45 protein-coding genes, 12 tRNA genes, 1 rRNA gene and 1 pseudogene (1 of these 59 running past the window's edge) are annotated in these 57,671 nt (G+C 37.8%); 54 read left to right on the forward strand and 5 right to left on the reverse strand.

The window, feature by feature from the left end:
• Positions 1-4: 4 nt before the first annotated feature.
• The 13 genes from rrf to LI954_RS04230 all read left to right on the forward strand — a co-directional run bounded on the left by rrf (position 5) and on the right by LI954_RS04230 (position 1,236).
• Positions 5-120, forward strand: a 5S ribosomal RNA gene (gene rrf / locus LI954_RS04170).
• Between the two features lie 6 nt (positions 121-126).
• Positions 127-200: transfer RNA gene (locus LI954_RS04175), tRNA-Asn, on the forward strand.
• A 54-nt stretch (positions 201-254) separates the two neighbouring features.
• Positions 255-343, forward strand: a tRNA-Ser gene (locus tag LI954_RS04180).
• 15 nt (positions 344-358) lie between these two features.
• Positions 359-430 (forward strand) — tRNA-Glu (locus tag LI954_RS04185).
• Positions 431-447: 17 nt separating this feature from the next.
• Positions 448-520: transfer RNA gene (locus tag LI954_RS04190), tRNA-Val, on the forward strand.
• A 5-nt stretch (positions 521-525) separates the two neighbouring features.
• Positions 526-598: transfer RNA gene (locus tag LI954_RS04195), tRNA-Asp, on the forward strand.
• A gap of 20 nt (positions 599-618) precedes the next feature.
• Positions 619-691 (forward strand) — tRNA-Phe (locus tag LI954_RS04200).
• A gap of 4 nt (positions 692-695) precedes the next feature.
• Positions 696-776 (forward strand) — tRNA-Tyr (locus LI954_RS04205).
• Between the two features lie 2 nt (positions 777-778).
• Positions 779-852 (forward strand) — tRNA-Trp (locus LI954_RS04210).
• An 18-nt stretch (positions 853-870) separates the two neighbouring features.
• Positions 871-943: transfer RNA gene (locus LI954_RS04215), tRNA-His, on the forward strand.
• Between the two features lie 28 nt (positions 944-971).
• Positions 972-1,043, forward strand: a tRNA-Gln gene (locus LI954_RS04220).
• 9 nt (positions 1,044-1,052) lie between these two features.
• Positions 1,053-1,123, forward strand: a tRNA-Cys gene (locus tag LI954_RS04225).
• Between the two features lie 29 nt (positions 1,124-1,152).
• A tRNA-Leu gene (locus LI954_RS04230) sits at positions 1,153-1,236 on the forward strand.
• 163 nt (positions 1,237-1,399) lie between these two features.
• Here LI954_RS04230 and LI954_RS04235 read toward each other — a convergent pair.
• Positions 1,400-2,695 carry an ISL3 family transposase gene (locus tag LI954_RS04235; RefSeq protein ID WP_229443742.1) on the reverse strand — a complete coding sequence of 432 codons (1,296 nt, stop codon included), beginning with the start codon at positions 2,693-2,695 and terminating at the stop codon, positions 1,400-1,402.
• Positions 2,696-3,154: 459 nt separating this feature from the next.
• Between LI954_RS04235 and LI954_RS04240 the strand changes: the two genes are divergently transcribed.
• From LI954_RS04240 to LI954_RS04295, 12 genes are all read left to right on the forward strand, one after another.
• Complete coding sequence (locus tag LI954_RS04240) at positions 3,155-3,745, forward strand: histidine phosphatase family protein (protein WP_229443744.1); 591 nt, start codon at positions 3,155-3,157, stop codon at positions 3,743-3,745.
• Positions 3,746-3,843: 98 nt separating this feature from the next.
• Positions 3,844-4,266 carry a MerR family transcriptional regulator gene (locus tag LI954_RS04245; RefSeq protein WP_229442786.1) on the forward strand — a complete coding sequence of 141 codons (423 nt, stop codon included), beginning with the start codon at positions 3,844-3,846 and terminating at the stop codon, positions 4,264-4,266.
• Between the two features lie 42 nt (positions 4,267-4,308).
• On the forward strand, positions 4,309-5,157 hold the full coding sequence (locus LI954_RS04250) for an aldo/keto reductase (protein ID WP_229443746.1): 849 nt from the start codon (positions 4,309-4,311) through the stop codon (positions 5,155-5,157).
• A gap of 245 nt (positions 5,158-5,402) precedes the next feature.
• Entirely contained in the window at positions 5,403-6,083 is a 681-nt protein-coding gene (locus LI954_RS04255; RefSeq protein WP_229443748.1) for a flavodoxin, read from the forward strand.
• Between the two features lie 43 nt (positions 6,084-6,126).
• Positions 6,127-6,393 (forward strand): hypothetical protein, encoded by a 267-nt coding sequence (locus tag LI954_RS04260; protein ID WP_229443750.1) that lies wholly within the window; start codon positions 6,127-6,129, stop codon positions 6,391-6,393.
• A gap of 1,149 nt (positions 6,394-7,542) precedes the next feature.
• On the forward strand, positions 7,543-7,728 hold the full coding sequence (locus LI954_RS04265) for a hypothetical protein (protein ID WP_229442791.1): 186 nt from the start codon (positions 7,543-7,545) through the stop codon (positions 7,726-7,728).
• Between the two features lie 489 nt (positions 7,729-8,217).
• Complete coding sequence (locus LI954_RS04270; RefSeq protein WP_229443752.1) at positions 8,218-9,546, forward strand: 6-phospho-alpha-glucosidase; 1,329 nt, start codon at positions 8,218-8,220, stop codon at positions 9,544-9,546.
• Positions 9,547-9,565: 19 nt separating this feature from the next.
• Entirely contained in the window at positions 9,566-10,312 is a 747-nt protein-coding gene (locus LI954_RS04275; RefSeq protein ID WP_229443754.1) for a carbohydrate deacetylase, read from the forward strand.
• A gap of 69 nt (positions 10,313-10,381) precedes the next feature.
• Positions 10,382-11,947 (forward strand): PTS transporter subunit EIIC, encoded by a 1,566-nt coding sequence (locus LI954_RS04280; RefSeq protein WP_229442794.1) that lies wholly within the window; start codon positions 10,382-10,384, stop codon positions 11,945-11,947.
• Positions 11,948-12,706: 759 nt separating this feature from the next.
• Positions 12,707-13,774: a mannonate dehydratase gene (gene uxuA / locus LI954_RS04285; RefSeq protein ID WP_229443755.1), complete on the forward strand. Its 1,068-nt coding sequence runs from the start codon at positions 12,707-12,709 to the stop codon at positions 13,772-13,774.
• A 27-nt stretch (positions 13,775-13,801) separates the two neighbouring features.
• The gene (locus LI954_RS04290) at positions 13,802-14,824 is read left to right on the forward strand and encodes a zinc-binding alcohol dehydrogenase family protein (protein ID WP_229443757.1); all 1,023 of its coding nucleotides are present in this window, start codon (positions 13,802-13,804) and stop codon (positions 14,822-14,824) included.
• Positions 14,825-15,079: 255 nt separating this feature from the next.
• Complete coding sequence (locus LI954_RS04295; protein ID WP_202068546.1) at positions 15,080-15,850, forward strand: MurR/RpiR family transcriptional regulator; 771 nt, start codon at positions 15,080-15,082, stop codon at positions 15,848-15,850.
• Between the two features lie 253 nt (positions 15,851-16,103).
• On the opposite strand, the gene LI954_RS04300 is transcribed toward LI954_RS04295, so the two are convergent.
• A complete protein-coding gene (locus LI954_RS04300) occupies positions 16,104-17,258 on the reverse strand; it encodes an ROK family transcriptional regulator (protein WP_267491427.1) in 1,155 nt (384 codons plus the stop codon).
• 285 nt (positions 17,259-17,543) lie between these two features.
• Here LI954_RS04300 and xylA point away from each other — a divergent pair, with 285 nt between their 5' ends.
• The 14 genes from xylA to LI954_RS04370 all read left to right on the forward strand — a co-directional run bounded on the left by xylA (position 17,544) and on the right by LI954_RS04370 (position 38,986).
• Positions 17,544-18,851 carry a xylose isomerase gene (gene xylA / locus LI954_RS04305; RefSeq protein WP_202068550.1) on the forward strand — a complete coding sequence of 436 codons (1,308 nt, stop codon included), beginning with the start codon at positions 17,544-17,546 and terminating at the stop codon, positions 18,849-18,851.
• A gap of 489 nt (positions 18,852-19,340) precedes the next feature.
• Complete coding sequence (locus tag LI954_RS04310) at positions 19,341-20,849, forward strand: sugar ABC transporter ATP-binding protein (protein ID WP_202068551.1); 1,509 nt, start codon at positions 19,341-19,343, stop codon at positions 20,847-20,849.
• A gap of 342 nt (positions 20,850-21,191) precedes the next feature.
• Positions 21,192-22,160, forward strand: a complete 969-nt coding sequence (locus LI954_RS04315) for an ABC transporter permease (protein ID WP_202068552.1) — start codon at positions 21,192-21,194, stop codon at positions 22,158-22,160.
• 57 nt (positions 22,161-22,217) lie between these two features.
• On the forward strand, positions 22,218-23,240 hold the full coding sequence (locus LI954_RS04320; protein WP_229443761.1) for a sugar ABC transporter substrate-binding protein: 1,023 nt from the start codon (positions 22,218-22,220) through the stop codon (positions 23,238-23,240).
• A 677-nt stretch (positions 23,241-23,917) separates the two neighbouring features.
• A complete protein-coding gene (locus LI954_RS04325) occupies positions 23,918-25,870 on the forward strand; it encodes an alpha-glucuronidase (protein WP_229443763.1) in 1,953 nt (650 codons plus the stop codon).
• Positions 25,871-25,882: 12 nt separating this feature from the next.
• Positions 25,883-27,049, forward strand: coding sequence for a GDSL-type esterase/lipase family protein (locus LI954_RS04330; RefSeq protein WP_202068555.1), 1,167 nt, complete (start codon positions 25,883-25,885; stop codon positions 27,047-27,049).
• An 18-nt stretch (positions 27,050-27,067) separates the two neighbouring features.
• Entirely contained in the window at positions 27,068-28,393 is a 1,326-nt protein-coding gene (locus tag LI954_RS04335) for an ABC transporter substrate-binding protein (RefSeq protein WP_229443765.1), read from the forward strand.
• A 380-nt stretch (positions 28,394-28,773) separates the two neighbouring features.
• The gene (locus tag LI954_RS04340; RefSeq protein ID WP_202068559.1) at positions 28,774-29,658 is read left to right on the forward strand and encodes a carbohydrate ABC transporter permease; all 885 of its coding nucleotides are present in this window, start codon (positions 28,774-28,776) and stop codon (positions 29,656-29,658) included.
• Positions 29,659-30,534 (forward strand): carbohydrate ABC transporter permease, encoded by an 876-nt coding sequence (locus LI954_RS04345; RefSeq protein ID WP_202068561.1) that lies wholly within the window; start codon positions 29,659-29,661, stop codon positions 30,532-30,534.
• An 11-nt stretch (positions 30,535-30,545) separates the two neighbouring features.
• Complete coding sequence (locus tag LI954_RS04350) at positions 30,546-31,229, forward strand: hypothetical protein (protein ID WP_202068563.1); 684 nt, start codon at positions 30,546-30,548, stop codon at positions 31,227-31,229.
• Positions 31,230-31,486: 257 nt separating this feature from the next.
• Positions 31,487-32,905: a glucuronate isomerase gene (gene uxaC / locus LI954_RS04355; protein WP_202068568.1), complete on the forward strand. Its 1,419-nt coding sequence runs from the start codon at positions 31,487-31,489 to the stop codon at positions 32,903-32,905.
• A gap of 241 nt (positions 32,906-33,146) precedes the next feature.
• Positions 33,147-34,643, forward strand: coding sequence for a xylulokinase (gene xylB, locus LI954_RS04360; protein WP_229443767.1), 1,497 nt, complete (start codon positions 33,147-33,149; stop codon positions 34,641-34,643).
• A gap of 234 nt (positions 34,644-34,877) precedes the next feature.
• A complete protein-coding gene (locus LI954_RS04365; protein WP_229443769.1) occupies positions 34,878-37,001 on the forward strand; it encodes a glycoside hydrolase family 3 C-terminal domain-containing protein in 2,124 nt (707 codons plus the stop codon).
• Positions 37,002-37,348: 347 nt separating this feature from the next.
• Positions 37,349-38,986 (forward strand): glycoside hydrolase family 43 protein, encoded by a 1,638-nt coding sequence (locus LI954_RS04370; RefSeq protein WP_229443905.1) that lies wholly within the window; start codon positions 37,349-37,351, stop codon positions 38,984-38,986.
• Between the two features lie 557 nt (positions 38,987-39,543).
• On the opposite strand, the pseudogene LI954_RS04375 reads toward LI954_RS04370, so the two are convergent.
• Positions 39,544-39,651, reverse strand: a pseudogene (locus LI954_RS04375) (helix-turn-helix domain-containing protein); the annotation flags it as partial.
• Positions 39,652-39,877: 226 nt separating this feature from the next.
• Between LI954_RS04375 and LI954_RS04380 the strand changes: the two are divergent.
• On the forward strand, positions 39,878-40,297 hold the full coding sequence (locus LI954_RS04380; RefSeq protein WP_229443771.1) for a YbaN family protein: 420 nt from the start codon (positions 39,878-39,880) through the stop codon (positions 40,295-40,297).
• 82 nt (positions 40,298-40,379) lie between these two features.
• On the opposite strand, the gene LI954_RS04385 is transcribed toward LI954_RS04380, so the two are convergent.
• Positions 40,380-41,105 (reverse strand): LytR/AlgR family response regulator transcription factor, encoded by a 726-nt coding sequence (locus tag LI954_RS04385; RefSeq protein WP_202068572.1) that lies wholly within the window; start codon positions 41,103-41,105, stop codon positions 40,380-40,382.
• Entirely contained in the window at positions 41,106-42,419 is a 1,314-nt protein-coding gene (locus LI954_RS04390) for a GHKL domain-containing protein (protein WP_229443772.1), read from the reverse strand.
• A 1,036-nt stretch (positions 42,420-43,455) separates the two neighbouring features.
• On the opposite strand from LI954_RS04390, the gene LI954_RS04395 reads away from it, so the two are divergent.
• From LI954_RS04395 to LI954_RS04460, 14 genes are all read left to right on the forward strand, one after another.
• The gene (locus tag LI954_RS04395; protein WP_229443774.1) at positions 43,456-45,627 is read left to right on the forward strand and encodes a hypothetical protein; all 2,172 of its coding nucleotides are present in this window, start codon (positions 43,456-43,458) and stop codon (positions 45,625-45,627) included.
• A 64-nt stretch (positions 45,628-45,691) separates the two neighbouring features.
• A complete protein-coding gene (locus LI954_RS04400; protein WP_229443776.1) occupies positions 45,692-46,117 on the forward strand; it encodes a hypothetical protein in 426 nt (141 codons plus the stop codon).
• Between the two features lie 136 nt (positions 46,118-46,253).
• A complete protein-coding gene (locus LI954_RS04405) occupies positions 46,254-46,688 on the forward strand; it encodes a J domain-containing protein (RefSeq protein WP_229443778.1) in 435 nt (144 codons plus the stop codon).
• Between the two features lie 3 nt (positions 46,689-46,691).
• Positions 46,692-47,213 (forward strand): FHA domain-containing protein, encoded by a 522-nt coding sequence (locus tag LI954_RS04410; protein WP_229443780.1) that lies wholly within the window; start codon positions 46,692-46,694, stop codon positions 47,211-47,213.
• A 31-nt stretch (positions 47,214-47,244) separates the two neighbouring features.
• On the forward strand, positions 47,245-47,772 hold the full coding sequence (locus tag LI954_RS04415; protein ID WP_229443781.1) for an FHA domain-containing protein: 528 nt from the start codon (positions 47,245-47,247) through the stop codon (positions 47,770-47,772).
• Between the two features lie 3 nt (positions 47,773-47,775).
• Complete coding sequence (locus tag LI954_RS04420; RefSeq protein ID WP_229443783.1) at positions 47,776-48,591, forward strand: hypothetical protein; 816 nt, start codon at positions 47,776-47,778, stop codon at positions 48,589-48,591.
• 424 nt (positions 48,592-49,015) lie between these two features.
• Positions 49,016-50,800 carry a PP2C family protein-serine/threonine phosphatase gene (locus LI954_RS04425; protein WP_229443785.1) on the forward strand — a complete coding sequence of 595 codons (1,785 nt, stop codon included), beginning with the start codon at positions 49,016-49,018 and terminating at the stop codon, positions 50,798-50,800.
• Between the two features lie 89 nt (positions 50,801-50,889).
• A complete protein-coding gene (locus LI954_RS04430; protein WP_229443786.1) occupies positions 50,890-52,155 on the forward strand; it encodes a hypothetical protein in 1,266 nt (421 codons plus the stop codon).
• Positions 52,152-52,841 (forward strand): hypothetical protein, encoded by a 690-nt coding sequence (locus LI954_RS04435; RefSeq protein WP_229443787.1) that lies wholly within the window; start codon positions 52,152-52,154, stop codon positions 52,839-52,841. The genes LI954_RS04430 and LI954_RS04435 overlap by 4 nt, the downstream gene beginning before the upstream one ends.
• Positions 52,842-53,259: 418 nt before the next feature.
• Positions 53,260-55,893 (forward strand): hypothetical protein, encoded by a 2,634-nt coding sequence (locus LI954_RS04440; RefSeq protein WP_229443788.1) that lies wholly within the window; start codon positions 53,260-53,262, stop codon positions 55,891-55,893.
• 76 nt (positions 55,894-55,969) lie between these two features.
• Entirely contained in the window at positions 55,970-56,386 is a 417-nt protein-coding gene (locus LI954_RS04445) for a hypothetical protein (RefSeq protein ID WP_229443789.1), read from the forward strand.
• Positions 56,387-56,475: 89 nt separating this feature from the next.
• Positions 56,476-56,886: a hypothetical protein gene (locus tag LI954_RS04450; RefSeq protein WP_229443790.1), complete on the forward strand. Its 411-nt coding sequence runs from the start codon at positions 56,476-56,478 to the stop codon at positions 56,884-56,886.
• Between the two features lie 247 nt (positions 56,887-57,133).
• A complete protein-coding gene (locus LI954_RS04455; protein WP_229443791.1) occupies positions 57,134-57,340 on the forward strand; it encodes a hypothetical protein in 207 nt (68 codons plus the stop codon).
• Positions 57,341-57,465: 125 nt separating this feature from the next.
• Positions 57,466-57,671, forward strand: the 5' end (the start) of a protein-coding gene (locus LI954_RS04460) for a contractile injection system protein, VgrG/Pvc8 family (protein ID WP_229443792.1). 2,419 nt of this gene lie beyond the right edge of the window; only the first 206 of its 2,625 coding nucleotides appear in the window; the start codon lies at positions 57,466-57,468; its stop codon lies beyond the right edge, outside the window.

The raw sequence follows: 57,671 nt of genomic DNA on the forward strand, positions 1-57,671 counted from the left end.
CCAGTGTGGTGGCGATAGCGAGAAGGATACACCTGTTCCCATGCCGAACACAGAAGTTAAGCTTCTTAGCGCCGATTGTAGTGAAGGGTTTCCCTTTGTGAGAGTAGGACGCCGCCGCGCGATGATTCCGGCATAGCTCAGTTGGTAGTAGCGCATGACTGTTAATCATGATGTCGTAGGTTCGAGTCCTACTGCCGGAGTTCCTATTTAGGATGTATTATTATAGAGTAAAGCAAAGTGCTTCTTTTAACTCAGGAGAGTTGTCCGAGAGGCCGAAGGAGCATGATTGGAAATCATGTAGGCGGTGAACACTGTCTCAAGGGTTCGAATCCCTTACTCTCCGTTTTTATTTTTTAATGGCCCGTTGGTCAAGTGGTTAAGACACCGCCCTTTCACGGCGGTAACACGGGTTCGAATCCCGTACGGGTCATATTGGAATTTTTTCTTGGAGGTTTAGCTCAGCTGGGAGAGCACCTGCCTTACAAGCAGGGGGTCAGCGGTTCGATCCCGTTAACCTCCATCTCCGGTTCCGTGGTGTAGGGGTTAACATGCCTGCCTGTCACGCAGGAGATCGCGGGTTCGATTCCCGTCGGAACCGTAGTTTTTAAATTTATACTTGGCGCGGTAGCTCAGTTGGTAGAGCAACGGATTGAAGCTCCGTGTGTCGGCAGTTCGATTCTGTCTCGCGCCATTATGGAGGAATAGCGAAGTGGCTAAACGCGACGGACTGTAAATCCGTTCCTTAGGGTTCAGTGGTTCGAATCCACTTTCCTCCATTAGGGGCATAGTTTAAAGGTAGAACAGCGGTCTCCAAAACCGTTAGTGTGGGTTCAATTCCTGCTGCCCCTGCCATTTTTGATAAGTTTTATGGCGATTGTGGCGAAGTGGTTAACGCACCGGATTGTGGCTCCGGCATTCGCGGGTTCGATTCCCGTCATTCGCCCTTACCTTTTAAATAGGGTTAAGGTATTTGGGGTATAGCCAAGCGGTAAGGCAACGGACTTTGACTCCGTCACTCGTTGGTTCGAATCCAGCTACCCCAGTTTAATTATGGCGGTATAGCCAAGTGGTAAGGCAGAGGTCTGCAAAACCTTCATCACCGGTTCAAATCCGGTTACCGCCTTGCAATAATTAATAATGATTTTATTTCATGCCGGCGTGGCGGAATTGGCAGACGCGCTGGACTCAAAATCCAGTGCCCGCGAGGGCGTGCCGGTTCGACCCCGGCCGCCGGTATTAGAGATGTATCAACGCTTTGAGCGATTGCTACATCTCTTTTTTGTTTACTAAAAAAACAGGCTCATTGTCAACTAGTGTTGGTGAAAGAAATACAAGAGAATAAAGCCAAGCAGTTAGGTGGGCACCTACCTAGCTGCTTGTTTTTCATGCATGGATTCTGTTAATGAGGGTTCTTTTTAACTTCTTTGAAATACGTTCCTCTACAAAGGAAAATCCTTTCTCTAAAATTATTGAAATTATGAAAGCCATAAGATATCCGCTTCAATACTTTACTATGATTATTTAAGCATTCCAACGGTCCATTAGAATAAGGCACACGCAGGGCTCGTTTGATCTCCTGTTTGTACTTTCTAAAGGTAGTCAGGGGGGTGTGATAGACTTCCGGAAGGTCCTTCTTGTTCTTCCTTAGCAACTGGCAAAAGAGAGCGACATCCCGATGCTTAATGGCAGATAAGAAGGATTGATACAGCTGATAACTTGCATTCAGCTCTTCATCATACCCAAGCAGGCGATCGACAAACTCTGATTCTGTCAGATAGGCTCTGAATGAAGGATGCCATCTTGACTTCGTATAATCGAGAGACCATGCATCTTTTTGAAGAAGTCTCCAATACCGCTTCAGCTGTTTATATTGGAACTGATCCGGGCGAAACTGTTTCATACGCTGTATTCTGTGTTTTAAAAAAGTCCGAGCAATATGCTGGGCAATATGAAAACGGTCAGCGACAATATGGGCATGAGGAAAACACTCCTTTACAAGCGTTCGATAAGGTGTATAGAAATCTGTGACAACTAAGCGAACCTTCGCTCTTTCCTCTATGGAATACCGAGAAAAATAGGTTCGTAGAGAAGAGAGTTGCCGATTGGGGGCAATATCCAGCAGTTGGTGTGACTGACCATCCATCATGACAAAACTCATGGCAGCAGAAACGTTTTTGACGGATTTAAATTCGTCAAAACAAAGGACTTCAGGCAGAGAACGGGTTGGACAAACGGCCGGAGAACGAAAGCTGTGCATGACACGTAAAACAGTGGTAGGCGAAACATGCGTCATTTGAGCGATAGCAGTCAGGGAAAACGGCTGAGTCAGGAGCTGGAGAATGCCAAGCTTCACTCTACGTGCAATGGAACAATGGCGGTCACTGACAGAGTCAACGGCTAAAAAAGTACGTTGACAGTGTTTACAGAAAAAGCGTTGCTTCTTGATAGAAAGAATGGTTTTATAATTACTGACATCATTGAGTAGGACAGAGACTCGTTTCCAGCCCCACTTAATAATGGAGTGCTGATTGGTTTGTTGGCAATGGAGACACTCCTGAGGGATATAAGTTAAGCAGGCGTTGAAGCGAAAGCAGAGCTGTTCCTTCACTTTCACTTTTTGAAAATAATTCTCTTCAAAAGTTAGGTTAAGGTCTAGAATATCTAAGAATTCTTTGATATGATTTGACTGAGACATCTTGAAACACTCCTTTGAATTGGTTTTTGTCGACTTTAATTCTACTGGATTTCAAGATGTCTTTCCTGTTTTTTTTTCAAAATGAAAAAAGTGTCAGTGACAATCACGCCACCAACACTAGATATTATAGAGCCGTTTTTGGATGATTTATAATGAGTCTGTTGTTTTTGCCACATGTGAGTGTTTTACTAACTTCTGAAGGTAAATCTACGGATATAACACTAGCTGTAAAAATTATAGAAACAGCTATAATTCCCCAGTTGCTTTTGAGGCCGCTCGTTCTTGTCATTGAAGCATGCACGTTAATATTTTCTATCTTTGTACATCAGTTATAAACGATTTTTTATTATAAATTACAATAAATGGAATAAAACCACTTAAAAATGAAAAAATGAGTTGCTATGAAGTTCACTCCATGGTTTATGATAAGTTTAAGGTATAGGAGGGACGATGTAACTAATGAAAACATTATATTTAATGAGGCACGGACAGACTATTTTTAATCAGCAGAAAAAGATTCAAGGGTGGTCTGATTCTCCACTGACTGAGTTTGGGAGAAAACAGGCAATTATTTCAGGTCAGTATTTTTCTAAGAATAATATAGTATTTGATGGCGTATATTCTTCTACATCAGAACGAGCAAGTGATACGTTAGAGCTTGTTACAAAAACAGATTATAGTAGAGTAAAAGGGCTGAAGGAATGGAATTTTGGTAGTTTAGAAGCTGAGCATGAATATTTAAATCCGCCATTACCGTATAAAGATTTTTTTGTGGCTTTTGGAGGAGAAGAGGAAGCACAATTTCAGGAAAGAGTTTCAGAAACCATTTTTGAGTTGATGAAGGCAGAGCAGGGAGAATGTATATTGATGGTTTCCCATGGAGCTGCTTGTAGACAATTCATGAGAAAATGGGCTCATACAAGTGATATAGATCAAAAGAAACCACTGGGTAATTGTTGTATCTTGAAATTTGAGTTTGCTGAGGATCAATTTCGATTACTGGAAATAATCAATCATGATTTTTCAGTAATTACTGAAAGTTCATCTTAAAATAATATTTTTCGAAAAAGGGTACCCTGTGCTCTTATTAGTCTATATGAACATAAAGAAAATTGATCAGCAAAAATAAATAGGGAGGAGATGACAAGATGAATAGTAAACAAGCGGCAGAAATGTTTGATCTGACTGTTGATACATTACGTTACTATGAACGAGTTGGTGTGATTCCGCCCGTTGAACGAGATAAGAATGGCTACAGAATTTATACGAAAAGAGACTTAAACTGGATATTCTTAGTGAAAAGCTTAAGAAATGCTGGTTTATCAATCGAATCTTTAATTGAGTTTGCAACGTTAGCTCAAATGGAAGGTGAAAAAAGATTAGCACAAAAACAAATTCTTAAGGATCAATTAAAGGAACTCGATCAGAAAATCAAAGAAATGAATCAAGTTCGTAATTTATTACAGTATAAAATTGATACGTATGATGAACATATTGCACAATTTAAAGCAGGAAAATTCTCTGATGATGAGATAGAAGAGCTCTGGAATATAGATCATTTGAAAAAATAGCAGGTAGATAGACTATTAGAAAATAATTAGGGGGAAAGAGTTATGCAAAATGTGAAACTAAACAATGGTGTTGAAATCCCAATTCTTGGATTTGGGACGTTCCAGATTTCAGATGCTGATACTGAACAAGCTGTATATGATGCGATACAGGCTGGCTACCGCCATATCGATACAGCTCAATCCTATCAGAATGAGGCGGGGGTTGGCAGAGGTGTAATCAAGTCAGGTGTTCCTCGTGAAGAACTGTTTATAACAACTAAAATTTGGGTAGAAAATGTTTCTTATGAGGGAGTCAAAGCTTCATTCCAACGATCGTTAGAACGTTTAAAAATGGCTTATGTTGATTTGCTTTTACTGCATCAACCATATAATGATGTTTATGGTGCTTGGCGAGCAATGGAAGAGCTGCAAAAAGAAGGTAAAATTAGAGCAATCGGGATATCTAATTTTACTGTTGATAGAGCAATCGATTTAGCAGAATTTAATGAAGTAGTTCCACAAGTGAATCAGATTGAAATCAATCCGTTCCAACAGCAATCCCATAATATCGAAGCCCTACTTGAGGAAGGGATTATTCCAGAAGCTTGGGCACCTTTTGCGGAAGGGAAAAAAGATATTTTTTCAAATTCTATACTAACAAAAATTGGTGAGAAATATGAGAAATCAACTGCTCAAGTGATTCTTCGTTGGTTAGTTGAACAGAACATCGTTGTACTAGCTAAATCAGTTAAACCAGAAAGAATGGCTCAAAATCTAGATATATTTGATTTTGGATTAACTGAGGAAGATCGAACTGAGATTAAGAAATTGAACGAAGGGGAAAGCCAATTCTTTTCACATGCAGATCCACAAATGATTAAATGGATGGCAAGCCGTAAAATGAATGTTTAATAATCAATAAATTTTAAAGCAGCATACCGTCAAGAATAAATGGATCTATACAGACGGCATGCTGCTTTAAGTCTAATAACACTTGCTATAGTTTGAGCTCATAATTCTTAGAAGGAATATTTAATATCAAACAAAGTGCTTGTTGTACAGGTGCTTCAAGGAAGCTAGCTCTATAGTTTATGATAGTTTAAAAGAAGAATGATTGACGAGTTATAACGTCAAAATCAATTGAAAGAAGGTTTATTGTGAAAAAGCTAACAGTTTCTACACTACTAATATTAGTTACATTAGTCATAAGTGGTTGTAAATCAGATCAAGCCAGCACGCCTAGAGAACCATTGGAATCAACAGTAAGTCAAAATGAACGCAGTAAAAGCAACTCTCTAGTTGTCTATTTTACTGTTCCGGAAGCTAGCGGTACAGATACCGTGGCAGGAGCCAGCCGTGTGGTGAATGACGGTGAAGTATTGGGAAATACACAACAAATTGCTCAATGGATTAGTGAAGCGACAAATAGTGATATCTTTGAAGTAATTACGGAAGAAGCATACCCTGCAGATCATGATGAGTTAGTCGACCAAGCAGAAGATGAACTTGAAAATAATGTTCGACCAACAGTTTCTTCACAGATTGAGAATTTGAGTAATTATGACACCATATTTATAGGCTATCCTATTTGGTGGTCAGATCTACCGAAACCAATGTATTCTTTTTTTGATGAAGTAGATTTCTCTGGTAAAAAAATTATTCCTTTCTCAACTCATGGCGGCAGTGGTTTTTCCCGGACAATTACTACAATTACTGATTTAGAGCCGGATGCACAAGTTAAGTTGAATGAAGGACTAACTATATCCCGAAATGATATCGCTGACTCGCAAGAAACGGTGATTGACTGGTTAAACAGTTTGGAGCTTTCAAACGAATGAGCTACTTGGAGATGATTTGTAGGGAAAGGTGACTTAGTCAGGTATGGGAAAAAGGCTAAAAATCATGCTGCTGTCAATTAGTTTAAGAACGTATAGTCATATTGTTATCCACAATAATTGGATTCCTTTGAAATATACTAAAGCAAAACCGACCATTTCATTGTCAGCAGGAGGTATTTATTATCAAAAAGATGTGGGTATATTCCTATTAGTAGAAGGTGTTCTGAAAACAAAAATTAAAGATAATGAAAATCTGGTTGTTTTTTTGATCTGGGAACTATTGATAAGCCCAAATTTTATTCTATTTTAAAAAATGAGAAGTATTTAAATACTATGTTGGATTTTAGCTACCTATTAGTGAATAAAGTTGGAAATAAGGTGAGACTCGTAGATACAAGATTTTTCCATAGTAGAAAGTTAGTTAGCAGAATTGCCAGTCTCACTGTTGCAGGAATAGCTAGCGGGATGGTATGCGAACCGACAATTCGATGAATTTACAAAATTCATTCAGTAATAAGAGTGAACTATCGCAGGCAGCATCTCGGAAATAAGCGGAATACTCTCAAAAATATAAAAAGCTCCAGGACCTTCACCTAGTAGGTAACAGGACTCCATCTACTCTGCTAAAGCAATCCTAGTGACTGTCAACTCTCGTATGTTTCATACGTAGAAGTTGATGTGATCGAAGCGCAGCGGAGTGTATCCATTCGCAGCTATTCACTTCATGAATAGTGTTCCATGACAATAAGAAGGAATTCATGAAATTGACAAGAAAGCTTGCAGGCACTAAAAGCTTTGTATGCAGGAGCTTTGGAATATCATTTATTTAGTTTTAAGGGGATGTGACGTATTTTTGTCACATCCTCTTTGATTTTTGATAATAGAATACAAAATCTATCAGTAAGGGCAATGCTAAGTATTAAAAATTATTTTCAGGTAGTGATAAGCGAAGCGATCTTAAAGGGTCAGTTTTTTCGGGATTCCTATAAAGACTGTGGCTCATTCAAAATGCTTTGATTTTTGGAAAGGTTTGCTTATTGGTTGGGAAAATTATAATTAAGAGCAGTGAGATCAAGCTTTTGATAAGCAATTGGCAGTTTTTATTACAATATTCTCTGCTGAGAAAGACATAGAATTACAGCATCAATAGGAAAAGGTCATTGATAAAATAATAGGTTGAGTCTTTATAAAGCAACAGATATTTGGGAATATGGGTTTAAAGTTGTTGATGTCTTTTATTCAAAAAATGGAGGTAGTTCTATAAAATATCTTCAATTTTATTTGTACCAACAGTTTGTAAGCGGAACTATTTTTGGGAAGATAGAATGTTAATAGAATGGAAAAAATTCCAAAAAATGGAATAGTGTATTTTTTCTTTTGACTTATACTTAGGTAAAGAAGGTTACAAAAGAATGCCCTTTAATAATAAGAGACCGCTTACATTGCTTGCTCCTTATGCATGAGAATAAAAGCTATTGGAAGAGGTAACGATTCAGTATTTGTCACTGGAATGATAGAAGAAGAGTTTGCTGCAGCCCAAACAGATGGAGAAATTTTTATGATTGTCTCTGGAAAGAGTACAAGTCTCTACCAAACAAAATATGCTCTTGGTATTGAAGCTAATGGTCTGACCAAATTGCAATAAAAGATAGTCTATAAATGATGTTTATAGAAAATTTTAAGCTGTTTTTATAATTTTCACAGATAGTTTGACTACAGTTAGGGATGAAATCGGCGTTCTTTGCCGAGTTGCTCCCATATAGGCAGGCTGTATATAGAAACCTAGTTTAGTTTTAATTCGGTCAATATACCACTCAGGTGCAGAAATTTTACTTCATATCTTAGACTGGACACAGTTGATTTGTATGGAGAACCTTTTGATGTATGGCTGATGTAGGTCAAGGATTTGAAGCGGGCACTAAAATTATCTAAATGACTGTATCAAAAGTAGTCGGATCAAACAAACACCTCAATAAGCTGGTTTTAGTAATCAGGCAAGATCAATTCAAAAAGCTTCTATTCTGTGAAAAAGACATAGTTAATGCATTGGAAGTCATTGCTCAGCTTTTCTTGAAATAAGGTATGATGAACTGAGCAAAAAATTTTAAGAAATTGAATAAAGGTGGTTAATAGAATGGCACAACAAAAAAAAGAATCACTAATAATTACGATTGCTGGTGGAGGCAGCGGATACACACCAGGATTGATTTTGACAATGATTAAGCAAAAAGAACAATTCGATATATCAGAAATTCGTCTCTATGATATTGATGAAGTACGAAATAATGATATGGGAATCATCATTAAATTCTTATTGATGAAACACAAAAGCAGCATTCATCTTACCATTACCCATAATCCGCAAGAAGCCTTTGAAGGGGCTGATTTCATTTTTTCTCAAATTCGAGCGGGCGGCATTGAAATGCGTGAACAGGATGAAAAAGTTCCGTTAAAGTATGGGGTGACAGGTCAGGAAACTTGCGGCTTAGGTGGTTTTTCTTATGGGATGCGTTCAATGAAGAGCTTTTTGAACATGGTTGAATCAATTCAAACATATGCACAAAATGCTTGGATTTTAAATTATACTAATCCTGAATCGATTATAGCAGAATCTGTTCGGCGTCGGTTTCCAGATATTAAAATTATTAATGCTTGTGATATGACGATTGGAATAGAAGAATTGATTGCCAACTCGTTTGGTTATGATCGTAAACAATGGATGCCGGATTACTACGGATTAAACCATTTTGGCTGGTATAAAAGCATTTATGATGCTTCTAGAAATGAAGATATTATGCCTGAAATTTTGAATAAAATTAAAGAAAAAGGATTTGTGCTGGAAGGACTGGAATCAAGCTGGGCAGAAGCTTATAAGCTAATGGAAATGATGATTAACTATTTCCCGGAACAAATTCCAAATAACTACCTGGAATACTATTTGTTCCCCAATAAAGTAGTCGAAAAAACAGATCCTAATTATACAAGAGCAAACCGTATTATGGACACTAAGCTAAAGAAAATTAAGGATACCGTTGCGCAAATTCAAAATAATCCAGATTTAGAAGCAATTGATTATGAAACAAGTGTGCATGGTGAATATATTGTAGATATGGCTTTAGCTATTTTAAATAATAAGCATGATCGATTTATGTTGATTGTTCCAAACAAAGGTGCTATTCCTAATTTACGCCAAGATGCAGTGGTTGAGGTTCCTTGTTATGTAAATGCTAAAGGTGTGGAACCAGTCTCTTTACGAGAAAATATTCCAGATTTTCATAAAGGATTGATGGAAGCGCAAGTAGCCGCTGAAAAATTATTAGTGGATGCTTTTTTCGAAAATTCTTACCAAAAAGCGTTACAAGCCTTTTCATTAAATCAATCTGTTCCAAATGCTGAAGTAGCTAAAAAAGTTCTGGATGAATTTATTCAGGTAAACGGTGACCAGTGGGTAGAATTAAACTAAAGGGAAGTAGGAAGCAAATATGTCGAAAGTAATTATTAATGCTGATGATTTTGGGTATAGTCGTGGGGTGAACTTTGGAATTATTGACGCCCATCAAAAGGGAGTGCTAAGTTCAACTACAATTATGGCAAATATGCCGGGTTTTGAACATGCTGTTTGTTTAGCAAAAGATAATCCTGATTTAGGGATAGGAGTTCATTTGACTTTGACTTGTGGTTGTCCGCTGTTGAATACTGTACCCTCAATTATTACAGAAACTGGTGAATTTCACCATCTATCTTTTTATGAAAATAAGTTTGAGATTGATACGCAAGAGCTGTATATGGAATGGGAAGCTCAGATTGAAAAAGTTTTCGCTCAGGGGATTCAACCAACACATTTAGACAGTCATCATCATGTGAATTCTATTACAGGGATTACAGAAGTTTTTGTTAAATTAGCGCGAAGATATCAATTGCCTGTACGTAATAATTTTTCAGTTCCTGAGGATTTGAAAACAACGAATCGTTTTTATGCAACATTTGATCGGTTAGCTTGTGAAAAGCCGATTTGGCAGCATATGAATCGCAACAATTTATTACAGGAGTGCGAGACCTATGAGCTGGTTGAGGTGATGTGTCATCCAGGTTATATTGATGATGAATTATTGAATCGATCTAGTTTTAGTAATAACCGACCGTACATTATTAAAGAATTGATGAATGAAAAATATCCAGAGTTGTTCAAAGAGTATCATATTCAGTTGAATACCTATGCTGATATTTAAGTGGTTAGTTTTCTCTCTTTTGAAGATACCTGAAAGAGAGAAAACAAGTTTACCTAGGAGGGGAAAATCTTGAAAGAAAAAATATATAATTCGATCCAAAGTTTCTCACGTTCTATTATCCAGCCCATTATGTTCATGTCAATTTCGGGGATTTTTATCTCAATTTCAGCCATTTTGCGCTTGGAGAAAATGCCTATAGTAATTAGTGAAATCGGCAATTTTTTCTTCACTGTTATTAAAAGCGGTACCATTTCTAATTTATCAGTTATTTTCTGTGTAGGAATTGCTGCTGCAATGGCTAAAAAGAAAAAAACAGATGCAGCGATTATGGGGATTAGTGCGTTTATGATCTTCTTACAGGCCAATCATTATTGGCTAGAATTCACAAATAGCTTAGCAGAAGCTGGAGAGAAAGGTTTAGCAGGTACAGGTCAGGCAATTGTACTAGGTACACAAATTACCGATATGGGTGTTTTTTCCGGGATTGCAATTGGTTGTTTTGTTGCATGGTTTATTAATCACTTTAGTGAAGTGAAATTTCACAAATATTTGGCAGCGTATCAGGGCAGTAAATTTGCTTATATTTTACTGATTTTTGCCATAGTTATTTTTTCTACTGCAGTTACTTATGTTTGGCCGTTAATCAACTATTTAGTAACAGGATTAGTTGGTATCATTTCAAGTACTGGTTCGCTGGGGTATGGAATTTATGGCTTTGCTAACAGAATGTTGATCCCATTTGGCTTGCATCATCTGTTATGGATGCCGTTATATTATACGCCGCTTGGCGGTACAGCTGTTGTTGCCGGTGAAAGTTATTTTGGGGCAATGAATATCTGGTTAGCAGAAATTGGAAATATCAGCAGTATAACATCTATAGATCCTTCTGTTGGTTATTTAGCGAATTTTGGCTATACTGCTTTACCAATTGCGATTGCATTTGCGTTGATCAAAACAGCTCGACCGGAAAATCGTCAAAAGGTAAAAGCAATCGTTATACCAGCAGTTTTAGCTGCTGTTTTAGGTGGGATTACTGAACCAATTGAATTTATTTTTCTGTTTACTTCTCCGCTGCTATGGTTTGCGCATTCAATTATTTATGGATTAGGTTTAGTGCTAAGCAATGTCTTTGGCTTAACGATGATGGTGGAAAACTTAATTAATACGATGATGTACTTATTTGTTATACCAATGAAATTAGGGCATCAATGGTTGATTCCAATTATTTTTGTGATTTTGTTTATAATAGAGTATTTCACTTTTGTTTTCTTGATTAAAAAATTCAAAATTCCAACTTTGGGTCGGACAGATATGAGTGATGAGGAAGATAAAGCAGTTGAAATAAGTGATGCAGGGAATCTCAATGGAAAATTAGCTTATATTGTTGAAGGATTAGGTGGAAAAGAAAATATTAGCAACATTGCCAACTGTGTCTCACGTTTACGAATTGATATTATTGATGATGAAAAAATCAATGAAGCAATGTTAAAGAAGTATCCTTCTTCAGGGGTTATTCTTAAAAATAATCATGTACAGATTGTTATTGGGCGTGAAGTTCAGAATGTTCGTGACGATTTGGAAATATTTATCACTGGTTTAGGAAAGCAACACCCTAATTCACTTGGCGAGAAGTGAACTTGAAACAGAAGTATTTATTTTTTGATGGAAGATCAATGTGAGTTAATCAGTGTGACTTCGAAAAATTTAATGTTAGTAGAATTACTAGTATCAGATGTTTTTCTATTTGCTGAATAGTATCTTTTTAAAAATACTTCTGTTTAGTTATTTTTTTCAAATTAAAAATAATTGTTTGAATAATACCTATATTAGCTAGGGCAGCAGCTAAAAAAGGAAATTGATTGGAGGAGTGTTTTTGTGAATGACAGATCATTTTCTTTCAAACGAAGCCCCTGCAAAATATAGCTATTCAAATGCTTGTATATAATATAACATCCATCAAAGGATATACAGAAGGCGCCTCAATAGGTACATTTTGATGATGGAAATATTTATCGTGCTTTTTATGCAGAAATAATTCAAATAAGTCAAAAATATGAAGTGAAGAAACAAGATTCAGCTGCTAAAGGGCTATATGTACCTTTAGTAAATGCTGGTTGGTTACGTTATTTAATTGGTGTGATGACCAAGGAAAAGAATTTCAATTGAGCCCAGACCTTGTCAGCAGAATTACGAGCTCAGTCAATATCTTTAAATTAGGCGACCGCTGATTTTAATAATTGCATTCAGCTGATTCTTTCAAATATATAATTGTGTAGTGGTGATTTATATGAAGCTGAATTAGGAAAAAAATAGCACAGGAGTTAACAGGAGTGTTAGCAGAACCACAAGTAATTCATTGAATACTGAAAAAAGTATATACTTGGAGGCTAAATAATGGAAATGACTTTTCGTTGGTATGGCAGTAGTGCGGATAAAATAAAATTACAGGAAATCAAACAAATACCAGGTGTCCAGGGGATTGTTGGGACACTGTTTGAAATTCCAGCTGGTGAGATTTGGCCTAAAGCGCAAATTGCTCAGTTAAAAAAAGAAGTGAATCAAGCAGGATTAACGTTAAAAGTAATTGAGAGTGTAAATGTGCATGAAGATATCAAATTAGGTTTGCCTAGTCGAGATCAGTATATAGAGAATTATAAGCAGACGATTAGAAATTTAGCTGAATATGGTATTGAAGTAATTTGTTACAATTTCATGCCTGTATTTGACTGGATTAAAACAGATTTAGCATATAGATTAGCTGATGGTTCCACTACAATGGCCTTTGAAAAGGTTGGAATTGAACGGAATCCACAGGAAATTATTGAAGAAGTGAAAAATTCTAGCGGCGCTTATATCTTACCTGGATGGGAGCCCGAACGCTTGGCTCACATTGAAAAATTATTGGCAGCTTATCAAGGTATTGATGAAGCAGTACTGCGTGAGCATTTAGCATATTTCTTAAAAAATATTATACCAACCTGTGAAGAAGTTGGGATTAAGATGGCCATTCATCCAGATGATCCGCCGTATTCAATTTTCAACTTACCCCGCATTGTTAAAAATCGAGAGGATCTAAATTGGATTTGTTCAATTATTGATAGTCCGGCAAATGGAATTACGTTGTGTACTGGTTCGATTGCTGAGGGTTTGGATAATGACGTATATGAAATTTTGACTGAATTTTGTCGGCGTCAGCGAATTCCTTTTGCTCATGTGCGTAATATTAAATATTTAAACCAATCTGATTTTTATGAAGCCCCACACCTTTCCAGCGAAGGCGATTTAGATATGCATCGTATATTGAAAACTATGTACGATAATGATTTCGACGGGTATATTCGGCCAGATCATGGTCGAATGATTTTTGGTGAAACAGGTCGACCAGGATATGGTCTATACGATCGTGCACTGGGAGTATCTTATTTAATGGGCTTATGGGAAGCCATTAAAAAGCAAGCATAAATTTCAAAGTAAGAAAGAAGGATGGATGTGAAAGTCGCACGATTACTAAAAAAGCATCAAATTGAATGGACAGAAGAATCATCTGATTTTAACTTGGGACCTACAGAAGTTAAAATACAGACAAAGCGTGTAGGGTTATGTGGTTCAGATTTACATTTTTATCATGGAACGAATCCGTTAGCTGTCTATCCAAGAATTATTGGTCATGAGGTAACTGGAAAAGTTGTGGAAATAGGTGAAAAAGTTAGACATTTAAAAATAGGAAGCCGAGTAGTTATTAATCCTGCTCGCTCTTGCGGGTACTGTTATGCTTGTAAAAATGGGGCACCTAATGTTTGTATGGAATTATCGGTATTTGGAATTCATGAAGATGGCGGGATGCGAGATTATTTTAAAATTGACCAGCAGCAATGCCACGAATTGCCGGACTGTTTAACCTGGGATCAAGCTGTTTTATGTGAACCATATACAATTGGTACGAATAGTACAAAACGAGCAAACATTCAAATAGGAGAAACATTACTTATCCATGGTGCAGGAACAATTGGGCTAACTTGCTTGCAGTTAGCTAAAATTCGTGGAGCAAATGTTTTAATTACAGATGTATCAAATGAAAAGTTGGCATTAGCAAAAGAAAAAGGTGCTGATTTGACTTGTAACGTAAGTGAGGAAGAGTTAGTTGATATGATTGACAGCTGGACGGCAGGAGAAGGCGTCAATCGTGTGATTGATGCAGCCTGTACAAATCAAACATTTGAACAAAGCTTGGAAGTGGTGTCAGCTATGGCAACGATTGTTTTACTTGGTTTGAGCAAACAACCGGCTCAAATTCCGCAAATGCTGATAACAAAAAAACAACTGAATATAACCGCTTCTCGTTTGCAGGCAAATTGTTTTGAGCCTGTCATTCGTTTGATGGAAACAGGCCAAATTGACACTACGCATATGATAACTCACCGTGTTTCTGTATCAGAGTTAGAAAGAGGGTTTAACCTCTTGGGGGATCCTGATGTTCAAACAGTGAAAGTTATTGTAGATTTTGAGCAGTAAGACAGGGAAGATTTTGCAAGAAAGCATAAAAGTAATACTAATTTTTAAATCTAAATTAAGAATGGATGCCATTGGACCTTTCAGATTTGCTCCAGTCATTTTGTGTTATAAAAAATCGCATTTTAAAGCTAATTTTATTTTTCTTAGTCAGCATTTAGGGGGTGTCAAATCAATAAGTTTAACCATGTCGCTCCTATGATATATAATGAGTCTAAGCTTTATTGTCTAAAAACTCTTTTTGTTAGGGGAATTTATATGCAAACACTCATTGAACGTAAATTGGTTGAAATGTACCAAAAGCTATCTGATGGAGAACGCGAGCTGTTAAACGCACTTAATGAAGAATTAGAGATAATTCCAACGTCTAGTATTCAAAAACTAGCTGAAAAAAAGTTTGTTTCAGTTACTAGCTTGCATAGAACCATAAAAAAAATTGGTTTCCAAGGGTACTCCGATTTCAAATATCAAATTGCCAATGAATTGGCACAGAGTGAAATGGAAACGAAGGAACCACTGGCTTTTAGCGAAAAACTAATTGATGAGATGGTATGTACCCTGAAAATAAATCAAGAAAAACTAGAGAAAATTGGTCAACAAATTGCACAAACTACAGATTTATATTGTTTTGGAACTGGCTGGCGCCAAAAACAAATCTTAGACAATTTTGCTAATGACCTGCTTTATTACCGAAAACAAATAAAGATGTTACGTACAGCAGAAGATCTTTTGATTTCAACACATCATATGACTAAAAAGTCATTGGTTATTATTGCTTCGATTTATGGAAAAACAGACAATTACATAGAAGCACTAAAAAATTGTAAAGCTAAAAATGTTGCAATCATTAGTATTACGTTGGATCAAGAAAACAACCTGAGTGAAGAAGCAACACACTCGCTTTTTTTTAAAGATTCTTCGGTTGGTTCTAATAACAAACATTGGAATGCACTAACACTGTCCTTCTTGGTTGAGATGCTGATTCAGTCAATTTTAAATTTTATTCCAAATACAAAATTAGAAAAATAAAACAGAAACTATAACCTTCAGAACTGTTAAGCGGCTTTAGGGGTATCAGACATACTTATGTCACACTCCCGTTCATATGTCATGTCACTAGATATTCTTATACAGGTGAAACTGACAATCCCGCTGGTTATTCTTATACTATAGAAAATCCTTATATCTGCAAGTTTCACCTTATTTGATTCTAGATACAAACACATTTATTTAGAAAAGCGTTGACAACTCGTTTCCCCAAATAGTTTTCAGCCCGTCCTAGTTAATCAGTTAATTTTATCTGTTTTACATCTAGAAAGTGTTGCAAATTTAACACAAGTCCACCTAGAAGGGTGGACTTTTCGTTTAGCAAGGTGTTTCGGACGATTACCTTATTTGAAAATCGATTTTGCAAAATTTGTTTCAATTGTTGAATCATTTCAGGAATTTCACGATAAAGGGAACTATTTAATACTATTACTTCCGGATCATAATGAGCAATCAAATTGTTGATTCCAACACTTAAATAACGGATATTTTCTTGGACAACTTGAATAGCATCAGGATCATGATTTTGATAGTATTCTCTGAGGATAATTGCGTTGACGTAGTCCATTGATTTGGCTTGTGCAAATTTTTCAAAGCAAACTTTATTTGCTGCATACATTTCAAGACAACCGTGATTCCCGCAAAGACATTTTTTTCCATTAATCATAACAATTTGATGACCAATTTCCCCCGCAAAACCATGAGATCCTACCTGTAATAATCCATTTTGAACAATTCCGGCACCAATACCGCTATGCATATTAATACTGATTAGGCTTGAAGACTCAGAAGTAAACGTATATTCTCCTAATGCGGATAGATTTGCCTCATTCTCTAAATAAACTGGGTAGTCACTCAATTCTTCAGTGATTTTTCTAAAGGGAATTCGATCTAAATTATAATGAGGAGTAAATATGATATTTCCATCATAAACGGGTCCGTGAACAGCAACAACGATACCAATAACTCCATAATATGTTTGAGGCAAGCTTTCATTAAATGATTCGATAATTTCAGAAAAATGTTTTTTTATCGTCTCTTCATTCAATGCAATAGGTTTCTTTTGCAGAATGCTGATTTCTTCTCCGTCAAGATAGCTGAGTAAAGCATTAATATAATTGTAACCAACATCAATTGAAATCGAGAGTCCCGCTTTTCCATTGTACTGTAAATTGATGGGCTTCCGACCTCCTGCATTGCTGGATACCCCAATACCTGTTTCTAACACCAAATGATCCTCAAGCAGCTTTTTTACAATGACAGAGATCGTTGCTTTTGTAAGACCAGTCATAGTTGAAAGCTCTGCTCGAGAAAGGTCCTTATTGTTCATAATGAATTCTAAGCATAATGACTCGTTTGATGTCCTTCTAGTGTAATTTGAATTCTCCATATATAAAAACACATCCTGTTAATTTATTTAATGAATATACTTAATAATAGTATATAGGAAACCCTAACCTTTTGCTAGTTTTTTTACATATAAAAGTTTGTTTGTAAAATAAACATATTAAATATTTATAAATTAAAAATATTTGAAAACTATAATTAATAAAGCTTTTTTTGTGAAAAAAAGCTTGACCATTAAAAGTGAAGCGTATACAATGTTATTAACATGTTAGTTTGTAAAAAGAACGAACTAACTATGAATTTATTATAATTTTAGGAGGAAACAATGATGAGCTATTTTCCACAAGTAGAAAAAATCAACTATGAAGGTATTAAAACAACTAATCCATTTGCTTTTAGACATTATAATCCAGAAGAAGTTGTGGCTGGTAAAACGATGAAAGAACATTTGCGTTTTGCAGTCGCCTACTGGCATACGATGACACAGGATGGCAGTGATCCGTTTGGTCTGCCAACGAATCAGCGAACATGGATTGGTTCTACTGAGATGGAGACAGCACGAAATCGAGTAGTTGCATTCTTTGAGATTTTAGAAAAATTAGGTGCAGAGTATTTTTGTTTTCATGATATAGATATTGCTCCGGAGGGAGACAGTTTAGAAGAATTCTATAATAATTTAGATGAGATTACTGATTTGATCAAAGATCAGATGGAGAGAACCGGAATCAAATTATTGTGGAACACAGCAAATATGTTCAGCCATCCAAGATATGTGAACGGAGCAGCTTCAACAAATAATGCAGATGTGTTTGCTTATGCGGCAGCACAAGTGAAAAAAGGATTGGATATTTCTAAAAAATTAAATGGTGAAAACTATGTTTTCTGGGGTGGACGTGAAGGTTACGAGACATTGTTGAATACAGATATGGCTTTTGAGCTGGACAATATTGCACGCTTATTCAAAATGGCAGTAGCTTACGGAGAGAAAATAGGGCATAAACCACAATTCCTAATTGAGCCTAAACCTAAAGAACCTAGCAAACATCAATATGATTTTGATTCAGCAACAGCATTGCAATTCATCCAAAAATATGGATTGGAGGGAGACTTCAAATTAAATCTGGAAGCGAATCATGCGACACTTGCTGGTCATACCTTTGAACATGAAATTGAAGTTGCTCGCATTAATAACGCATTAGGTTCATTGGACGCCAACCAAGGAGATGTTCTATTAGGCTGGGATACAGATGAATTTCCAACAAATGTATACGATGTGACGCTGGCAATGTATGGTGTATTAGAAAATGGCGGGATTGCACCTGGAGGCATTAATTTTGATTCAAAAGTACGTCGTTCAAGTTTTGAAATGGAAGATCTATTCTTGGCACATATTGCAGGTATGGATACTTTCGCAAGAGGGTTGAAAGCAGCTGCGAAATTGAAAGAAGACCGCTTCTTTGATGACTTGAAGGAAAAACGTTATGCGACATTCCAAAAAGGGATTGGTGCGTCAATCGTAGCGAATCAAGAAGATTTGGAAAGCTTGACAAATTATGCGTTGAAGTTAAAAGATATTAAGCTGGAATCAAGCCATATTGAATATGTGAAATCTTGCTTGAATGATTATTTAGTATAGCAGAGAAATAAATCTCTCTACAAAGAAATGAGAACAGGTTTGGGACATAAATAATTTCCAGAACAATACTATTTGGAAAATCCGAATAAGCGGTAGGAATAGAAGTAAGATGGTGCGTGTACCTACTTAGTGTTTAAAGCTGAGTGCTTCTGTCCCAACTGCGTTCTAGACACAAATAAACAATAGACGGAAGTAACTTGAAGCAGCCCAATCATTTACACATTTACTTTTTGGATGGGCTGCTTATTTTTAAAGAGGTGTATTTCCGGCTCGTTGCACGGTGAATGTTTTGAACATAAAAGATTGTCTAATTTGCTAGTTGTGGAGAGTGTGGTTTTTCTGTAAAATAAGAAATTCTGTTTTGAAAAGTTTTAATGCCGGTTCGTAACTTGTTCTTGAAGTTTTTTTTGACAAAGTTTTTCCTAAGACTGGTAGTATCTCTTGTTAGGAAGAGTAGACTTGTTTTTTAGTAAACAGAAGGAGGGTTCCATGGAAAATGAACTTTTATTTTCAATGACAGGTATTGAAAAAAGTTTTGGTCCTGTTCATGTTTTGAAAAAGGCAAAGCTGGAAGTTCGAAAAGGGGAGATTCATGCCTTTATGGGTGAAAATGGTGCTGGTAAATCCACTTTGATGAATATTTTAGCTGGTCTAATTGATAAAGATGCTGGAAAAATCATTTTTGAAGGAAAAGAAATTTCCAAGATGACGCCGGAGCTGGCAACAGAACTGGGAATCGGCTTTGTGCATCAAGAGTTAAATTTGGCAGAAGATTTGTCAGTGGCAGAAAATGTTTTTATTGGTCGTTTACCTTATAAGAATCAGTTTTTAGGAATCGTTGATTTTAAGAAGCTGCATGAAGAGACAGAGTACTGGTTAAATCTTGTAGGTGCAAAGGTAAGTCCTGATGCACATGTGGGGTCCCTTTCAACTGCGAATAAGCAATTGATCGAAATTGCAAAGGCATTAAGTTTAAATGCAAAGGTTATTATTTTCGATGAACCAACAACTGCTTTATCTGATAAAGATGTAGAAGTCTTGTTCATTATTATTCGACGGCTAAAAGAAAAAGGGTTTTCAAGCATTTATATCTCTCACAGAATGAAGGAAATTTTTGAGTTAGGTGAGCGAATCACAATTATGCGCGATGGTGAATATATTGCGACAGAAGAAGTCAGTCGATTATCTGAAGATCAGATTATTTCTATGCTGGTAGGTCGTGAAATCAAAGATCTATATCCGAAACAAGCAACTGAAATTGGCGCCCCATATTTGCAGGTTTGTCATTTGTACGATCGTTTTGGTCATGTAAAGGATGTCAGCTTTGAGGCTCGTCGCGGCGAGGTTCTGGGATTTTCAGGCTTAGTTGGCAGCGGTCGTACAGAGACAATGCGTTTAATTTTTGGTGCAGACCGAATGAAATCCGGTCAAATAAAAATAGGAGATCATACTGTATCTATCAAATCTCCAGAAGATGCAATTCGTAATGGTATAGGATTACTGACAGAAGATCGCAAACATCAAGGCTTGTTATTGGGACTGTCTATTAAGGATAATATCACGATGACTCATTTAGATCATTTTGTGCTGAATCATCAAGAATTGAAAGAGACCGCAAATCATTTTGTGAAAGAGGTAAACATCAAAATCAGTGATATTGAAAATCCTGTTTCCAGCCTTTCTGGCGGAAATCAACAAAAAGTAGTATTAGCAAAATGGCTAAATACAGATAATCAAGTGTATATTTTCGATGAACCGACTAAAGGAATTGATGTAGGGGCAAAATCGGAAATTTATTCAATTATCAATCAGTTGGCATTGCAGGGAAAAACAATTTTGATTGTTTCTTCTGAGATTCCTGAGCTTTTGGGAATTTGTGACCGTATTCATGTTTTTCATGAGGGCAGGATTACAGGAGAGCTGGATGTTTCGGCTTACTCAGATAAGAAAGATGAAGCACAGGAATTGATCATGAAGTATGCAACACTTGGTCAATGATGTTGAAGATTTGTTGGCAGTCCTTTGTAAGACTGTGTTTTGTAAAGAAGGCAATTCAAAATAATTTATGGAAAACTGACCGATTAAATAACTGATGCACTTGATAAAGAGCGTCCATCATTGCGTATTCCAGCGATAAAAAGGGCAGCAAAAAAGCGTGTCAGAACAACTATTACAGCTCAATACTGTTTATTGTAAAGTGTTCGATTTGCTATCTAAGATAACATAATGAGATTATTACAATAAGGGGCGAAAACAGGTTATGAATCCTTGTATATCAAGGATTTGGAGGTTTTAGGTGAATATATTTTGAATTACCTAAAGAATGGGGGAGATAGAAATATGGAAAAAAGAACGAAAAGCATAGATATAAAATCTCTTTTTATGAATTATTCAGTCTATCTGGTATTGGTATCTCTGGTGATTTTTTTCTCAGTTGCGAATGGTGATTTTTTGAGTACATACAATGTTGAGAATTTTTTACAACAGATTCCGCCTGTAGGTATTTTGACTGTTGCTTATGCCATGATTTTGATTTGTGGTTATGTTGATTTATCAATTGGTTATGTGGGAATGGCTGCTGGAATGGTTGGTTTATATGCGTCTAACAGTGGCTTGCCGGCACCGGTTGTAATTTGTATTTCGCTGCTGGTTGGGGCGATATTAGGGACAATGAATGCTCTTTTGATTAAGAAATTTGATTTGCCGTCCTTTATTTTAACATTAGGGACAAGCTATGTGATTAAAGGGATGCTGGGCTTTTTTACGGATGAACAGTTCATCGGCTCGGATAAAGAATGGTTTAATAAATTAGCTAAAATGCCAATTGGTACAGAGATGGTTAAAAGTAATGCCCTAATCTTTGTTATCATTATTGTAGTTTTTGTTTTTGTAATGAAAAATACACGTCTCGGAAAATATACTTATGCTGTTGGGTCAAATCCCGAAGCTGCTCGATTATCGGGAATTAATACGGATTTGCATATTGTTAAAATTTTTATCATTGAAGGAATGTTAGCAGCGGTTGCAGGGCTGTTGATTGTTTCAAATCTAAATGGTGGCGCTTCAAAAGATGCAAATGGATTGGATCTCTTTGCAATGGCAGCCGCTATTATGGGGGGAACATCTTTTAGTGGTGGAATTGGGACAATCGGAGGTGCGGTTGCAGGTATTTTAACGTTACAGGTATTCAAAAACGGGTTAACACTTATGGGCGTTAATTCTTTCTTACAGGATACGGTGACAGGACTGGTGATCATTTTGGCTATTATCATAGATTACCTGAAACGCAGAGCAAGTCGACAATCTTAATTATAGCAATTAGTACTAGCTACTTTAAAAAATAGAAAATAAGGGAGATTGAAACGAATGTTTAAAAAAGGAAAAGTACTATTAACTGGGATGATGGTTGCAACATTGTTATTGGCTGCTGGGTGCGGCAAGGGAAGTTCTGCAAGCGAAGAAAGTGAAAAGACATTGTATTTTATTCCAATCGTTGATACAGGAGCTTACTGGAATCCAATGAAAAAAGGTGCAGAAGATGCAGCAAAAGAATTAGGCTATACATTGGTAACGAAAACTTCTCCATCAGCTGAGCCTAGTAAAAAAGAAAAGCATATTGGATTTGTTAAAGAAGCAACGGCAAAAAATGTTGCCGGAATTGCTATTGCACCGATTGAGAAAAAGGCCTTTGTTGATCCGATCAAAGCGGCTATGGATAAAGATATTCCTGTAATAACTTTTGACGCAGATTTGGAGAACTCAGAAGATCGAACTGCTTATGTTGGAACAGATAATGTATCTGCTGGGAAGGAATTAGGAAAACAAGCGGCAGAAGAGATGAAAGAAAAAGGAATTACAAGCGGTTCTATCGCTATCGTTTGTGTAGACGTCGCTCAGCCGACTATGATTGACCGTGAAAAAGGATTAAAAGAAGGCTTTGAAGAAGTTTATGGTTCAGATGCAAAGAATTTTAAATTTTTAGCTACTATCCAAGACAACGATCAACCTTCTGAATCTAAGAAACAGTTGGAAGGCTATATTTCTGCAAATAAGGATCTGGTGACAGTATTTTCATTGGGCTCTGAGGGTCCAGATGTAGGTGTGATGAGTGCTATTGAATCACAAAGTAAATCTGGAAAAATTCTTCATTATGGATTTGATTATACAGATACTTGGTTAAAAGGAATTGACGATGGTCGGATTACAGCAATTGTTGATCAGGATGCGTATCAAATTGGATACCAGGTGATAGAAAATCTGGTGAAAACAATTGATGGCGAAACTATCGATCCAACTATTCCAATTGATGTGAAATATGTTCCAGCAGCAGAATTAGAGGCTTATGGAAAAGAAAAGAGTAATATAAAAACAGATTCTGTTGAAGATTAACTATAAATAGTACTATTAGCAGAATATGTTAAAGAAAAAGAATATTGAAAAGATACTTCCTAGATTTACAAGCTTTGGAAAATTGGAATAAATGGCGAGACAGAAGTAAAAAGCTTTTTGTTGTCTGCGATTACTAGGTGCAGTTAGGAACTTACCCGTGCACCGAGTAATTGCAGAGGCAACTTCTTTGATAATAAACCGAAATTGTTGAGAATCACTAGTATATAAAAATAGCTGTTTCTTCGTGGGACATTCGTCACAGGCCAGGTTATATACAAGTACTTCTGCGACTGCTCGAAGCATAGCAGTTAGTCCCCTATGGGCTATGATGAATAATACCTGCGTGGGTACTGAAAAGTTGTAAAGCTTCAAGTAGGAACAAACTCCCTCGCATCTGCGGTTTTCATGTTATTGCGATTTCGATGTATGTAATTAGCATGTGTATCTGCGGTTCTCATACATTGCGATCCTCGATACATGCCGTCTAGTTCCTGCAAGGCATCCTACAAGGTATTCTCCGGGACTTTCTGCAATTCTTCTTGTCATTTTTGTAAATTTCGGTTTATTACTGAGAAATACAGTGAGGTACGAGCTGATCTTGAATAGTACCTGCTGGGTGTTTGAAGCTGAATGCTTCTGTCCCGACCTCTAGGAAAGAAGTGGAAGGTAAGGTTAATATGCGTGATAAGTGTTGGCTGCGAAAAAAAATAATGGATTCAACATTGACATCTTTTAAAATAGAAAGTAAAGACAAAATAACTGAAACAATTATTTATGAAATGAATGAATTGTTTCCAAACTGTAAACGAAGTGACCATCCGTCAGCTTCATTACAGTTTCAGTTGATAACGGACAACGCATTAGGCACAGAAGGATTTGAGATTTTAAGAAAAGAGAAGAGTCTCATCATTCAAGGAAATACAACGAAAGGATTGTTATATGGATTGTTTCGTCTGTATCAAGAATTCCTTGGAGGAAGTCGTTTAGATAAAGGGATTCGCTCAGTTCCAGATCAAGCGATTCGAATGCTGAATCATTGGGATAATTTTGATGGTTCAGTTGAACGTGGTTATGCTGGGAGATCCATCTTTTATGAGGATAATCAGTTCCGAAAGAATTTTGATACACTTCGAGAGTATGGACGACTTTTAGCATCAATTGGAATTAATGCGATATCTATTAATAATGTGAATGTCCATAAACGAGAAACTTATTTTATCACAGAAATACATTTAAGTGATATTAAAGAGATTGCTGATATTTTTCAGCAATATGGAATAAGTACGTATTTAAGTGTCAATTTTGCTGCACCGATCACAATTGGCGGCTTAAAGACTGCGGACCCTGTAGATAAAGCAGTTGAGAAGTTTTGGAAAGATACAGCACGTAGTATTTACTCCATTATTCCAGACTTCGGCGGATTTGTTGTGAAAGCGGATTCCGAAGGGGAGCCAGGACCATTTGTTTATGGTCGTGATCATGATGATGGTGCGAATATGTTGGCGCGTGCATTGAAACCTTATGGGGGCTTAGTTATTTGGCGTTGCTTTGTTTACAATTGTCTGCAGGACTGGCGCGATCGAAGTATTGACCGAGCTAAAGCAGCATATGATAACTTTATGAAGCTTGATGGAAAATTTGAGAGTAATGTCATTTTACAGATTAAGAATGGACCCATTGACTTTCAAGTTCGAGAACCTGTTTCTCCACTTTTTGGTGCATTAAAACAGACTAATCAAATTTTAGAGTTTCAGGTTACGCAGGAGTATACAGGCCAGCAGAAGCATCTTTGCTATTTATTGCCGATGTGGAAAGAAGTGCTTGATTTTGATACGAAATATCCGGTAAAACATTCGTTTGTTAAGAATATTTTATGTAATCAATCACCAAATACGAAATATTCTGGTGTTGCAGCTGTAGTGAATGTTGGCATAGATGATAATTGGACAGGACACAAATTGGCACAAGCAAATCTTTTTGGTTACGGTCGATTGATTTGGGATAATCAGCTTTCTTCTGAAACAATTGCAGATGAATGGTTGTCGTTGACATTTGATCTGGATACTGCCAAACAAGAAATGCTGGCAGATATTCTACTGACTTCATATCAAACATATGAAAATTACACAGCACCACTAGGTATCGGATTTATGGTCCGCCCAAATCATCATTATGGACCTGATGTTGATGGTTATGAATATGATCGATGGGGAACCTATCACTTTGCTGATCGTAATGGTATTGGGGTCAATCGTACATTAAAAGATGGAACCGGATACACACGCCAATACTCAGATAAACGATTTGAAGAATATGAAGATCTTGCTGCTTGCCCGGATGAGCTGGCACTGTTTTTCCATCATTTGCCATATGAACATGTTCTTCAAAGCGGCAAAACAGTTATTCAGCATATCTATGATACGCATTTTGAAGGCTATGAAAAAGTAGAGGAGTATATCAGAGTTTGGGAGCAGCTGAAACCTCATTTGGATGAAGCAAGCTATCAAAATGTTGCAGAGCGGCTGCAGGAGCAAAAGCGTTCGGCACGTGACTGGAAGGATCAAATTAACACTTATTTTTATCGTAAAAGCGGAGTACCGGATGATTTTAACCGGCAGATTTATTCTTAGAGAGGTTTATGTATGAAGTGGTCAAATGTCTGGAGCTACACTCAGCAGGATTATCGCTCATGGCCGTCAGAAATCGAGAATCAATTACAAGTCATACGTATTCGCTCAAATCATCATACAAAGAGTTTGAAGCTTCGTTTTTCTAATGAATACGGACAAGAAAATCTAATTTTAGAGCGGGTAAGCATTTGCCAAGTAGATTCAAAAACCTTGAAACGCGGGGAAAGAAAAATAGTTACAGTTAACTGTCAGGAAAAGATTTCTATTTTTCCAGCTGCTCAGTTAATTAGTGATGAAATTCAACTGGAACTTAATCCAGGCACCATCCTTGAAATTGAGACGGTTGTTAAAGAGAGAACAATTTTACGGAGCGGAACGGTATCTTATTCCAGAAGAGAACTGGCAGTTTCTAATTACCGGCTGAAAGACGGTAAAAAAGAATATGTTGAACAACAAACGCTTTTCCGAATGGTGAAAGAAAATGAGCGAATGTTTTATATTTATGGAATTAGCGGACTCGATTTTTTGGTGGAAGATACAGCAAAGACAATTGTTGCTTTTGGTGATTCGCTGACTCAGCAGGGTTTTTGGGTGGATGCTCTTAAAACACGCTTTTTTCGGTCCGGCATGCATGAGCTTGCAGTATTGAATCGAGGAATTGGCGGAAGTCGTGTTCTCAAGGGACAAAATCCGGAAAACGATAGATACACACGTCATGGGAACGCTGGACTTTTTAGATTTGAAAGAGAAGTGTTTATGTATGGAGCAGTGGATGTCGTGATCTGTCTTCATGGAATTAATGACATCATCTCCCGACATGATGGAACAGGAGAATATTCTTATACCTTGGAAGAACTGAAGAGTGGAATAGGTCAATATGCGGCTTTTGCTCATCAGCATGGAGCTAAGGTAATCGTTGGGACATTAACACCGCTGGGCCAGTCACTGTTTTACAGTGATGATCTTGAAAAAGAACGACAAAAAATAAATACATGGATTCGACGAAATAAAGATTTTGATGGCATTGCAGATTTTGATTTTGCAGTGATGGATTTGGAACAAAATCATAGGCTCCAACTGACCTTTGATAGTGGTGATGGTCTTCATTTATCTGATCTGGGTGGACAGAAACTAGCTGAAACAATAGATTTATCTTATATCAATTCAATTATTAAATAATGAAAAGGAGTAAATAAAATGAGAAGATGGCAAAAAAGAGTACTTACGGTTATTTCATTGCTTTCAGTTGCTGTACTTGCAACAGGCTGTAATGCAGGGAAAAAAAAGGCAGATACGGAAAAAAAAGAAGGAGCAATTGAAATCAGTTTCAGCTGGTGGGGAAATGATGACCGGCATAAGGCAACTCAAGATATGATTGCAAATTTTGAGAAGGAACATCCTGACATCACCGTTAAAGGAGAACCAAGCGGATTTGGCGATTTAGATCAAGTATTTACAACACGTTATGCAGGAAATACTTTAGCAGATATTACTACGCTGATGTATAACTGGGTACCTCAATTTGGGCAAAATGACGGATTTTATGATTTAAGCACAATTGATAGTCTGGATTTATCAACATATGACGAAGAATTTTTGAAGTTTGGGCAAGTGGACGGCAAGCAAGTCGCTGTACCTTATGGAGAAAATACACTTGTGATGTATCTGAATAAATCTGCATATGAGCGTAATGGTATTGATATTGAGACGCTTAAAACATGGGATGACTATGCCGAGGCAGCAAAAAAGCTACCTGAAGGATCATTTTGTATTGCTTCGCCAACCTGGCGTTTCCCTGTAACGGTCTGGTTGCAGCAAAAAACAGGAAAAGCTGAATTTGATGAAAAAGGGAATATGAATTGGACAGAGCAGGATTATCTGGATGCTATGACTTGGTATAAAGAAATGGCTGATGCTCGTGTGTTTGTTTCCCGCAAAGATTATCTTGAAAATGTTGGAACTGAGCCTGTCTCTTTAGCTACAAATAAAAAATGGTTAGAGGGCGAATACGGCGGCGGTATTGGTTGGAATGCTGGTATTACATCAGATTATGAATCCTTGAAAGAGATTGGTGATGAACTGGTGATTGTTGATTATCCGATTGCCGAAGGCGGCAAAGAAGTAAATCTGTTATCAAAACCTTCTCTGCTGTTTTCAGTGAAAAAGGATGAAGAGAATCCTGAAGAGGTCGGAATATTCTTGAATGATTTTCTTAATGGAAAAAAAGCAAATGAAATTTTAGGCTTATCACGCGGGGTTCCGGCATCTAAAGTAGCAGTTGAAGAATTAATTGCAGATGGTCAATTAACTGGTTTTATGAAAGATGGTTACGAGTATGCACAGGAAGCTGTGAAAATCAGCGAAACACCTTTCTACGAAGATGGTACATTGACTACAATCTATACAAATGAGATTGAGGCAGTAGAGCTTGGAAAAACAGATTTAAAGACCGCTGCTAATAATGTGTATACGAAAACGAAAGAGCAAGCAGCTAAACTTGCTAAAGACTATAAACTGCAATAATTAAGTACAAGAAGAAACGAGGTTGGGACAAAAGCGATCAGCTCCGAGAATTAAGAAGGAATATCCGAAAATTGTCAAGGAACACTATTCATAGAATGAATAGCTGTGAATTGATACACTACGCTGTGCTTCGATCACATCAACTTCTACGTATGAAACATACTAGAGTTGAAGGACCTGGAGTTTCTCATATTTTCAGGATAGTTCGGCTTAATTCCGAAGGAGTTGCTCCTGCGGTTACTCGTCGCAAAAAGAATTTTTGCTTTTGTACCACCGTTTATTCGGGGTTAGATAGGAAGAAAGTTTGAAATTTTATTTCTGTCCCACTCTCGTTATATACAAATCTTTTTGAATCTCATAATATTGAAAGGAGTGCAAGTATGAAAAGGAAAAAAACGGGATTGCTCTATATAACACCTTGGCTGATTGGTTTTTTAATATTAACCATTTGGCCTATTATTTCTTCATTTTATTATGCATTAACTGATTATTCTCTTGCCAGAGTTGGACAAACACCTGAATTTTTAGGATTACAAAATTATATCAATCTATTCAGGGATCAAACCTTCATTGAATCATTGAAGGCTACGTTAATTTATACTGTTTTTACTGTACCATTCCAGTTAGGGTTCGCATTATTTGTTGCGTTTATTTTAAACTTCAAATTGAAAGGAATTAATTTTTATCGAACAGCATATTATATTCCTTCGATTTTAGGTGGAAATATTGCGATAGGAGTTCTTTGGCGATCTATGTTTCAACCTAAAGGACTGGTGAATATATTTTTAGGAACATTCGGTGTTCAGCCGATTGACTGGTTATCCACTCCTACGGGGGCAATGACGGTGTTGATTATTTTAAAAATTTGGCAATTTGGTTCCTCCATGCTGATTTTTTTAGCTGCGTTAAAGGAAATTCCTCAGGACTTATATGAATCAGCAGGACTTGATGGGGCTTCAAAATTTACTCAGTTCTATAAAATAACCATGCCGCTAATTACCCCAACTATTTTTTTCAACTTGGTCATGCAATTGAATAATGCATTTCAAGAATTTAATGGTCCATTTATTGTTACTGGGAGAGGACCTCTTAATTCAACCTATCTTACATCAATGTTCATTTATGATAAAGCCTTTAAAGAATTTGATATGGGATATGCAAGTGCTGCTAGTTGGGTCCTATTTGCACTCATTGTTTGCTCAACGATCATTGTATTCGCCAGTCAAAAGAAATGGGTCTATTACTCTGATGGAGGTGGAAAATAAATGGAGGTTACACCAAGTTTAGCAGAAAAGAAACGGGCACAGAAACAGCTGATACAATCAATTGTCAGGTATGTTATTTTGACAACAGTAGCAATTGTCATGTTATATCCGATTCTTTGGATGATCGGGGCTACTTTTAAAACGAATAATGAAATATTTACTTCAATTGGATTCATTCCCAGAAGAATAGATTTCCAGGCATACATTGATGGATGGAACACAAAAGGGGATTATACCTTCACTTTATATTTTATCAATACATTTAAATATGTTATTCCTAAAATTTTGTTTACGTTGATCTCTGCAACAGTTACAGCCTATGGTTTTGCACGGTTTGATTTTCCTTTTAAAAAAGTTTTGTTTTCATTGTTGATGGCAACGATGTTTTTACCACAAGTAGTTACACGAATTCCTTTATATTTGTTTTGGAAAAATCTTGGTATGCTGGATACATACATTCCGCTTATTGCAAATTCATTTTTTGGACAAGAGCCATTTTTTGTTTTTATGATGATCCAGTTTTTCCGCTCAATTCCAAGAGATTTAGATGAAGCAGCGACTGTTGATGGCTGTAATTCTTTTGATATTCTTTGGCGAATATTAGTTCCGGCATTAAAACCAGCATTAATATCCTGTGTTATTTTTCAGTTTGTCTGGACGTTTAGTGATTTTCTTGGTCCTTTAATTTATATTACTTCTCAGGATAAGTACCCAGTATCGCTTGCTTTAAAACTAAATGTTGATCCATCAACGAATACGCCATGGAATCAGGTGTTTGCAATGTCTCTTATTTCATTATTGCCGGCAATTATCTTATTCTTCAGTGCACAGAAATATTTTGTTGAAGGTGTTACTTCGTCTGGAATTAAAGGATAGGAGATAAATCAATGTTTAATCATCAGTTTGATTTTATTACTGATTGGACCGTTTCAGCTGTTCAATTCAGTTATCGATTATTGGTTCAGAACACGTATTTCATACTCTCGAATAGCTTATTTTTAATTCTGTTGCTGTTTCTTCGTTTGACGATGAATAATTTTGTTTTTTTCATTGTTCCAATCTTTTTTTTGTTAGCTAGTTTTTCTGCTCAGTTTAAATCTATTCAAGAAAGCAAAGAGGACACAATTTCAATTGGAAGATACATTTCTTTGTATAAGGAAGTTTTAAAAAATGGTTGGCAAACTTTCTTGGTCTATACATTTTTTATCGTACTCATAGTGCTGGATCTGAGGATATTATTTGTTGCAAATTTAACAATGATGATGTATCTGTTGATCATTGTAGGCTGTTTCTTGTTAAGCAGCATGTTCTTTGTCTTAGTTATTTCAACAGATACACGGGTAAAAGCAATTTCTTTAAAGCGAAGATTGGTCTGGTCATTGTTTATCAGCTGCCGATTGCCTCTGGTAACGTTAGTGAATTTTCTTTATGTACTGCTGGCTATTTTTTTCCTTCAAAACTTTTCATTGGCTTATCTATGTTTTTTAGGAGGAGCAGTAAACTATTATGTGTATTTAAATGTGAATCGACGCTTTTCAATAGACTTGTTTTTTGAACAAATGAATCGATAGCAGAAGCAGGGCACACAAAAGTTGAACTTGTTTTAACTGGTGCTGACGGGTGTGGTTTTTAGTTTGGGAAAAACAGATTTTTGTAATTTCAAAGGTGATCAGTGCTGAAGTTGGATTGTTTTTCAATAAGTTCAAATTGAAAAACAACTCTGTTTATTCGGATTTTAATAAGGTTGACGTACTGTCAATGTCTCTGAGTAATTGAGTTTTTAACGAAAGTATTTGTCGGAAGAAAGGGGAGAAGGAGTACGTCTGTTATGTTTATTCATCATGATTTTTTATTGCAAACAGAATTAGCAAAAAAGCTTTATCATGAAAGTGCTGAACATCTGCCGATTATTGATTATCATTGTCATTTGGAGCCTCAAATGATTGCAGAAAATACAAGGTTTCTTTCAATTACAGAATTATGGTTAGGTGGAGATCATTATAAGTGGCGCGCCATGCGCGCTTGCGGAATCGACGAGAGGTATATCACAGGAGACAGCAGCGACTGGGAAAAATTCCAAGCGTGGGCTCAGACAGTGGAGCGTTTGTTAGGCAATGCATTATATCATTGGACCCATTTGGAATTGAAGCAGTATTTTGGTATTACAGAGCTTTTAAATACACGAACAGCCGAACAGATATACAACAGTTGCAATGAGTATCTGGCTGCTCATGAAGTCACTGCACAGTCTTTAATTATAGAGTCAAATGTTCAATATATTGGAACGACAGATGATATTTTAAGCGACTTGAGTTTTCATCAAGTAATTGCTGCATCCGATCTTCCTTGTACGGTAGCGCCAAGCTTTCGACCAGATCCGATCCTTGGGATTGAGAAAGCCGGATTTTCAAAATATATTCATAGGATAGACAAACAAACAAAGACACAGCTGACGACTTTTGAGGCAGTGGTGAAGTTTTTAGAAAAAAGGATTGACTATTTCCATAAGCATGGAGGCACGATTAGTGATCATGGGTTTACAGCATTCGTCTATGCTGAAGCAAGTGAGGAGGAACTGGATGCTATTTTGCAAAAAGCCTTGGCTGATCTGCCGTTATCTACCCTTGAAATTGCTCAATGGCAAGGACAGTTGCTGCATGCCTTAGGGAAAATCTATCATCGCTATGGTTGGGTCATGCAGCTGCATTTTGGGGCAGTACGTAGTGCAAATACCCGATTGTTTAATAGGGCAGGTCCAGATAGTGGCGGAGATTCTATTTATGATCAAGCGGAGCTTGCATGCCCATTAAACCAATTGTTGGACAGTCTGGATAAAACGAATCAACTGCCTAAAACAATTTTATATAATTTAAACCCCAATCAAAACGACCTTATTGCTGCAACAGCCGCTAATTTTCAAATGAATGATCATGGCATAAAAAGTCGAGTACAGTTTGGAGCTGGCTGGTGGTTTAATGACACCTATCGAGGAATGATCAATCAAATGGAGGCTTTGGCTGATGGAGGCATTCTAATGAACTTTCTTGGAATGCTGACGGATTCAAGAAGTTTCTTAAGCTATTCTCGGCATCATTATTTTCGGCGGATTTTAGCCAATTATTTAGCTGAAAAGGTTGAAGCAGGTATTTACCCAAATGATTATCATTTATTAACTCAAATGATTCAGGAAATTAGTTTTCTGAATGCAGAGACCTATTTTAATTTAAGAAAGCGGATTGAAGACTGAATGGAATTACTAAGATAGATGTATAAAAGTAGTAGTATGGGTTCTGGAAGAGTACCCGGAAATAGTTTGGGAGATTTAGGAGACACCACTTAACGTGTCAAAATACTTGAATTTCACCACCTTCATAGGAAAAAAATACAATAATAAAAAATATAAAGCTCAGCTGAATGTGCAGAGTTACCCTTAGAGGCTTAAAAAGTGAAGGCTTTATAAAAAAATAAACATAGAGAAGGAGAGCCAAATGAGTTACGTACTAGGATTAGATTTAGGAACCAGTTCTATTAAAGGATTGTTAATGAATAAAGCAGGTCAGATAGTGACTTCAAAGGTGTGTGGTTATCCTTTGGAAACACCTAAACTGGGCTATAGTGAACAGGATCCAAAATGTTGGTTGGAAGCAACAAAGAGTGTTTTACAGGAAATGCTGTATGAGGTGCCTGATATGGCTGAAAAGCTGGAAGGAATCAGCTTTTCAGGACAAATGCACAGCTTGGTTTTAGTTGACGGGGCAGGTGAGGTCCTACGAAATGCCATTTTGTGGAATGATGTTCGAACAACAGAACAATGTCGGAAGATTATGACGAAAATGGGAGAAAAGGTTCTTAAAATCACAAAAAATATTGCTTTAGAAGGATTTACATTGCCAAAAATTCTTTGGGTTCAGGAAAATGAACCGGATATTTGGGCAAAGGCGAAAAAATTTATGCTGCCGAAGGATTATCTTGCTTATTATTTAACTGGGGCGATTCAAATGGATTATTCAGATGCAGCCGGTACTCTTTTACTGGATATTGAATCCAAAAATTGGTCAGAAGAAATGTTGACTGCTTTCGGCTTATCTGGAGACTTTATGCCCGCTCTTATTTCTTCATCGGGCTTTCGAGGAAAGCTGTTGCCGGAGCTTCAAGAAACCTTTGGATTTAAGCAAGAGGTTAAAATTTTTGGTGGTGGAGCGGACAATGCTTGTGCAGCACTTGGTGCAGGAATTGTATCAGAGAATATCGGAATGGCCTCAATTGGTACTTCAGGTGTGTTTTTAAGCTATGAAAAGAATGCCGAAAAAGATTATCAGGGTAAGCTTCATTTATTCAACCATGTGATTGAGAATGCCTGCTACTCGATGGGGGTTACGTTAGCAGCAGGTGATAGCTTAAATTGGTTCAAAACAACATTTGCACCTGAGCTTTCGTTTGATGAACTTTTAAAGGAAGTTGATACTGTTGTGCCCGGGAGTGATGGCTTGCTGTTTACCCCATATATTGTTGGTGAGCGAACGCCGCATGTGGATAGTAAGATTCGCGGTAGTTTTATTGGCATTGACACCCACCATCAGTTGAAGCATTTTGCCCGTAGTGTTTTGGAGGGAATCACGTTCTCTTTACGTGATTCACAGAAGTTGATGGAGCATGTTGCAGGTAAAAACTTTACCAAAATTGTTTCTGTTGGCGGCGGGGCTAAAAATAAAGCTTGGTTGCAAATGCAGGCAGATGTCTTTAATACAACGGTTGTAAATCTAACTGCTGAACAAGGTCCCGGACTGGGCGCTGCAATGTTGGCAGCACTAGGCTGTAATTGGTTTGATACAGCGGAAGAGTGTGCAGCTGCTTTTGTTCACTATAAGGATGAATATCAGCCAATTCCAGAAAATGTTCAAAAATACAAGAAAGTCTATGCTATTTATAAGGATGTTTATAATGCAACAGCAGATTTAACGCATCGTTTACAGACAATCTTATAATATTTTTAAATGAATAAATAAAATTTTTGAAGAAGCTGTTCACTAGGGCGTGTCTGAAAAGTTAGTGGCATTCGAATTTTTCAGTGATTTTTGTTGAAATCAAGGAAGAAAATACAGCTTATGTGGTTCATAAGCGAGTATTTATGACGAGGAGTTCGATAAAAATCATCAAACTATTCGCTGCTTGAGTTTTCAGACACACCCTAATAATATAGGATGAAGGAGGCAAATTTTTTGATCTCACGAGAAGATGCACGAGTGCTTGCAAAAGAAATTGTGCAGGAAATGACGATTGCAGAAAAAATAGATCAGATAAATTTTCGAGCACCAGCTATTCCTCGCTTATCTATTAAAGAGTACAATTATTGGAATGAAGGGCTTCACGGTGTTGCCAGAGCAGGTGTGGCAACTGTTTTTCCTCAAGCGATCGGGCTGGCTGCCGCTTTTGATGAGAAGCTGTTGCAGGATGTTGCAGAAGTTATTTCTATTGAAGGTCGTGCGAAATATAATGAATTCGCCGCTTTAGAGGATCGAGATATCTATAAAGGGCTGACGTACTGGTCGCCTAACCTTAATTTATTTCGCGATCCACGCTGGGGGAGAGGGCAGGAGACCTATGGTGAGGATCCTTTATTAATTGCCCGATTAGGCAAAGCATTTATTCAAGGGTTGCAAGGAGACGGTGCTTATTTACGTTTGGCAGCGTGTGCTAAGCATTTTGCTGTGCATAGCGGACCAGAGAAAGATCGTCACTCCTTTAATGCTGAAGCAAGTTTGAAGGATTTGAATGAATTCTATTTACCGGCATTCCAAGCAGCAGTTGAGGAAGCTGACGTTGAAAGTGTCATGGGAAGCTACAATGCGATTAATGGTATACCTGCATGTGTCAATCAGACCTTTCTTCAGAAAATTTTGCGCCAGCAATGGCATTTTGACGGACATGTTGTGTCAGATTATGCTGCGTTGGAGGATGTGCACGAACAGCATCATTACACAAAATCAGCCAATGAAACAATGGCTTTGGCAATAAAAGCAGGCTGTCATTTATGTGCAGGAGAAATATCAGATGCGCTGTTTGAAGCGCTGAGCCGTGGTTTGGTTACAGAAGAGGAGATTACACAAGCGGTTGTTTCCTTGTATACAACACGTGTGCGTTTGGGTATGTTTGATGAGGACTGTGAATTTAATGCTGTCCCATATGAAATCAATGACTCTCCCAAGCATCAGGAAGTAAATCTTGAAGCAGCGCAGCGGGCGATGGTTTTATTAAAAAATGATCATTTTCTGCCAATGGACAAAAAGGAATTGACAAGTGTTGCAGTGATTGGTCCAAATGCAGCCAATCAGCTTGTTTTGAGCGGTAATTATTTTGGTACAGCTTCTAAATACCACACATTTTTATCGGGTATTCAAGACGAATTAGCGGACTCAGCACGTGTTTATTATGCTTTAGGCAGTCATTTATTTAGAGACCATGCAGAATCAGGACTTTCAAAACCGAATGAACGTGAATCAGAGGCGTTAATCGCAGCCAAATACTCAGATGCAGCCATCCTTTGCTTAGGATTAGATCCAACGATCGAAGGCGAACAGGGAGATAGCGGGAATGTTTATGGAGCTGGCGATAAAGATAGTTTATCTTTGCCTCCTCCGCAAAAACGGTTATTAACCCGTATTTTAGAACAAGGTAAGCCTGTGGTAGTTATTTTGTCTTCAGGCAGTGCGTTAAGTTTGGATGGTCTGGAGGAGCATCCACTAGTCAAAGCCGTAATTCAAACGTGGTATCCGGGTAGTTTTGGCGGCAAAGCATTGGCCGACATTCTATTTGGTCATATCAGTCCAAGCGGCAAGCTGCCCGTTACGTTTTATCAGGACAGCTGTGAACTGCCGGATTTTAAAGATTATGCAATGGACAATCGAACGTATCAAAATACTGAAGCACGGGTGAACTATCCTTTTGGCTATGGTTTAAATTACGGAAATAGTCAAATAACAAATGTTGAGCTGACAATATCTGATCGTATTCAGTTGACGATGGAGCTTGAAAATAACTCTGATTGGAGCATTGAAGAGGTTTTACAGATTTATGTTCAAATTCATGGTTCTTCATATGCTCCAAGGCATTGGAAATTAGTAGATTTTAAACGAATTCAACTGGCTGGTAGCGCCAATCATACATTGGTTGTTGAGCTGGAAAAAAATTGTTTGCAGGTTGTGAATGAACAGGGGCAACGGATTTTTGATGGTGAGCGTGTGACTTTCCATATTGGATTTTCGCAGCCGGATGAGCATTCTCAACGTCTGACAGGGAAAAAAGTAATCAGTCAAACGACCTTGTTATCAGAAATAACAGGCTAAGAATGGAATGAACCTGTGTCAATTATTGCTATTTGTAGGAAATTTATCGGAAATAACGGTTTCTTTCGATGGAAAAGTCATTTTGTTAACGCTGCCCGTTAGTTAATGAAACGTGAATGGATAGAAATGATCGGAATAATCAACAGATTTAAAAATATCATACCGCATAATTATCATTACAGAAATTTTTAAAGAGTCAGTTGATTGAGACCTGCCAACAAATGGAAAATTATTCTGTGCTATCTGATCTGCTGCTAAAGGATGAATGGCATTTCTTTTTAGGAGAGGATCGATTACTGGTCTCATTGATGATTTCGGAAATACTTACTCAAGGAGCTGAACTTATTATGAAAATTAAAAATCCTGTTCTGCCAGGCTTCAATGCTGATCCATCTATTATCCGTGTTGAGGACACTTATTATATTGCAAATTCAACGTTTGAATGGTTCCCTGGTGTTCGTTTGCACGAATCCAAGGACTTGGTTCATTGGAATTTATTGCCATCCCCTCTTTCGACAACCACGTTATTGGATATGAAGGGCAACCCTTCATCTGGTGGTATTTGGGCACCTGATTTATCATATGCTGATGGGAAATTTTGGCTTGTTTATACAGATGTTAAGGTTGTTGAAGGTGCCTTTAAGGATATGACGAATTATTTAACGACGGCAACAGATATCAGAGGACCATGGTCTGATCCGATTAAGCTGAATGGTGTTGGTTTTGATGCATCATTGTTCCATGATGACAATGGTCGAAAATATCTGGTTCAGCAAACATGGGATCATCGTGAGTACCGTCATCCTTTTGACGGCATCACCTTAACAGAATTTGATGTAACGACGATGAAATTAGAACCCAAGACAGCTCGAACGATTTATCAGGGAACAGAGGTGAAGCTTGTTGAAGGACCTCATATCTATAAAATTAATGGCTACTATTATCTTTTTGCTGCAGAAGGAGGGACAGTATTTACCCATCAGGAAGTTGTGGCACGTTCTAAAACATTGGATGCTCTTTCTTTTGAAACAGAGCCGAATGGTCCATTTATTACGAATTTCGATACACCAGCCTCTTATTTACAAAAACAAGGACATGGTGCTTTAGTAGACACACCAAGTGGAGAATGGTATTATGCTTCGCTTGTTTCACGTCCATGGCATCACCCGAATGAATCAGTAACCGATCCTCGCGGCTGGTCAACATTAGGTAGAGAAACATCCATTCAAAAAGTGGAATGGGACAGTGATGGATGGCCGCGAATTGTGGGCGGACATGGCGGAACAACCTATGTAGACGCACCAAAGGACGCACAACTGACCGAAGCACCAAAGGATCACTCACAGTATGACACGTTTGAGCAGTCAACGCTGGATTTGAACTGGAATACTTTGCGGGTACCCTTTTCAAAAGAGATGGGAACCATTGGAAACGGTGAACTGCAGCTGATTGGGCGAGGAAGTCTGACAAACAGCCACGAAACTTCCATGATTGCTCGTCGCTGGCAGGCCTTTTATTTTGATGCAACAACCAAGGTGAAATTTGAGCCATTTTCTTACCAGCAAATGGCAGGCATGACTAATTACTATAACCATAATCATTGGTCATTTGTTTTTGTAACATGGAATGAAATCAATGGTGCAGTTATAGAGGTTGCTGAAAATAATCGCGGACACTATACCTCATATTTGAAAGAGGCGGCGGTTAAAATTCCGGAAGGTACGCAGTATGTTTGGTTCAAGACAAAAGTTCGTAAGGAAAGTTACAGCTATGCGTACTCCTTTGATGGACAAAATTGGCAAGATCTGCCGGTCACATTGGATGCAGCTGTTTTATCAGATGATTATGTTTTACAAACGTATGGCGGGTTCTTTACCGGAGCGTTTGTTGGACTGGCAGCAGTTGATTATTCCGGCTATGAAACGACAGCTGTCTTTGATTATTTTGATTATCAGGAATATGGTGATGAGGCAAGCTCTGTTTAATAATAAAGGCTGAAGAGAAGATTCTCTATTATTACAGAAAATTATTTGGCTAATCCAGATGGATGTTAAATAAAAGTACTGAACTATAATCATTCAGAGAAGCACGATAGAATAACCCGAATGAGTTCATTTTGGAGGAGGAAATTTTTTCATGTACAAGCAGCTCAGGATTTATTAGATGCAGGTGAAATGAAAATAGGGATTATATGTGGTAGAGATTTTTGGCTAGAATTTAATTGATGAGTTATATTATGAATTAGAGAACCGATTACTCATCGTGATGATAAAAATAGATGGTCATTTGACGAAGGAATTAGTCGCTTCCATATCGGAATCGGCTAATTTTTTCATTGGAATCGGCAAACAGCTGTTACTTGTTTGGTTGAGATATTTAAAGCTCAGGGGTTTTAAATAGTGACGTTAATAATTACAGGAAAGAGCTGTGCTCCTGCGATTACTCATCGCAGGAAGAAGCTTTGTCACGATTTCTTTTCATCATAATTACTAATCATTAAATGATAGTTTATTCGGGTTGGGTATCACAAATCAAATAATAATTATTTCACATCAATATAACTGTATAAGGTATATTTTGAGATATTGAAAAAGTCGGCGACGTTATCATCTGATTTTGTAACTAAGAAAGCCCCTTTTTCATTTAGAAAGTCGTTGTCTGAAGAGTAACTTTTATTTGGTTATGCGACTGTATTCCTTTTTGTTCTTATATGCTATACTGGACAGGCGGTTAACTGGAAGTTGAATCATTTGATAATTGTATAGGACAACATGAAGAAAAAATTGGGAGAAGCTGCCGGAGGTATCAATAGAGGCAGACCATTCTGATTTTATTTTTCATGTTTTGATTTCAGGGAAGATAAGGAGTATCATTTTATGAAGAAGACACTTTTCATTGGCTTGGGAGCTATGACTTTGGGTCTGGGAACTCTGGGAATAGTTGTTCCGTTTTTACCGACAACTGTTTTTTATTTACTAACAGCATTTTTTTGGATGAGGAGTTCAGAAAAATTATATGGGCGATTTATTCAGTCTGAACGGTACAAGCAGTATGTGCAGGAGCCGATTGTTAAAAAGAACATTTCTACAAAGAATATGCTCCGTATGTTTATCGCCATTTTTATTGTTTTTTTGATTCCATGTATTTTTGTGGATAGTATAGTGATGCGCATAACCATGGCTTGTGTTTATATTGTCCATGTTGTCGGGTTAACCTGGTATTTAAAGGGGAAGAAAAATAGAAAGACAGACATGAAAACGAATCTGATTAAGATTGATGAGGGGAATAAAAAATAGCAAGCTGTCTCATAGAGTAAATGAAATGCTGCCTGAAGTGAACCTTTGTTAAAGGTCATTTCGGGCAGTATTTATAATAGTATTAGTACATTTGTGAAATTTTCTTATACTGCTGTCTTGAAACCGGACAGGTACAATTGTTTTTCAAATGAAGAATCCGCTGTGATTTATCCAGATAAATCACGTTCAGCCAGTTTACTAAATAAGCTTTATGGCAGCGTATAAATAAAGGTTCTGTTTTTTCAAGATTATTTAAAGTGGAACTGAAATTGAAGGCACCATCTTTTGTATACAATCGGATTCGATGTTTGCCGGGGAGTGTTTCAAAATAAAGGATATCGCTTTTTTTGACATTCAGTGTGGTGAAACGATTTGAAAAACGGATATTTTCATCTGCGCTTTTTTCATTTCGGGTATTCTGAGCATGGAGAATACAGGAAATTAACTGTTCAATAATTTTTTCTTCTGAAGAACTTTTTTCAATAAAATCCAGTGCAAAGGTCCGATAGGAAAATGCTTCTTTTGCCATAGCACCATGTGCAGTAAAAAAAATAATTGTTGCCATTTTGAACTCATGTCGAATTCTTGAGGCTAAAACAAGACCAGCCCGTTCATCTCCGAGTATATTGATGTCCAATAAAAAGATATCTTCCTCTGTAAAAAGCATTTTACTTGCTAGAAGTGATTCAGCAGAATCATAATAGTTCAGACTGGAAAACATCAAACCCATTTGATGCTGCAGTTTACTCAGGATATTGGCAATCCTGTTATGATGATAAAGTTCATCTTCCAAAACAAAAACATTCATTTAACATTTCTCCCCAGATAATATAAATAGAGTCTGCACAAATTTATTGTCAGAAACTGATGTTTTTAAAGTAATATTTGGATAAGCTTCCAAAAGATTATCCACGATAGACAAGCCTAAACCGGAATGTCCGTTTTTCCCTGAAACATACGGATTAGAAAGCTCCTGTACAGCTTCAATTTGAGTATGCAGACTATTGCCTATACTGATTATATGCCCGTTTTCCGTTTCAAGAAAACTAATTTCGATAGTAGAATTATCCATTTTTTCTGCTTCTTCTATCGCATTATCAGTTAAAATTGAAAGCATTCGAATCAAATCAAGCGAATGGATAGCTGCTGTCTCCATATCTGTTTTTACGTGAAGCTTAAGAGTGATATTCTTGTGAATAATTTCTGTAATTTTACTTGAAAGAAGTGATTTAAATTCTGGCTTTAAACAGTTTAGCTTGAAGAATACCGCATGGTTATCGGTCAACTGCTTTTTTGAAGGCAAGATGACTCTTTGATAGACTGTTTTTATTCCGGTAATGTTTTCTTCGTTGATTACCTGCTCTAAGCTTGTAAGAATATTCAGGTAATCGTGGCGAAAGCCTTGAAGGTTAAATAATGACTTTTCCAATTCCATGGTGTATTGTTTCAGCCCTTGTAACTCTATATCGTGAAATTCTTGTTGTTGCTGTTTTTTTAAACTGTTTACTGCCAAATCATGGAGGAGTGACAGCAGGACAAATAGAAAGTAAGCTAAAACCAGTATTCCTGTTCGTTCTATTTCCAATTGAGTGAGTGTCAGATAAAGGTAGAAGCTGACAAAAAGCAAGCTAAATAGGAACAGAGAAAGGTACAGCAGCTGAACTTTAAGAGCAGCCTTTTTAATATCAATGCTTCTTTTCTTCAACCCATCCAGCAATCCGCTATATCTAAAATTATTTTTGAATAAAAATAAGCCTAGCTGACAGAATATGAAACAAACGAATCCATATACCATAAGACTTGGGATGAAAGAAAGCACCTCAATTGATGGTGATACTGATGCGGAAAAAAGTAAAAATAAGAGCAAACCTGAATGCAGCATAGATATTGACTGTACATTTGTATTATTCAGCCAGAACAACTGATACAACAAAAGCGACAGAATAATTAATACAAATGACAGACACTTATCCAGCAGAGAGCCAGGCATCATCGATAGTAAAATCAACCCATACAACAGCAGCAGTAATTGAAACAGACGAAAGGCAGTTTTGTTCAGTGAAGCAACAAAACTGCTTAAGAGAAAAATTATTATAAATAAAGTTCCCAAAAATAGTTTCATCGATTTACCGCTTCAAATTGTCAATAGACAATTCATCCATTCTGGAAAGCTGCCAATAGCTATTTCCTGATTGTTTTTCATTTCCCGGCAAATACAAGACTAAACCTCGTAAATCTTTTTTCATGCTATTTCTCCTTTTTAATTCATTGTTATATATGAAGTTACTGCACCAACAGTAATCCAGATACTTTATTTCTTTTGCTGACGATGAACGCTCTAATGTAACATTTATTCCAAATGAAGACAACAAAGATTAGGGTATGTCTGAAAAGTTAGTGGAATTCGAATTTTTCAGTGATTTTTGTTGAAATCGAGGAAGAAAATACAGCTTGTGCGGTTCATAAGCGAATATTTATGATGATGAGTTCTATAGATACTCACTGCTTAAGTTTTCAGACACACCTTAAATTGCGGACTGAAAATTCAGCTCCTTTTTCAGCATAACTCTGTGAATCAAACAAATTCTGTTTTTTTTCTATATAAAATAACAGAGCTAAAAATTTTTCTTCTACTAATAATTCCTAGGATAATTTCTCGAGGAATTCAAGAGTTATTAATACGTTATGCAAAGTTTGGAATAAATTCGATAAAAATTAGTGACTTTTTATTTGATCGAAAATTGTGCATTTTCTGACAAGGTTGCAGAAATCTTCAATATCAAAAAACAGTCCCAAATAAAATTATTCGTTCAATCAGTTGAATGAAAGCAGGAATAATTATTTTAATTTAGAATAATTATTTCGCTGTTTATATTATTATAAATGACATTATATAAAAAATAAACCCGAAAAAAGGCATTTAAGGGTGCTAAAAAGGCACTTAAGGAATTTGGTGAATTTTTTTGAAATCTAAACGGTTGAATTAGCAGCTTTTCCAAAGAAAAAAATCAATCGTTTTTTTCAAAAAAACTTTTTAGGGCATTTGAAATACCTGTTGGGAAATAATGGACATTTTTTGTAATAAATATGATAACCTTCATATATCAAGAGAATAAAGCTATATATTAGAGACAGTTTTATTGATTTGGAGGATAGAAATGAAGATTATTGAACAGACAAACCGAACAATTGATTTTCAGGAGATTAATCCGGAAAAACCGGATCTGCTGACGCTGGTAGGCGAAGTAAAAGGGATGGACAGCTTAAGTGATGACAAAATAAAGGAAATAAATGAGAAGCTGGTTGTAAACAGCTTTGATGAGTTTATGAGTAAGTTTTCACCAACCGTTTATTCGTTTTTTAACAGTGCAAACGGAAAAATTATTTATACGCTGAAAAAACCGGAAGGTGTGCCGGAGGACAGTGTGACAGAAATTCCGATTAATGAAGAAAATGACTTTGTCAAAATGATTATTACAATGCTTGATGCTAAAAATGCGAATGGCCTGAAGAACAGTGATTTCAACTTTGAGAATATTACCACTATGATTTCACCGAAAAAAGTGATGGACGATATCCGGCAGGTGCGAAAAGAAATTCATTATCTTTATGATCAGTATGAAAATCTGGAAGAGGAAGATCCGAAAAAACTGGACGTTGGGGATAAGCTGAATGAGAAGTTTGAACTAGCCTCAAACAACTACAACAACGTTATGGCGATGCTGCCTCTGGCAATTGAAGATATTAAAACCCGTCTGCTTTTGGGACAGCCGGAGGATGGCAGCGAACCGGAACAGGTAACATTGGGTAAACTATCAATGGGCGAAAACGGTGAACTGAAAATCATTGAAGCGCCAAAAGAGCAGTCAACGGAATTGGCTCTTACTGATGGAAGCAATAATCAGGAACTATCTTTATTTTTTACAGAGGACTATGAAGCTGTTTCCGAAGACAGCAGTGAGTATGTGAGAGAGTTGGTTGTCCGTACATTCTGCCCTCTGCCTTTAGATGCACAGACAGAAATCAATTATGAGCTTGAAGTAAACAACTTTAACAACTATTTGAACTTCTATAAAGAATCAAAATCTGATTTCGTGAAAGTAGTCAAACCGCTGATTGAAAAAATAATCGGTGTGAAGCTGTACTTTGATCAGTACCAGTCCAAAGCAAAACAAATGCAGCCAAGTCTGCTGGTTACGAATACAAAACTGGATATGCTGACTAAATCAAGCAATATCATTCGTCTGGAAAAATATTTAAATACAGTGAACAATAAAAATGATTTTACCAATACTGTTTGGCTGGGGATTGCGACGAACGTTGCTCTGTTGGATACAAGCGAAGTGAAGCTGTCCCGTCAGCGCTTTAAAGGAAATACAAAGGTGGAAAAGAACAGCGAGAACTCAATGGAATCCATTGCGATTTTGCTTAATCTGCTGAAAGACTATAATGTTCAGCTGTATTTCAGCTTTGAAACAAGCGAGGAAACGACCTTTGATGATCTGGCGACAAACGGTGTCAGCAAATATATCGATCACTGCAAGCCTTTAATGAAAAAGGATTACAGCGCTTTTGCAGTTCCGTGTTATCCGAACTTTACGATCATTCCTAAAAATAAATCAGGTGTTTTACTCGACAGCAAGATGGTAATAGCGGGAGAGAATGCGGCAATGCTTTCCAAAGAGAAAGAGGACATGATGAAGCTTTGGCTGGAAGGCGTCTATATTGGTGCAGCATATGTGGCTGCCGGTATTACAGCTGCCTGCCAGTGTCCGTCTTATCTGTCCACACACTTTGAACGTGTGCTGAAGGATGGCCCGGGTATTCGATACGATATTGAAGCGAAGGACTACTCACTCCATACCCTGACAACCCTGACAAAAGAAATCAGCGGCTTTACAAATAATGTGAAGAATGAAATTAACCGCACGAATTTTGGTTTTTGTTTTGCTTCAGAAAATGCCAGCTACAAAAATAAAGAAATTAACAACGTAATGGTTTATAAAGCCAGAAGCCTAAACGAAGGTGCAAATGGCTTTGAAGAAACATACAAAACTTTGGTAAGCAGTTATATTGAACGTCTGCTCAGATTCCAGAGTAATGACTTTAAAATGGATAATATTATGCATTTCTTCAGTAACAATCCGGAAAGTACCAGAAGCCGCTGGATGGGACAGAAGGGCTTTGTGAATTCCATTATCCAAGAGGGGGACGACATTGATTATGTGATCAATGAAGAAACCAATCGCTGCCATGTCAATCTGATGTTCAACGGAAATGTGAAAAATCTTGAAGTTGAAATCAACAAAACAGTTAACATGGCCATTTAGTTCCGGTTACTTTAAGAGAGCGATCTCAATAATGTAATAATAAAAATAGAAGGAGTTGAAACAAATGGGTTTCAAACTAACGGTCGATGGACCAGACAAAATTGATTTGGGTATTGAGCATATTTTATCCGTTCAATTTGAAATGGATACACCAAATGATTCAAATGCACGCAGTACAGATGTGGGAACAACATTAGTGATTCGCGGCAAAATTCTTACGGCAATTGGCGGTGAAGCTGCCGACAGTACATTAAGCCTGGCTAAATGGTCAGTAGTACCAGCTGAAGCAGCAGATTCTTATCGTAACCTGGTTATCTCAGTCATCAGTGCAGAGCAGGTAGTACGCCAAATCAATTTCCCAAATGCTTTTGTGGTTGATTACATGGAAGACTTTGGAAACACAGAGGGAATTGGTGAATTCACTTTGCGTGTGAAACAGAAGAAAGATAAGATCAGCAGCGTAAAATTAGAAGGCGGCTACGGAATGTAACCCAGATCGAAATTCAGAGTCATAAAAAAAGCAGTCAGCTTTTCATACACTGATTATCGAAGATGAACGAAGTTTAGAGTCTGGGATTGTACTCTGATCCCAGACTTGTTTTGATTGTTGAAAGGATGAACAGCGATTGAACCATTATCAGATACTTAATCTCTCCCCGCAGGCCAGTCAGGAAGAAATCAAGCAGCAGTACAGAAAGCTGGCAAAAAAACTTCATCCTGACCGAAATCCGGATGACAGAGAAGCGGAGAAAAAGTTTTTACAAATTTCAGAGGCCTATCAGGTATTGGGAGATGAAGAAAAGAGAAAAACATATGATCAGCAGCTTCTCCGATCAGGAAAAAGCAGTCATTCGTCCGCTGCCGAACAGAAGACAGCCAGCCAAACCGCAGCAGGCTTTTCCAGAACAGACAAAGAAAGCCTGTTCCAGGCTGCAGCGAATTTTGAGCAGTTTTTTGGATTTAAGGAGAACGGCAGAAAAATCAACAAGAACTCATCTGAAAAGATGCCGGATGCTTCGATGCTGTTTGAACAATATTTTACAGGAAAAAAGAAAGGGTAGCGCATGAATAAGAATTTATTTTTGGAGCTCAGTCTGCTTGCTTTACTTCTGGCAGCTTCTGTCGCGGCTTTTTTTGGAGAATATGAAGTATGGCTCAAATTTTCACTATACGTTTGTACAGCAGGTGCACTTATTCTTTTTATTTATTGGTATGGGGTTAAAACGCAAAAACTGTTCCCAAAAAAAGCAGCGATTAATCATTTGCTTTTGGTCAATGATTCCGGCGAGGTTCAGAAGAACTGGCATATTCAGGGCGAGCAGTCGCTGATCCTCGGGAAAAGCTATAAAAGTCAGTCAGTGGATATTGATCTCAGCGAAACAGAGTACGCAGTTCTGGTTGCTAAAGAGCATGCCCTCATGAATCTGGTTGATGGTGAATGGTATCTGGAAGATCTAGGCAGCCGAAATGGGACCGGTGTGAAATCTGAACATGCACAGACCATTTATAAGCTGAAAGACAAACCTTATAAATTAAAGAAGAATGATTGGATTTATATTGCAAAAACAAAATTAATTGTTCAGTGAGCAGATACTAAGTGAATGGAGTTGGATAGGAATGGGTGGATTGATTCGTTGTGGAAACGGCCACATTTTCAGTTCTAGAAGGTATGGGAATATTTGTCCCTACTGCAATATGCATGTAAAGGAAGAGACAGCTCAAAAAAATGCAGCAGGAGCAGATACTACATTTGATGAAGACAGCGAGTATATGGAGGAGCTTGAATTAATCGATCCGGTTGTCGGCTGGCTGGTGTGTATCAAAGGGCCGCAGATGGGCAGAGACTACCGTATTATGGCTGAAAAAAATTTTATCGGACGTTCTGATGACATGCAGATTCAAATTTTAGGCGATAATCGGATCGCCAGGAGAAATCATGCGATTGTTGCGTATGATCCGCTGAAACGAAGCACACTGATTCTTCCCGGAGACTCTCAGGGACTGGTTTATCTGAATAATGAAGCCGTCTATACACCTGTCGAACTAAATCCGTATGATGTAATTCAGCTGGGGAACAGCCAATTCCTGTTTATTCCTTTATGCGGGGAACATTTCGAGTGGGAAAGTTTGAAATCAGGAGAGTAAAGGATGAATGAATGGAACGATCCGCTGGTGATCCTGCTTCTATTGATCGGCATATTACTTTGCGCAAGAATTTTTTCAAGCTATTTACAAAGAAAAAATTGTCAGGCAGCCGGTTTGATTTTTACCGATCAGGAAATGGAGAAAGTCACGACAACTCTTTGGAAGGACCAGGAATTTCTGGGAATTTTAACTTCAGGCGTGGGCCCTGTTAAAGTCGGGGAAGAAGCCTGCAGAATCACAGACACGATAATTTCGGATTATTTTTCCGGAAAAGAAGCCTTTGAATCTGAGCAGGATTTTATCAAACGTTGTCTTTTGGATAGTCATAAAAAAGTAAGCGAGCATGGCAATACTCAAAGCGGAGGCTGTTCCATTGCTCTTGTGTATGTGAAGAATCAGCACCTGTATTGGGCCAGCTCTGGCAATATTTCTATTTACCTGAATCGTGAAAGGTTGATGCGGCTCAATCAGAGAGACTTGTATAAATTTCGTTTGAGAGAAAAAATACTGGACGGTCAGATTTCTGAAAAGCGGGTAATTTCTAATACATTAAGAAATGAGCTCACCAGCTATTTGGGATTTGAAAATCTAAGAAGATTTGAGAGTAATCAACGGCCAGTCAAATTAAGAAAAAGGGATCAGCTGTTTTTGTGCAATCAGGAATTTGACACGCTGTTTTGTCAAATTGAAAAGGAGTCTATTCTAAATCAGCGAAAACCCGTTGCAGAGAAAGCTGCTGATTTTCAGGACAGACTTAGTCAGGCAGCTGCTTTGAATGGAAAACTGAAATTTTTACTGATCGAAAAATTTAGAGCATAGGGTTTCGGATTAATTGTGTCATTTGTATACCTAGTCTTCTAAGACCAAATAAACGGTGTTCCAGTCTCTGTATGCCTCTGTGATTACTTGAGGCAGGCAATGACTGCTTTGAGGATTGGGACACAGTTCTTCAATTCTTAATGGCTCTGCCATTTAGAAATTAATGAGATCGAAACAGCGTGTAGTGAGAGCTGTAGATACGTGCCGGCTAGTTCCTGCATGCTTGATTGATGTCCTTTTTATTGCGTTGAATCACGAAGAGCGAAGAAATTTGATGTTTTTTTGCCTAAATGTTTGTCATAGTTTAGAGCTTACAAATGGTGAGCATACCTGTTCTTGTTTTTCGGAGCTGAATGCTTTTATCACAACCTCAAGAGAGAAACCAGGCAAAATCTGCTGCAGAGCGAGATGAAGGAGTACAGTAGTGAGGAAAGAAAATAGTAATTTTAATACCTGTTATTTATCTGAATCAGGAAGACGTCTCGACAATAAGGACTATTTTGCTTTTGTGGAAGAAGATGACTTTGCCTGTTGGGTGATGGCTTCCGGAATTGACGACAGTGAAGCCGGCAGTGCAGAGCTGGCTGTAAAGACTGTTCTGGATTCTTTTATTATCAAACCGGGAATGACCAGAAAAATACTCTCTGACCTGATTAAGGAAGCACATGATACACTGATTGCGGAGAGTGTCCGTGACCACCTACAGGCAAGTATTATGATCGTTGTTTCTGATTATATGAATATTCGCTGGGCCAGTGCAGGGAATGTCCATCTGCAGTGTGTCTACAACGGGAAGCTGCGTTTTTCCAGCAAAGACCAAAGCTATTATCAGGAAATGCTGGATACAGGGGTGTTTCCGCTGGACCGCTCTCTGGGGTTTGAGGAACGGAATAATCTGACCAGCTATCTGGGGATGGCACGGCGGCTGAAGCCGTTTATTTCTGAAAAAAGAAAGCTTCACGAGCTGGATACGCTGGTGATGACAACCGTGGGAATGTGGGAGTATATCACAGATATAGAAATTCTGGATGCTCTTCATGAAGCAAAAAGCCCTCAGGAAGTAATTGATAATCTTGAGGACCTGTTATTGAGTAAACAGCCGGAGCACCTGGGTAATTACTCTGTATCGATTGTCATGATTAACAAACTTTTCGTAAAAAGCAAAGACGGCTGGAAAAAAGCGAAAAGAATCCTGCTGATTGCCATACCGATTGTATTGATTATCAGCATTATCCTCTTTGTCAATTACCGCAATCGGGTAGAACGGGAGGAACAGATTCAAAGTGTTCTGGCCATTGAGAAAAAGGCTGATGATTATGTGTTGGAGGAAAATTATAAGCGGGCCTTGGAAAGCTATACAGCGGCAATCAAGGAACGGGCAAAAATCAAAAATTATCCGCTGAAGCGGCTGGACAAAAAAGAAAAAATGTCTCAGTTAATTGTTGACGGCAATGCCAGCTCTGAAAAAGAAGATATTGAAATGGCTAAAAAGCGTTTTACTGCTGCCAGAGATTATCTGGTGGATCATGAAAACGCCCTGTCCATCTTTGATCCTAATTATATCAACCATCAGCTGGAATATTTTAAAGATAAGGCTTACGTCAACGAGCTTGAAAAACTTGGTGATACTCAGCTTGAGGCAGAGCAGTACGATTCTGCCATTGATTCGTATCAGAAGGCGAAGCTGGCTGCTGTAGATTTGGGTGATCAGGATAAAGTGAAGGACTTAAACGTCAAGCTGGATACAGCGAAATCAAAGAAGGATTTGGCGAATAAAGATGCAACAAAAGCAGAAGCAGATCAGGCGGCAAGTGAAGCAGATCAGGCAGCAGAAGCCGGTGAAACGGAGAATTTGGCAGATCGTTATGATGGAATTGCAGACCAGTATGATGCTGCTGGTTTTACCGATAAAGCCAGCCAAATGCGTGCCCAGGCAGAAAAAATCCGTGCTGAACAGGATAAAGCTGCAAACACCAAGCAGGAGGATGTGGCTATCAGTCTGGAAACCAGCGGAGATGAAGCTCTGGTTGTCTACGATTATGATTTGGCAGTGGAATTTTACAGAGGTGCACAGCTGATTTATCAGGAAATTAATAATTCCGCACGAGTAGCACAGGTGGAACGAAAAATTGAAACAGCCTTAAATCTGAAAACTGCTTCTCAGCAAAGTCTGGCAGCACAGCTGAATCAACAAGTCGTTCCAAACTAATCTGTGTCTGTACATCGTCAGGCTGAAAATGAAAGAAGCGGAGAATCTGCTGAGAAAAAGGATGAACAACGAAAGAAGGTAGCTGCGATATGAAAGAGCTGTTAAAAAGTCGACTGGATCGAATTGACGATTTAAATGACCGTCTGCTTCTGAAGCAGATTATCAACGGTGTGTTCAGCGGTTTGGCCGATTATACGGACACCCAGCTGCAGGAAATTCGGAATCAGGTATTTGATGAAATTCAAGACGATTTTGACCAATTTGATATTTATTATCATTTTCTCCCAAAGGATGAGGTGGACCCGATTTCTGATTTTTTCTTTCCTGTTGATGAAAAGGATTTAGAGGAGCTGGAAGAAATGAAGGAGCTGTCCGAGCTTGTTTCAGCCGCTCCGGAGGTCTTTCTTTCAAAAGTCTATCTAGACTGTGACTATCTGAACTATCAGACCTTCATGCAGAAAAGTGAAAATAGATTGTTCAAGGGAGAAATAGAAACAAACAACCAAACGTATGATGTAAAATTCAGAGTCAGACCCTATACAGGGTATATAGAAAAGCTGAAGCATTTGTATATTAATTTTACAGATAACGGCTTGCCATGGAAAACAGTTCTTCATCCGTATCTTTACAAATTTATCAGTATTCATCTGGCTGATCCGCTGCCTTTGGAAGAGCAGGAAATCATCTGCAGAATCAGCTTCAATCTGGAAGAGATGGAACCTTATCAGCGAATTAATCACGTGCCCTTATGGAATGTTCGGCAGCTGGAAATACGAAATGAAAGTTTTGCAGTTCCAGCGCTGGATCACATTAATTTTCAGCACACAGTTAATATTGAGAAATTCGGCCTTGCCCATGGGTATTTAGTTGATACGAGTAAAGCTGAAATCAGCTATGTTAAAAAAACGGAGAGTGCGATTACGATTATTTCTCCCAATGAACGAGTGCTGAACTGGCAGATTTACCAGTTTATTCAACCGGAAGCTCAAAATAATCCGTTAACACTTCAAAGCAATCATAGAAATGATTTCTTCACGGACCGATTTGCCCGCAGAGAAAATTTTACTATTCGCTCCATGTGTGAAATTTCTAGAATTATCAATACCTATCAGATGATGGAGAGGTTTTCTCTTGAAGAAATCCGATTGCTGGAGCAGCTGCCTACTGTTAGGGAAACCTATGAGGTAAACAGTTTTCTGGAGGATTATCTGCGGGAGGAGATGGATCGAACGCCGATGCTGCTTTCCTTTAAAAGCAAGAGCAGCATAACGACGGTGAGAGACGAGCTCAGTTTTTTGGTCTCTGAAATTCAACTTCATTTTCCTGAGTTTACTTGTATCGGAGAGCTGTTATGAATTACTTATGGGAATTTATGGTGAAAGCCAATCAGCTGGAGGCGGCAAAAGAAAATATTGTCTTTCAGTATCCCAAACGCTATTCGCCTTATCTGGAGCTGAACTTTGAAAATCTGAATGAACAGAAGCTTGCGGACGAGGTTGAAATTAATCCCTATTACCGCTTTTATTCCGTTTTTTATGAGATGTTTCCCCCTGACGATGAGGAGAATCAGCAGTTGAAAATGACACTGTTTGATTTGTTTATCCATTATATCGGTGAAATTGATGTCAATCGTGGGAACAACAAACGGGACTATCAGGTGAGCTTTGTTCAGGAGGATATGAAACATGGGCTGTTTGGTCGATTTGTTCAGGAAAACTATAACCGGTTTTCATTTAGCGAAAAGAAGCAGCTGGCACATAATCTGTTGCGGCTGTATCAAACCAATCAGGGCGTACTGATATTCAAAGAAACGATTCAATTCATCTATCCGAAAGCAATTCAATTTGTTCACTTGGGAGACAAGTATGAACTAACTGTTTTTTTACAGACAAAAAAAACAGAAGAGGAAGAAAAAAAGGTTGCTGTTTTAAAAGAATTGTTTTTACCATTTAAGTTTTCGTTGGATATTTATTATGAACATATGATTGGAATTTTAGAAGAAGAAGCCTTTATGAAAATGGAGCAGTTTGTGATTTTCTAGGGTGTATCTGAAAACATAAGACTGATTTTATGAAATAAAATCAATGGATTGAATCGAAAGTAAGGTCATACAGGGACTTGTGCCTACGCTTTACCGAATGCTCATCGTATGTCTGAGTGTTGTGTAAGGACGAGTTTAGGACAGAAATAAAGTTTCAAACTCTCTTCATACTCTAAACCCGAATAAACGGCGGTACAAGACATGACAACGCTTTTCTAAATAATGTGTTTGATGAGAACCGAACAAGGTGAGATGCGCAGATATAAGGTTTTTCTGCAGTATAAGGATTGGTATGCGTTTATAAAAGTGAAAGCATTCATCCAATGTTTAGCGTTTGTTTATTTCAACTTTTTCGAAAATAGTAATCACTGGAGTTTTTCAGATATGTTCTAAGCAATAAATAAATGAGGTGTAGTCAATGAGTCTGTATCAGTCACGTTTAGAAAAAAGCTACCAGAAACGAAATATGAATCGATACTCCCGGCCGGCGTTGGAACGCTTAACGACCTTGCAGCTGAGGGATATTTGTTATAAGGAAAAGCTTGTTAAAGGGATTGCCAATTCATTGGACCGGGACCGGTTTATTGAAACGATTCTGCATTTTCGCGGGCTTAATGAGGATACGCTGATTCAGAATTATGACAGCGCCGGCTTTTCCAGAGTGGAAAAATTGGTGGACAATCATTTGGGTGAAGAACTAAGCTCACGGGAAATGATTCTCAATCCGGCAAAACTGACTGTCTACAAAGGGCTGAGTGTAGAGCCGAGAGATCAATATATTGTAGAAACATCAGCCCCTTTTCTGCAAACCTCAAATGTTCTTTTAGTGAACGATCAAAAGCAGCTTTGCGGTATTTTTACATTGCGGGCCATTGACGATACAAACCAGACATTTGTTTTATGTATGGATAAAAGCATGCCCGTTACACCATCCAACAATAAAGTTTATCATCTGCTGTACTTTAAAGCGTTGGAGTCTGAATATCTATTTGATATTTATACGGGAAATGAGCGGCTGCTGAATGCACCGGTGGATTACTATGATGTACCGCTGTTGGATTTGGAAATTGCAGAGCTGCCTGTAACTAAACAGATTCTGGCGATTGATTTCGGGACCAGCAATTCGACGGCTGGTGTTTATATGGGCAGCGAATATGAAGAGCTGATGAATGCTCATGAGCTGTTAAACGGCAGTCTGCAGAAGGATCAAATTAATTATGTGCAATTTGAAACCGGGAATCAGCTGCCGGGAGAGTGGTCGTCTTTGCTGCCGTCAGCGGTCAGTGTGGAAAGCTGTCATCCAGATCAGCCAATTTCCTATTGCTTTGGTTATCAGGCCTTAAGCGATAGTCAGTTTTCCCGAATCGATGATCATTTTGGAACAACCTTTTATGAGCTGAAGCGTTGGGTTCATTCCTATGATCAGAAAGAACAGCTTGTGGATTTACTGGGAAATAAAGCCGAGGTTACTCGAGGTTCAATTATTCAAGCCTTTATCGAATACATGATTCAACATGCCGAACAGCAGTTCAAATGCCGCTTTGTTCATCTGCATGTTTCCAGTCCGGTTAAAATGAAGCATCAGTTTATTTCCATGTTTCAGGAGCTGTTTCCGGCGTATCAAATCGATCAGAAGCATGCCCTGGATGAAGGGATTTCTGTTCTCTATAATACGATTTCCAGTCAAATCGATCAAAGAAATTTTCTCCACGGAGAAGAGTATCAGGCACTGATTTTTGACTGCGGCGGCGGAACAACCGACATGTCTTCCTGTGTGTTCAAAATCGAGGACAGCCGGGTTTCCTACCGTGTGACCATCCAGACAACCTTTGAAAATGGGGATGTTAATTTTGGCGGAAACAATTTAACCTATCGTATTCTTCAATTTTTGAAAATCCGCTTTGCCGCTTTTTATATGAAAGAGCCATATATAAGCGTGGATGAATGGTTTCCGGGCGGCGCAGACGATGGTTACAGAGCCATTGATGAATTTGGTGTTCAGGCATTCTATCAGCGATTTGAGGCGCTTTATGAAGAAGTGGAGGAAATCTTGCCGACCCAATTTTGCAGATATAAGAATCAAAATTACGATACCTATAAACGTGTTCAAAACAATTACTATTTCCTGTGGAAGCTGGCTGAAGCGGTCAAACATCGCTTTTATGATTATTCCGACAGCTGGCAGCTAAGTATTGGAGCATCAGGACTGGAACAAGAAGAGCTGCTGCTGGGCGAGCTGAAAGGCTTTAAGTTGTCCGTCCGTAAAAATAATCTGCTGGATTATGTCTATCAGATTCCAGAGCTGCACATTAACCGCAATGAAATGAACAGCCTGATTAAAGGGGATATCTATTCGATTGTGAAGAAATTCTTCGAGGATCTGTATGAAAATCAGCAGCTGCAGGATTTTTCAATCATTAAGATGACCGGTCAATCCTGCAAGATTCCATTGTTTAGAGAAGCCCTAAAGGAATTTATAGCCGGTAAAAATATCGAGTTTCGACAGAAGAAAGACAATGCGCTGATGGAGCTGAAGCTGTCCTGCCTGAACGGTTCAATTCGTTATCTGGAGGATTGTAAAACAGCAATTATACGACCGAAGCTGATTAATGCGGTACCAGAAATTCCCTATACGGTTTATGCGGCGGATCATCATGGCGAGACAGTTCAGCTTTTGCTGCGCAATGACAAGATTACACAGGTCAGTGGGTTCATCTCCAAAGATCATAACGTCAGGGAAGTTCGTTTCTTTCTGCGCAGTGAGGAGCAGGAGGTGCATACCAGCTTCCTCTATCAGAATGAGTTGACGGCATATGTTCCTGTTGCTTATCAGGAGATTAACAGCAGCTATACCCGCTATATTCGACAGGATGATGTGGATAATATCGAGGATGAGGAAGTGAAATTCTTTGTGTATGCCAATGAAAACAACTGGGGCTTTTATGTCTTGCCGATTACCCGCCTCAATGGCAATCTGCTGCGGGGAGAGGAACAGTATTTTCCATTTGAGAATGAAAGCTGGGAAATCAATTTCTTTGATGGAATGAAATAAGGAGTGAGAAATAAAAAGGAAGTTATAAATAAAGGAATGATAGAAAAATAAAAATAGAGTTAGGGAGTTTGACGAAATGGAAGAAACAAATAAAGAAGTAACGAACAAAGAGGCAACATTGCCGGTAGGTATAAAGTGGGTTAGTTGGATTTGGTTGCTTAATGGAGGGATAACAGCAATTATGCTGCCTCGTTTAATTATAGAAACTATGAGTTTTGGCGCATTTTTTTGGTTTGGATTAGTGATGGGATTGTTGTCTGTGGTAGTAAAAATCGGCCCTTTTATTTGTATCTATAAAAGAACACCGCAAATGTATGACAATTTAAAGATTTTTTTCTGGTTGAATGTTGTTTTGCTTGTTATAACCACGATAATGTTTTTTAAAGTAACGGTTATCGTTTCAATCTTTTTACTTTTCTGGTTTTGGTCAGATCTGAAAACAGAGAGAACAAAGGCGTATTTTGCCTATGGGGAAGCAGCCAAAGCAGAATAAAAGAGAATCTGGTGCAATGATTTACAAAAAGAGTGAGATGACCCAGTGTTAAAGTTAACTAGAGTATTAAAAAAATGGAGTTGGATGAAATGGAAAAAAAGAAAAGCGAAATTATTTTACCTCTTGGGATACAGCTGATCAGTTTTATGTGGCTGTTATATGGGGTTTTTACAACAATTATTATTGTAATGACCATTTCAGCAGCTTTGAATGGACGAGAGATTCTTATTGGAGAAATCCTGGGAGAAGTGTTTACTGCTGTAATAAAAATTGCTCCTTTCATTTGCATATATAAAAAGGTGCCAGGTAGGTACAATCATTTAAGGCTTCTGCTCGGGCTAAATGCTGTACAGCTGATTATAAGCAATATCAACGATTTAAAAGGGCAGGCTTTCTTCTCAGCCTATTTCCTTATCTGGTTTTGGGCTGATTTGAGATCAGAGAAAGCGAGAGCCTATTTTGGTTATGGAGAATCTGTGACAACAGAGAAAGAAAGATGAGTTTGATTTTGGGGGATAGAAATGGATGAGCCAAAGCCATAGATAAAAAAGAAGTTACCGAAGCGGATACGCTGGATAAGTATCTTTTAGGTACTGGATGCGGGATTAATAGTGTTGTCGATGATTGGTTTTATAGGAATTATGTTGTCAGATGCTCTCTTTTTAATTGAAATAGTGTTTTTTTTATCTGTTGTGTATCATGGTAAGGCTGGGGACTGAAGTGTGTATTTTTATTGGGAAGCCGAAAATGTACACTCTTATGACAATATTTTTTGGTCTAAATATTGTCATTTCTATCATTAATTTTTCTCCCTTAGTCTCACTTAGAACGATGCTGCTGGTGACAAGCCTGATTATATTTTGGAGCGGCTTATCGCAGGAACAGACAAAAGACTATTTTGGTGTTTGGATCTCCGGGCAATCAAACTTGGAGAAGAGTGAAGGAGATAAATAAAGGCAGGGATGAGGGGAATTCTTTCGTTCTTAAATGTGCAAAGAATTCCCTAAGCTGCTTGTACATAATAAAAGAAAATAAAAAGTTGGAGCCGTTCAAGTATAAAGAAGCTTAGGAGTGAGAATATGGATCAGGCAATTACGTTTTCGAATATGAAGCTGGTGTGCAGCTTTTCTTATCTGCATATTGAAGCAGTCAACTATATACAAAAAATCAATCAGCATGCTGCAATGAATGTTTGTGTTTGTCTTGAGAAGGACACTGCTTTGTATCTTATGAATACTTCAACAGCGAATGAAGCCATTCGTCTCGAAAATAAAGAGACAAAAGA

It is taken from the genome of Enterococcus sp. CWB-B31, from assembly GCF_020567645.1.
Taxonomy (GTDB): Bacteria; Bacillota; Bacilli; order Lactobacillales; family Enterococcaceae; genus Enterococcus_L.

What these genes read in the sequence shown, in the direction of transcription:
- LI954_RS04235 (WP_229443742.1), bottom strand. Translation starts at nt 2,695, where the DNA reads ATGTCTCAGTCAAATCATATCAAAGAATTCTTAGATATTCTAGACCTT.
- LI954_RS04240 (WP_229443744.1), top strand. Translation starts at nt 3,155, where the DNA reads ATGAAAACATTATATTTAATGAGGCACGGACAGACTATTTTTAATCAG.
- LI954_RS04245 (WP_229442786.1), top strand. Translation starts at nt 3,844, where the DNA reads ATGAATAGTAAACAAGCGGCAGAAATGTTTGATCTGACTGTTGATACA.
- LI954_RS04250 (WP_229443746.1), top strand. Translation starts at nt 4,309, where the DNA reads ATGCAAAATGTGAAACTAAACAATGGTGTTGAAATCCCAATTCTTGGA.
- LI954_RS04260 (WP_229443750.1), top strand. Translation starts at nt 6,127, where the DNA reads ATGGGAAAAAGGCTAAAAATCATGCTGCTGTCAATTAGTTTAAGAACG.
- LI954_RS04265 (WP_229442791.1), top strand. Translation starts at nt 7,543, where the DNA reads ATGAGAATAAAAGCTATTGGAAGAGGTAACGATTCAGTATTTGTCACT.
- LI954_RS04270 (WP_229443752.1), top strand. Translation starts at nt 8,218, where the DNA reads ATGGCACAACAAAAAAAAGAATCACTAATAATTACGATTGCTGGTGGA.
- LI954_RS04275 (WP_229443754.1), top strand. Translation starts at nt 9,566, where the DNA reads ATGTCGAAAGTAATTATTAATGCTGATGATTTTGGGTATAGTCGTGGG.
- uxuA (WP_229443755.1), top strand. Translation starts at nt 12,707, where the DNA reads ATGGAAATGACTTTTCGTTGGTATGGCAGTAGTGCGGATAAAATAAAA.
- LI954_RS04295 (WP_202068546.1), top strand. Translation starts at nt 15,080, where the DNA reads ATGCAAACACTCATTGAACGTAAATTGGTTGAAATGTACCAAAAGCTA.
- LI954_RS04300 (WP_267491427.1), bottom strand. Translation starts at nt 17,258, where the DNA reads ATGGAGAATTCAAATTACACTAGAAGGACATCAAACGAGTCATTATGC.
- xylA (WP_202068550.1), top strand. Translation starts at nt 17,544, where the DNA reads ATGAGCTATTTTCCACAAGTAGAAAAAATCAACTATGAAGGTATTAAA.
- LI954_RS04310 (WP_202068551.1), top strand. Translation starts at nt 19,341, where the DNA reads ATGGAAAATGAACTTTTATTTTCAATGACAGGTATTGAAAAAAGTTTT.
- LI954_RS04315 (WP_202068552.1), top strand. Translation starts at nt 21,192, where the DNA reads ATGGAAAAAAGAACGAAAAGCATAGATATAAAATCTCTTTTTATGAAT.
- LI954_RS04320 (WP_229443761.1), top strand. Translation starts at nt 22,218, where the DNA reads ATGTTTAAAAAAGGAAAAGTACTATTAACTGGGATGATGGTTGCAACA.
- LI954_RS04325 (WP_229443763.1), top strand. Translation starts at nt 23,918, where the DNA reads ATGCGTGATAAGTGTTGGCTGCGAAAAAAAATAATGGATTCAACATTG.
- LI954_RS04330 (WP_202068555.1), top strand. Translation starts at nt 25,883, where the DNA reads ATGAAGTGGTCAAATGTCTGGAGCTACACTCAGCAGGATTATCGCTCA.
- LI954_RS04335 (WP_229443765.1), top strand. Translation starts at nt 27,068, where the DNA reads ATGAGAAGATGGCAAAAAAGAGTACTTACGGTTATTTCATTGCTTTCA.
- LI954_RS04340 (WP_202068559.1), top strand. Translation starts at nt 28,774, where the DNA reads ATGAAAAGGAAAAAAACGGGATTGCTCTATATAACACCTTGGCTGATT.
- LI954_RS04345 (WP_202068561.1), top strand. Translation starts at nt 29,659, where the DNA reads ATGGAGGTTACACCAAGTTTAGCAGAAAAGAAACGGGCACAGAAACAG.
- LI954_RS04350 (WP_202068563.1), top strand. Translation starts at nt 30,546, where the DNA reads ATGTTTAATCATCAGTTTGATTTTATTACTGATTGGACCGTTTCAGCT.
- uxaC (WP_202068568.1), top strand. Translation starts at nt 31,487, where the DNA reads ATGTTTATTCATCATGATTTTTTATTGCAAACAGAATTAGCAAAAAAG.
- xylB (WP_229443767.1), top strand. Translation starts at nt 33,147, where the DNA reads ATGAGTTACGTACTAGGATTAGATTTAGGAACCAGTTCTATTAAAGGA.
- LI954_RS04370 (WP_229443905.1), top strand. Translation starts at nt 37,349, where the DNA reads ATGAAAATTAAAAATCCTGTTCTGCCAGGCTTCAATGCTGATCCATCT.
- LI954_RS04380 (WP_229443771.1), top strand. Translation starts at nt 39,878, where the DNA reads ATGAAGAAGACACTTTTCATTGGCTTGGGAGCTATGACTTTGGGTCTG.
- LI954_RS04385 (WP_202068572.1), bottom strand. Translation starts at nt 41,105, where the DNA reads ATGAATGTTTTTGTTTTGGAAGATGAACTTTATCATCATAACAGGATT.
- LI954_RS04390 (WP_229443772.1), bottom strand. Translation starts at nt 42,419, where the DNA reads ATGAAACTATTTTTGGGAACTTTATTTATAATAATTTTTCTCTTAAGC.
- LI954_RS04395 (WP_229443774.1), top strand. Translation starts at nt 43,456, where the DNA reads ATGAAGATTATTGAACAGACAAACCGAACAATTGATTTTCAGGAGATT.
- LI954_RS04400 (WP_229443776.1), top strand. Translation starts at nt 45,692, where the DNA reads ATGGGTTTCAAACTAACGGTCGATGGACCAGACAAAATTGATTTGGGT.
- LI954_RS04410 (WP_229443780.1), top strand. Translation starts at nt 46,692, where the DNA reads ATGAATAAGAATTTATTTTTGGAGCTCAGTCTGCTTGCTTTACTTCTG.
- LI954_RS04415 (WP_229443781.1), top strand. Translation starts at nt 47,245, where the DNA reads ATGGGTGGATTGATTCGTTGTGGAAACGGCCACATTTTCAGTTCTAGA.
- LI954_RS04420 (WP_229443783.1), top strand. Translation starts at nt 47,776, where the DNA reads ATGAATGAATGGAACGATCCGCTGGTGATCCTGCTTCTATTGATCGGC.
- LI954_RS04430 (WP_229443786.1), top strand. Translation starts at nt 50,890, where the DNA reads ATGAAAGAGCTGTTAAAAAGTCGACTGGATCGAATTGACGATTTAAAT.
- LI954_RS04435 (WP_229443787.1), top strand. Translation starts at nt 52,152, where the DNA reads ATGAATTACTTATGGGAATTTATGGTGAAAGCCAATCAGCTGGAGGCG.
- LI954_RS04440 (WP_229443788.1), top strand. Translation starts at nt 53,260, where the DNA reads ATGAGTCTGTATCAGTCACGTTTAGAAAAAAGCTACCAGAAACGAAAT.
- LI954_RS04445 (WP_229443789.1), top strand. Translation starts at nt 55,970, where the DNA reads ATGGAAGAAACAAATAAAGAAGTAACGAACAAAGAGGCAACATTGCCG.
- LI954_RS04450 (WP_229443790.1), top strand. Translation starts at nt 56,476, where the DNA reads ATGGAAAAAAAGAAAAGCGAAATTATTTTACCTCTTGGGATACAGCTG.
- LI954_RS04455 (WP_229443791.1), top strand. Translation starts at nt 57,134, where the DNA reads ATGTACACTCTTATGACAATATTTTTTGGTCTAAATATTGTCATTTCT.